This is a genomic window from Pseudomonas sp. HP_12 (assembly GCF_055283955.1).
The window spans coordinates 1-57,671 of sequence record NZ_JBTOQG010000017.1; the positions used below are offsets into that span (position 1 = coordinate 1).

Sequence of the window (57,671 nt, forward strand, 5' to 3'; positions counted from 1 at the left end):
TCAATTTGCGATTCTGTACGGAGATCGATTTATCAGGCCGACCTGGTAAAAGCACGGCCTGCCTAACGGCAGGCCGCTACCAGCCCGCACACAAAAAATCTGACAGTCCCCGGCACGGCCGATATTACGATTCTCCAGCCCCGCGTCACGCTCCTTCATGGCGCCGAGGAACACCGGGTCGTTACGCAAGGCCTGCTCATAAACGTCAAACAAGCCCATTGCCTGGGCCTGCATGTTGGCGCTGATCCACAGCAGTGCTGCCAGCCAGATTTTCATGTACCGAAACATCCTATTCCTCGGTCAGTGCCATTCCTGCGCGATCCATCAAAGGCTTGAACAGGTAATTGAGAAGAGAGCGCTCGCCTGTGCGCACGAACATCTGCGCCGGCATGCCGGGTTTGATCACAAGGCCCTTGAGTGTGGCCAGCGCCTGGTCGGTGACAGTGCTGCGCACGATGTAGTACGGCTGACCACTGCGCTCGTCGAGCAACTGATCGGCGGAAATCAGGCTGACCGTGGCATTCACGCGCGGCGTACGGCTCTGATTGAACGCGGTGAAGAGCACATCCACTGGCAGCTGTTCGGCCACCTTGTCGACCATGTTCACCGGCAGGTGGCCTTCGATCTCGAGGCCCTCGCCCTGGGGCACGATTTCCAGCAGCGATTCACCGCCATGCACCACCGCGCCTTCGGTGTGCACCGAGAGGTTCACGGCAATGCCATCGGCCGGAGCGTTGATTTCACTGTGGGTCAGACTGAATTGTGCCGAGGCCAGTTGCTGGCTCAGCGTGATGCTTTTCAGCTCGGCATCGGCCAGTTGCCCGCGCACTTCCTTTTGATACTCCTCGACACCTTGCTGCAGGCTCAGCCGTGATTGCTCGATTTGCTGAGCGACCCGGCCTGTATCACCGGTGTTCTGTGCCAGATCACGTTGCACCTGAGACAGTTGCCGGTCGTAGTCCATCAAGCGGTTGCGGGCGATGTAGCCTCGTTCGGCCAGCGGCCGGAGGTTTTCCAGTTGCTGGCGCAAGGACTCGGCCTGGGCTTGAAGGTCATTGCGCGCCTGGCGCATGCCGGCGAGTTGGGCAATGCCACCTTCGATGCTTGCATGGATGCCTGCCTGGGATCGCTGAAACGCCTGATGACGGCTGCTGAACAACTGCCGCTGGCCTTCCAGCACGCCGAGCAGCTGTGGAGACGCTTGCTGTAACAGGGCCTCGGGAAAGCGTACCTGCACACTGCCGTCTCGTTCGGCCTGGAGCCTGGCGATGCTGGCCTGGGCCAGTTCGTACTGGGCACGCAACGATTGCACGTCGGCCTGCACCTGGGTGTGGTCAAGCTGGAACAGCGGTTGGCCCTGATGCACTAATTGGCCCTCGCGCACCATGATGCGACTGACCACGCCGCTGTCCACCGACTGCACCGCTTTGCGCTTGCCGGAGACCACCACTGTGCCAGGCACGGCGATGCCTTGGTCGAGCGGGGCAAGTGCAGCCCAGAGGAAAAAGCTGCCGGCACCGAGCAGGGCCAGCCACCAGCCTGCGCTGACGAAAAACTGTGCACTGCGTTCGGGTTTGATGATGTGTTCATTCATGGCGCTGGCCTCCTTGCTGCGCGCCAAGCTGGCGACTGGTACTTACCCCTTGCACCCCTTGCGACCGTTCAGGCGCAGGCTGGCTACCGGAGAGCGCTTTCAAAACATCACGCGCCGGGCCGAACAATTGCAGCCGTCCGTCGTTGAGCACCAGCAGACGGTCAGCCTGATTCAGTACGGCAGAGCCATGGGTAATCAGAATCACCGTGCAACCGCGAGCCTTGAGCTGCGCGATGGCAGCGGCCAATGCGCCTTCGCCGTTGCTGTCGAGGTTGGAGTTGGGTTCGTCGAGCACCACCAGCTTCGGCTCACCGTACAGCGCACGGGCCAGCGCCACGCGCTGCTTCTGACCACCGGACAGCCCGGAGCCGCCATCGCCTAACTGCGTGTCATAGCCTTGGGGCAGACGCAGGATCATTTCGTGCACGCCTGCCAGTCGGGCTGCGGTCACCACCTGGTGCGGATCGGCGCTGGTAAAGCGTGCGATGTTGTCGGCAATGCTGCCACTGAACAGTTCGATATCCTGGGGCAGATAACCGACATGGGCGCCCAGCGCGGTCCGGTCCCAGCGGTGCAACTCAGCACCGTCCAGACGAACCACCCCGGCCAGGGGTTGCCAGACCCCGATCAACACCCGGGCCAAGGTTGACTTGCCAGAGCCGGACGCCCCCAGCACACCGAGGGTTTCTCCGGCATTCACGGTGAAACTCAGTTGCTGCAGCGTCACGGTGGTCCGCCCCGGTGGTGCGGCACTGAGTTGCTCGACACTGATATGCCCGGTGGGAGCGGGCAGGGGCATGGGCGTCGGACGCTCGGGGTGGGCGATCAGCAGGGCGTCGAGGCGCTGCCATGCCAGGCGCGCGGAACTCCACTGTTTCCAGACCGCGATGAGTTGATCGATCGGGGCCAGCGCACGACCCATCAGGATGGAGCCGGCGATCATCATGCCGCCGCTCATCTGGCCTTCGATGACCAGCAGGGCACCCAGCCCCAGCACCAGTGATTGAAGGCACAAACGCAGGCATTTGCTGAACGAACCGATCAGCGCGCCGATGTCGCTCGCCCGGTTTTGCCGCTCCAGAAAACGGCTGTGCACGGCGAACCAGCGCTGGCGCAACGGTACCAGCATGCCCATGGCCTGGATCGCTTCGGCATTATTCAGGTGGCTGCCGGACAACTGGCTCGATGCAACAGAAAAGTGCCCGGCCTGGGCCAGTGGCTTGCGGGTCAGGGTTTCATTCAGCCAGGCGAGGGCGATCAAGATCACCGCACCCACAGTGGCAAACACGCCCAGCCAGGGGTTGAAGAGAAAGATTACCGCCAGGTAGATGGGGAACCACGGCGCATCGAAGAAGGCGAACAGCGCCGGGCCGGTGGCGAACTGCCGGACCAGGGTCAAATCGCCCAGGGCCTGTGCAGCATTGCCTTCGCCCAGGCTGAGGTTGCGTTCGAAAGCCGCCTGGTACACCTGCAGGTTCAGGCGTCTCTCCATATCGCTGCCGATACGGATCACCACAAAGCTGCGTATGGCTTCCATCAGCCCGATGAACATGAAAAAGGCGACGACCATCACGGTCAGCATCGCCAGCGTGGTTTCGTTTTGCGATGACAGCACCCGGTCGTAAACCTGCAACATGTAGACCGAGGGCACCAGCATTAACACGTTGATCAACGCGGTGAAGGCGCCGATGCTGAGCAGGATGCCTTTGTAGGCCTTGAGCGTGGCCCACATGGGCGCGCGCGGCAGGGGGCTTGGCCGGCCTTGGGTCATGGGGGTTCATCCTTGAAAAAGAGTCAGGAGCGTGGGGTGGTGCTTGCGGCGTCGCGTTGCAGAAAAAGGGTGCGGCCATCGGGCAGTCGGGCCATGTAGAACCCTTCTCGCTGGCGACCCATGTGCACCAGGAGTTCATCGTGGTTGTCGACCAGCGCGATGCCATCAGGCGTCGGGTACCAGGTGGCCGGTGTGCCGCCCAGCCAGTGGCCGGCGCAGGCCAGATCCCCGGCAAGCTGTCCGTCCTGTTCTTGCAGAATCAATGTGCAGGGTTTCTGCGCATCGTCCTTGGGGTAAAACTGCCAGGGACCGGCCAGTTCGGCGGGGCTCGCGAGACGTAGGCTGCTGGCCATGAGGGGGGCTCCGCTTAAGGTGAAAAGCGTCGTGAACAGACACGTCGCGGTCTTCCAGTTCATTGATCTGCTCCGGATCAGGCAGGGACGGCGTTTGCACGCCGCCCCCTCAGCCTTAAACCACGATGTCTGTCGTGGCGGCCTGGCCTACGGTATTAATCAGGAAATCGGCCGCACGGTCACCCGTGAAGTCAATCGACAAGGTGCTGCCGGTGCTGATCTGGGACAACACGGCCTGACCTGCCGTGCCGCTGAACGCACTGACGAACGTCAGCGGAATGTGGCTTGTCGCAAACTCCGGCATGGCCGACAGATCGATTTTGTCCTGACCGCTGAAAAAGTCCATGATCTGGTCCGGGGCCGACGGCCGTGAGTCGCTGCTGGCCGCGAATACAAACGTATCCGCCCCCGTACCGCCCCACAGTTTATCGGCACCGCCGCCACCGAAGATGATGTCATTGCCGGCACCGCCACGGAGTTCGTTGGCTGCGCCATTGCCAATGATCAGGTCATTGCCCGAGCCGCCAATGGCGTTCTCGATGACCACACCTTTGGCAATGGACACGTTGCCCACCAGGCCGCCGACATCCGAAAACGAAGCCTCGTTGAGGTTGATTTTCTGGTTGTTGGTGTAGCCGGAGAAGTCCAGGGTGTCCTTGCCACCGCCATCCCACACCGCGAACACCAACTTGGACGACGAAGACGTCGCCGAGTAGTAGTCACGATCTGCCGTGGAGTTGAACCCGTAGGTGGTGTCTGCGGCGCGTGTCGCGAGATTGGCACCGTACAGCTTTTGTACGGCGGTAATATCGTCGAGCAGGGGTGCCGATGCGTAGGCCCCTTTGGCGTTCTGGCCGGTGTTGGTTTCGCTCCAGTAGCTCATCACGCTGTAGCCGCGAGTGTCCTGGGCGTAGGTGGCATCGGCATAGGTCGGGTTGCCGTTGCCGGCGTTGTAATCGCCGGGGTGCGACAGGCCCAGGGTATGGCCGATTTCGTGGGTGAGGGTCTGGCGCCCGTAATTGTTGGTGCCAGGGTTGGCGTTGACCTGGTAGCTGCTGTTGATCATGTACCAGGACTGCCCTGCATACGATCCGCTATCCGGGAGATAGGCAAACGCCGCGCCGCCGTTGTCACCGCTGTAGTTGCCGAACGTCATGTGCCCGTCACCGCCGGAGTTGGCTTGGGTGAAGGTGACTTTCGCTACATCGGCCCACGACTGCATCGAAAGCTTGGCCTGGGATTGTTGCAGTGCCGAAAAGGCGCTGAACGTGCCCAAGGTGCGATCGAAATCGGCGGGTCGGCTGGTCAGGAAGGTGTAGGTCAACTCGATGGTGCCGCTCCTGTTTGAGTCTGCCCATGCGGCATGGTCGCGCAAGATGTAGTCGGCTGCCTGGTCCACCGTGTACGACGGTTTTCCATTGATCGGGCTACCGCCTCGGTCGTACTGGTGGCTGAACGTGTTGATCTGGTTGTATGCAGCGCTTGGGCCCTGTGGCGTGACGCTGAGGGCATTGAGTTTAAGTTTCGACATTCAGACATATCCTTGTCTGCGTGAAAAAAAACGACCGAATGACCTCAGGTGCGAGGTCATCCAATCACTCGCTTGGTGCATGAAGCGAGGAAAAACTGGCACAGGGTTGGGACGATGGTCCAGCGATTTCATCGAAAATGTATCAAGATTTCTCAAATCTGTAACAAATTCGACAAAAATTTGTACTCAGGTGACACGCTGGCGTTACACCTTTTAAGAATTGGGGTTGTCAGCAGCCCTGCGCGACAGGGTTGTCAGCGACGGGGAAATTGAGGGTGATTAACCGGTCTTTCCCAGACCGCTTTGATGGGGCAAACGAGTAATGGATGGCCATGCTTCTGTTGGTCTGAACTTTGCTACAGCCCTGTTACAGGCGGCCTCGATCACAGAAAATTGGCGCGAAGGCACTCCTGAAATTACCTTTAGTTTTGAATCGGCATGCCCTACGACGCGCATGCCCGGAGCCGGCCATGAGTACTCTCTCGGAAATTGCAGCAAACCTTTTGAAACGCGAAGACAGTCCCGAGAAAGCCGCTGCGCAGGCTGGCCCCCGTGGACCGATGGGTTGGGAACAACTGATGATGCTCTCGAAAGAGAAAGATATCGTGAAGTGGCAGGCCGCGTTGTCCCGGCTCATTGCAGACAATCCCGGTCAGCGTCGAGTGACCGTGATGCGCGTGATTCAGGGCGGTCTGGCCTGACATTACCCGGGGTGTGGTTGGTCCGCTTGTCGACGCAATGTCTCGCAAGCGGCTCGCGCTGCTTCTAGTGGGACCGGCTTTAGCCGGGAATGGGTCATCGGTAGGTCCAGACCGTCCGGAGTGTCCGTTAGCCGCTATTGATCGACATATTGGCGTTAGTCGGCAGGTACATTGCGCGCTAAAGTGACGGGCATGTTCCTGGCACCTTCGGATGACGCAGATGACCCGCCCCCGTTTTCTCCCTGACAATTTCACCCTCATGCTGATCACTGTGGTGATCATCGCCAGCTTCCTGCCGGCCACCGGGCAGGTGGCCGTCGGTTTTGGCTGGCTGACCAACATCGCCATCGCGCTGTTGTTCTTTCTTCACGGCGCCAAACTGTCCCGCGAATCAATCATCGCCGGCGCGGGGCACTGGCGCCTGCACTTGCTGGTGTTCGGGCTGACATTCGTCCTGTTCCCCTTGCTCGGCCTTGTACTCAAACCCGTGCTGTCGCCCCTGATCGGCAAAGACCTGTACATGGGCATTCTGTACCTGTGCGCGCTGCCTGCGACGGTGCAGTCGGCGATCGCCTTCACCTCTCTGGCGCGCGGCAATATCCCGGCGGCGATCTGCAGCGCGGCGGCCTCCAGCCTGTTCGGGATATTCCTGACCCCGCTGCTGGTCACGCTGTTGCTGAACGTCCACGGCGAAGGGGGCTCGACCCTCGATGCGATCGTCAAGATCAGCGTGCAGTTGCTGCTGCCGTTCATTGCCGGCCAGATCATGCGGCGCTGGATCGGCGCCTGGGTCGGACGCAACAAGAACTGGCTGAAATTCGTCGATCAGGGCTCGATCCTTCTGGTGGTCTACGGCGCGTTCAGCGAGGCGGTCAACGAAGGCATCTGGCAGAAGACGCCAATCTGGGACTTGGCCGGGCTGGTCTTGGTGTGCTGCCTGCTGCTGACACTGGTGCTTGTGGCTGCGACCTTGCTGTCCAAGCTGTTCGGCTTCAATCAGGAAGACCGCATCACCATCCTGTTCTGCGGCTCGAAGAAAAGCCTGGCGACCGGCGTGCCGATGGCGCAAGTACTGTTTGCGGGGAGCACGATTGGGCTGTTGATCTTGCCGCTGATGTTGTTTCACCAGATTCAACTGATGGTGTGTGCGGTGGTGGCGCAGCGGTATGCGAAGCGGGCGGAGCCAGTGGCGGAGTTGATGGCGCAGGTTGATCCTTGATTCTGGTGATCAACTAACCGGCGTGATGGAAAAGCCCCGATGATTCGGGGCTTTTTGCGTTTGGAGCGGGGCAATGGTCAGTTAGTGTGGAATGGTTGATTGCATCAGTCTAAAAGGACTGTCGCTGTCAGACTGATTTCCTGGTTTCGTATTGCCTCCTGGCAGCGTCAGCCACATCTTCATTCTCATCACTTAACAGGTTTACAAGGACTTTTAAAGGAATCTTTTTGTTCAGAGCTATTCCACTTCTCACCATAGGATCAGGATCTTGCGAAAGGAACGCGAACAACTCCAGCGACAGTTTTCGCTTACTTGCTATGAAATACCTGCTTTCAGGATGGGACTCGCATAACTCTTCCAGGATCACAAGTGGAATTGTTTTGTTGTGTATTACCCATTGCACGTAATCGGGATATCTCTTGATCACTTCACGCCATACAGCAAGAGGCGCTTCCTCCATGGCAGACCTGTCGTATTCAGCCTTGAGACGGCTAGCGCGTAGGGTTACAAATTCTTCAGCCGATGTAATCATGTTTGCCTTGCATATAAAATTTTTGGATGTCGATGGTTAAGCCGTTTAACCTTAGGTTAAAAGTATTAAAGGGGTCCGTCCCTTTTAGTCCTCATATGCGCAATAAGTTGCACACCTCTGCGCAACTTGTTGCGCACGTCGGCAAGCACGCCTCACCAGAGGGACCAATCTGGTTAAAGGGCCATCCCCACATATTTGAGCGCTAACGCTCGAAATGCGAACCATCGAATGTTATTTTGCTACCAATGAATTAATTTCCGTGGGCTATCGACAAAATCAATCTCCGCATAGCCTTCAACCGCGGCATCAAACTCTTTAAAGAAGAAGTCAAGGTTGCGTGAGAATACGATAAATGCGCCATTGCCGTGCTCTCCGGTTCCGTCTGGTACCGTCACATAGTGACAAGTGTCTTGCAGGGCGTCATATAGCTCCTTGCCCCGGATCCGGAGGTGAGTGCTCTGCAAAATACTTGAGAGTATAGTGGGGTTGGGACTTTCGGCATGTCTGTGCCTGATGAGGACCTGATGTTTTCTAAGATTCCTGTCGTACTTTTCATGGTCCTCAAGCAGTTTCTTAAAACCGTCATTCTTAGCTCTGAACATTAGGCAAGGCATGTGTCCTGAACGCTTATGAACAGGTGGCTTGATGGTCATCTTGTGGTGCTCAACCCAAAAGCATTTTGAGACGAGGGCGTCGATCGCTGCGTCACCGTAAGGCGTTCTGTTAAATCCAATCCCACCATCCAAACTGACGGCCATAATTAAGGCAAATTGATCTTGCTCATTTGCAGACAGCTCCGCTATGGGGTCATTAGCATGATGTTTGAATTCACTGAATTCTGACGTGTAGCATAGAATTCTATAGGTTTTCATGTTGCTTTCTGATATTCCTCTCAGACAAACCAGACACGGAATAACTGTTATTAACGCTAATCAAAATCCGGTGTATAACCATAATATCTACATGCGATCTATTGAGTGGCTGCTGGTTAAATAGTTTATCTGTCTGACTATGTTATACTTGGGCGGTTTGAAGTTGATGTTTTATATCTGTGTTGCTTTGTGTTTGGTTATTCGATCTCCGTAGACATCGGCGTAGGTTTGATGATTCGCTATCAAGGATAAAATCTTTCATGCACTATCGCCCATGATCAGCTACATCTGCATACTAAATTCCTCTGGGAGTCAAAGGGGGAGTTCCCTTTAACTCTCCAGATCAGTTCCGTTCCATCACTGCGACGTCTATATGCAAGTTTGGTTATTGAGATCTAATCCATTTACACATTTCTTTTTTTATTTCATCAAGTAAAGCCACTTTTCCTACTAGGACGAGTTCACGGTTCATTTCTTTGTCATGATACGACACCAACGTATCGATATCCTCATCAAGCACTATTCTTAGAATTTGACCATTGCTTTCATTTTTTGTAGAGAATATTGGGTTGCCGTCTTGACACGGCGTCCCATCCGAAAATTTCGTATTGCAGTACGGCACTTTAAATTTGCCAGCGTCCAGTCCGTGATCCTGCGCCTCCGAATAAAATAACTCATATAAATGCCGTTCCAGGCCAATGTAGGATTGCGCGTTATCTAGGTAGCTATTGAACATATGTTTACTCCACGAAAGCCTTACCGGTTATAACCTCAATGTCGACCCGCTCATGTTTGGTGTCCTTCACCATAAACGTACGGTTGATATAGGAATTTGCTCCACCACCTTTGGCCGCATTATCAATGTACTTAGTTGCCTTTTTGAAAGCGTCCTCACGAGCGGCGAGATCTCTCTTATTAAGTTTACCCTTAAGCTCACATAGCTTTTGCTTGGCCTCATTCACGGTCAGGGGCTTGTCCTGGTTCCAGGCGACCGACTCCTCGAGTTTCGCACCTTGAGCCTGGATCCGACCACGATGGGCAGCCAACCCCAACGGATCTGTCCAGCCTGAGGGATTCGGCGCGTATTGATAAACATTAATGCCACCCTCATAACCAATCGGATCCTTGCTAATAAACCGCCCGACCCTCGGATCATAGTACCGATGCCGGTTGTAGTGCAGGCCGGTTTCGTGGTCGTGGTATTGGCCCTGGAAACGGATGGGGTTGGTCAGGCCGACTTGCTGGGCGAACTCTGAGCGCTGTTCTTGCGCCTCGCCCCACGCTTTGTACTGAGCGCTCCACGCGGTGTTGCCGTTCTGGTCGGTCATTTCCTGGGGCGTGCCGAGGTGGTCGCATTGGTACCAGGCGAGGACGTCGATAGGCAGCGCTGTGGGTTTGTAGGTCCAGATCGGGTCTTCTTTGAAGTTGTAGCGCCCGGTGTAAGTTGGCTGGCTTACAAGGCGGATGGTTTCGTGGCGGATGGCTTGAGCCACCGGCACGAAGGTGGCGGGCTCGTGGATGTAATGGACCGTGCGGCCGAGTGCGCCGGCGTATGGCGGCGGGCTGCTTTCCCAGGCGAGGTTGTCGCCGTCCCAGCCGTACAGTGTGAAGCCGCAGCCGAGCTCGCGCTCTTTGCGGGCGTGTTCGTTTTCGTTCCAGCCTGTGCCGGCTTCTGGGCGCGGTCGGTAATGGGCTTTTGAAAGTTTGTAGAGGCGACGTCCCAATGGGTCGTAGCCGAAGTCGACAGTCAGACGCGGATCGCGGAAGTGTACGAGGCGATCGAAGAGGTCCCAGTGCAGTTCGCTGCGCAGGCCGTTGGTCCAGCGCTCGGTCTGGTTACCGCGTTCGTCGTATTCGTAGTGGTTGCCGGCGTAGTCGCGCAGCAGGTTGTCCACGAGTTTATGGCGAACAGGTTCGGGGTCGAGTGGACGGCGCGCGGGTGCGGCGCTGTCGTTGAGCAAGTTGCTCGCAGGGTCGAAGGCGAAGGTTTCCACGCCCAAGCGGCTGGTAGCGCTTAGCAGGCGACTGACCGGGTCGTAGCGGTACGAGAGGGGACCGCGACGGCTGTCATTGATGTCGGTGAGTTGGCCAGCTGCGTCGTATCGGTAAGCACGTTTGATCAGGACGGATTTATCGTCGCTGCGCCCTAACAATTGTTCCTGCAAGCGTCCCGCCGGGTCCCATGCCTGGGTTTGCAGCAGGTTATTGCCCTGATGGCGGGCAACTTCGCGATGCAGATCATCGCGTTCGTAACTGAGGAGTTCATGCTCGTCGAGCTTCAGACCGAGCAGATGACCGCTGCCGTAGGTCAGCCAGCTGACGCGATGGCCGTCCGGGCGAATGCTGGCAATGCGGTTGTTGAGCGCGTCGTACTCATGCTGCCACACGGCAACCAGTGGTTTATCCAGGTTCGAGTAATGCTGGTGCTCGCGCAGCAGGTTGCCCGCTGGATCGTGAAACCATTGCAGCTTGCTGGCGGGGTTGGTCGCCATGACCAAGTTTCCGTTGCCATCGTAGGCAAAGGTTTCGCTTTGCGACTTGTCGCCGAGGATTGCCCGGCGTTCGGTCAGGCGGCCCATCGGGTCGAAGGTCAGTGCGATGGTGCGTTGGCCGTTAACCGTTTCAGCCAGGCGCCCGGTTTCCGGGTCGTACTGGTAACGAGTGCTGCGCCCATCGAAGCCGCGCTCTTCAAGCAGTCTCCCGACCGGGTCGTAGTGAAAGTGGGCGCGGCGTTCGTTTTCGTTTTCCAGCGCGACGAGGCGGCCAAGCTTGTCCCAGCGATAGCGCAAGGTTTGTTCGGCGGCGTCGACGCGTTCGGCGATAAATCCCGCAGTGGTGTAGCGCCAGGTGGTGCAGCGTTCCAGGCCGTCCGAATGAGCCAGCAAACGACCTTCGCCGTCCCGGCTAAAGCGCTCTTCGGTCTTGTCAGGGTGCTTGATCAGGGCCAACTGACCTAATTTGTATTCGTACGTGGTGCTATGCCCTGCCGGGTCGGTAAAGCGGGTCATCTGGCCGCGTTCGTCGTATTCCCAAGCGCTGACCTTGCCCGAGCAGTCGGTGTATTTGACGAGTTGTCCGGCGTCGTTGTAGGCCAACGCCTTCTTGTTGCCGTTGGCGTCCTTGATCGCCGTAGGAAGGCCAAACGTGTTGTAGGCGTATTCGGTAACGTTCTCTAGCGGATCGGTCGCTTCAACCAGATTCCCGCGATGGTCATAGTCCCGTTTCCACAACCCGCCTTCGCCATCGCTGATCTTGATCAGATGGCTTTTTTCGTCGTAGGCGTAATTCATCACGCTGTGATCAGCGCGGGTGTGCTCGGTCAGGTTGCTGAGTTTGTCGTAGCGATAGCGGTCGGTACTGCCGTCGGTATGAACGTGGCGGATGATGTTCTTCGCGGCGTCACGGAAGAACCATTCGGAACGCCCGTCCGCGTGGCAAATGCGATAGGTGTAACCGAGGCTGTCGTAGTAATGCCGGGTTTCGTTACTGAGCGCATCGGTGACATAGGTCAGACGGATGTTTTCATCCCACGCCAACCGAGTATCGAAACTGCCGTCGTCGGCCCATTCGCGAATGGCTTTGGCATCGGGGCCAGATCCCTGCCATTGCAGGTTCAGACCGCGATTAGTGCGGTCGGTGTAGCGCGTGATCAGGTGGCTTTGATACTGGTAGCGCCAGGCCGAACCGTTCTCGTCCTGGGCCAGAACAAGGTCACCGAAATCGTCGTACTGATACGCGCACAGTTGGCGTTTAACGTCGCCATCACGTATTTCCCAGAGCCCCGTCAACCGCCCCTGATCGTCAATCAAAGTGCCAAGGCGCAAGTGGACTTTACGGGCGTCCTTCTCCCGATAAGTGACCAGCTCGGAGAGCACCAACCCCCCACCGTGACGATGCTCGTAATGCAGCATCACCCCGGCGCCATTCGGCAAAACCTTATTGATCAGAACGAAACGATCACCCCGCCGGACATAGGTTTCCCTGTGCTCCAGGCCCCGCATCAGCACCAACCGATCCTTGCTGAGGCGAATGACGGTCAGATTTTCAATGGCGTTGAAGTGAAACAGCTTGACCTTGGGAAGGGGGAACTCATGGCTGCGTCCGTCGAAGTCATGAAACACTAAACCGTCGCCGACGAGATCGAAGCGTGTAGTAAACGGCGTGATCCAGCGTGCGCCAATGACGTCCTGATCGTAAGCATCCAGACTCGAACAATAAGTCCGCGTCCACTCAATGGGAAAAGGCCCCGGCAGGCTGAAATCGGTATGGCTTACCGACTCCGAACCCATCGCAAAACTGATGCTCCTCGCCGTCGACCCACAGGCACATTCACAAGGGCACGGACACGTACAGTTCTTCCGCTTGTTAGGCCGGGCTTTCGCAGGCTTCTCGAATCCAACCGTCTCCAGCTTCCCTTCGCCGCCCTGGCGCCTGGCCTGATTAACAACCCCCGGCTTGATGTTGAAGGCTTGCCCATGCCCATTGCGCGAACGCCAACTGACGACTGCCCCAGCCAACGTCTGCAGCAACGCCCCAATCGAGTTCTGAACCCCTGGATCCGCTAGACCATTAATCTGGACCCGAAGCTCTGACCCCATGGCACGCAACGACTCAGCCTGCCTGCGGATCGGGTCTTTCAGCGCTTCAGGCACAAGATGTTCGACGGTGCCGTTGACGATTTTTTGGCCGGCGGCGATGTAAACATCGGCAACCGCGATGAAGATGTTGGAAATCGCGCCTTTGGGATCGTAGTCCCACTGCTTGCGCCCATCGCTGATCAGTTGCACCGCCTCAAGCAGATTGCCCTCGGCATCGAGATCGCCGTTGACCACGCTCTCCAGACCCTTGGCGATCTCGTTCAGCACGCCTTCGCCGATCTTCCCCGCGTCATCGAGAATTCCAGCGAGCTTCCCCTGCGCCTGGGTCACAAAATCATCAAGGGTCCCGACGATGTCCGCATTGAGGTGCCCGATCACCACCTCGATCAGCGAATCACCCAGCACCATCTTGCCCGCCTGACGCATCTCCTGGCGCACCAGAAACAGCGTCGGCCGCAGGCTCATCCGCGCTGCCGCCATGGTGGGCGGCGTTGGCAGCACACCAATCAGATTGATGCCCAAACTCACCCAATCCAGCGGGTCGCGCTTCTCGCTCGTCGCCAGCCGAACGATGTCATTCAGCGCATCAACCAGCGCCATGATGTTGCCCACCACGGGCAAAAATCCCGCAGCGTTCTTGATCCGCTCAAGCGAAACGACCCCGTCGCTGATGTCCTGCAGCCAGGCATCGACATTGGCCGCACCCGCCCCGACGTCCTCAAGCTGAATCAGATCAAGCGGAACGATCGCCACCTGAGGCTCGTTTTTTGCGTCACTGCCGGACGTAACTGCGGGGTTTGCCAACGATGCTCTCCGTGCTCAAGAAACCATCCGAAAAGGCCTGAATGCCAATCCGGGGGGCACGGAGATATCAAGGGCTGTGCCAGCTATGATTTAGTCGATAAAAATCAATGAGTTAAGGAGGAATGCGGAAGGTTTTAGCGAACGCCGAACCAGAGAACCCATAAAGCCTGCGCAAGAAGTTGCGCACGGCTGTGCAACGTCTTGCGCACTCGCCTGCAGTCCACAAACGACGTGGCTTCTAGAGCTGTAGGGCCTCTAAAGCACGCAATCAAGTGCGCAACTTCTTGCGCACTCCACCAGACCCGCACCCAACCGCTCTTCACCCGAAAGACGGCATCGCCAACAAAATGCGACAGCGAAAAACGACCAAAAAAAAGCCCCGAACATTCGGGGCTTTGAGCATTCAGAGCGGCTTAAGCCTTAGCCAGTTGCTCCTCATACTCCTTGTGATACTCACGGGCCAGCGATTGCTTCTGCTTGTCGTCCAGCAGTTTGCCCGCCGACTGGAAGAACTTCTGCTCTTCTTCCTTCAGGTGGTGATGGACCTTCTCCGACAGCTTCTTGGCCGTGGCCATCCAGGACGGGCTGGACATCTCGGTTTCGTCGAGCTCTTCCATCATCTCGTCCATTTCATGGTGCTCGGAAATGGCATGGCGGCTGAGGTCGACGCCGTTGTCGAACTGCATCAACGGGATATAGAAGAAGCGCTCTTCGGCGGTTTCGTGGGCCTGCAGTTCAGCTTTCAGCTGTTTGTAGACCTCGACACGCTCCTCGCTGTCGCCATGGGTTTGGATCAAGGCATCGGCATAGCCGCGTTGCCGGTCATGACTTTCTCTCAGGGCTTCAAAAATGTTCACGGGTGCTCCTTGGTTCGGCGACGGACTGATGTGCTTATCCCTAGACCGCAGCGGGTATTCAGCCGTTCCGTTGCGCTTCGGGCATATGCATAGATCTATAAGTTTCTTTCATAACCCACGTCCTTTTTTATAATGAAAGTGAAGCTGTTTCGATGTGCTCATTCGTTTTTGCGCTGAGCGCCCCTCCTGTGCCCGTTCAAGGATCCTCATGTCCCTGCGAAAGATCATCGTGGCCGCCGCATTAATGCTGGCGACCCTCACCGCTCAGGCCGAGCAGGTCATCAACATCGGCTATCAGCGCTCGTCCACGCTGTGGATTCTGCTCAAGAACGACGGCCAGTTGGAGGAACGGCTCAAGCCGCTGGGCTTCACCGTCAACTGGCATGAGTTCAGCAGCGGGCTCTTGAGTGCAATGAACGCCGGCAGTGTGGACCTGCATGCCGACGTCGCCGATGCGTTTGCCTTGTTCACGCAAGCGGCGAATGCGCCGCTGACCTACTACGCCCGTGAGAATCCTTCCCCGACAGCGCAGGCCATCATCGTCCCGGACAGCTCACCGATTCGCAGCGTTGCCGACCTCAAGGGCAAAACCGTCGCGGTGTCGAAGGGCTCGGGCAGTCATTTTCTGTTGATTTCGGCCCTGAAGAGCGCCGGGCTGACCCTCAAGGACATCAAGCCGATCTACCTGGAGGCGCCCGATGGTGTCGCCGCGTTTGCCAGCGGTAACGTCGACGCCTGGGCGATCTGGGACCCTTTCCTGGCGACCCAGCAACGCGAGCATCATGTTCGCGTGCTGACCGACGGCTCCGGCGGCATTGCCAACTACAACCGTTTTTACGTGGCCAACACGAGTTTCGCCAAGGCCCATCCCGAGGTGCTGCAAGTGGTGTTCGACACCCTCCATCAGGCCGGGCAGTGGGTGAAAGGTCATCCCAAGGAAGCCGCGGCGAATCTGGCGCCGCTGTGGGGCAACATCCCGCCTGAGACCGTCGAGCTGGCCAACAGCCGACGCAGCTACGACATCGTGCCGGTCAAGGTGGATGAGCTGGCCGAACAGCAGCGCATCGCCGACTTCTATTTTGAAGCCGGGATGATCCCCAAAGCGCTGAAGGTGTCCGACATCGCTGTCTGGACCCCGCACGCCCAATAAGTCAGGAGCGCGATCATGAGTCGTCACATTCACCTGTCGGCGTTCCTGCTGACCGGGCCGGTTATTCACAGTCATGCGGTCTGGCGCCATCCCGAAACGGTCGGTCATTACCTGGATCCCGAGTATTACGCCCGCACGGCGCGGGTGGTGGAGGAGGGCCTGTTCGATTTTCTGTTCTTCGCCGACCGGCTGGCGGTGGGTGACCAGATGGGCGGCTCGCGGGACGTGGCCCTGCGGTATGGCGCGCAGGATGCGACGCGTCTGGACCCGCTGCCGATTCTGTCCTACCTGGTCGGGCAAACGAGCAAGCTCGGCCTGGGCGCTACCCGCTCGACGACCTATTACGAGCCGGCGCACATCGCTCGGGAGTTCGCCACGCTGGATCATCTGTCCAAAGGCCGCGCTGCCTGGAACATCGTCACGTCGATGAACGACAGCGAAGGGCGCCTGTTCGGCAAGGACAAGCACCTTGAGCACGACCTGCGCTACGACCGCGCTGACGAGTTCGTCGAAGTGACGATGAAGTTGTGGCGCAGCTGGGGGCCGGATGCGCTGAAGCTGGACCGGGAAAGCGGCGTGCTGGCCGATCCGTCGAAAATCACCTCGGTGCAGCACCACGGCGAGTGGTTCAAGGTTGAAGGGCCGCTGAACATTCCACGGACCCCGCAAGGCCGGCCGGTGTTGATTCAGGCCGGCTCCTCGGGGCGTGGACGGCGTTTCGGCGCGCGCTGGGCCGAGGCGATTTTCACCATTCACCCGCACCTCAAGGCCATGCACGCGTTTCGCCAGGACGTGCGCGAGCAGGTCGTCGAGCAAGGCCGCCACGCCGACAGCTGCAAGGTGCTGACGGCGGTGATGCCGTTTATTGGTGGCAGCGAAGCCGAGGCGCGGGCCAAGCGCGACAAGCACAACGCATTGGCGCGCCCGGAACTGGGTTTGGTCACCCTGGCATCGCAGCTGAACGTCGATCTCTCTCCGTTTCCACTGTCGGCGACGCTGGCAGAGATCGCACGCTCGCCGTCTATACCGCCTGCTGCGGCGGAGAAGCTGCTGATGCAGGGGCCGGACACGACGCTGGAGGAACTGGGTCGGATTTTCGCCAGCAGCGTACGGGTGCCGCAACTGGTCGGCACGGGGGCACAGATTGCCGATCAACTGACGGAGATGTTCACCCTGGGCGGCTGCGACGGGTTCGTCATTTCCCCGGCATATCTGCCGGGCTCGTTCAGCGAGTTTGTCGAAAGCGTCATTCCACACCTGCAACGCAAAGGGCTGTTTCGCACAGCGTATGAAGGCTCGACCCTGCGTGAGCATCTGGGGTTGGAGGCGCTGGACTCCTGAACCCTGCGCCTGAGAAATTCATACTCCGTACAGCCACCTGACAGCTTTGCGCGATCATTGACGGGCTGACATTCGCGACATGCTGCGTATGATGAGCCCGACGTTTTTCGCAAAAGGCTCACGCTCATGATGAAGTTTTTCGCCGCGCTGCTGTGTGTGTTTACCGGCATGGCCCACGCAGAACCCGCGCTGCTCACGGATCTCGCGCTGCCGTACCTGGCGGCGGCGCCCGCTGAATCCAAAGACAAACCGCTGATCATTTTCCTGCACGGCTATGGCAGCGACGAGCGCGACCTGCTCGACATCAAAAACGATCTTTCCCCGGTTTACACCTACCTCTCCGTGCGTGCGCCGCAGGAAGTCGACGGCGGCGGCTACAAGTGGTTCACCCAGGACACCGATCAGGCTGAATATGAAGGCGTGACCAGCGACGTCGACAAAAGCACCGACCTGCTGCGGACCTTCATCCAGCAGGCCACCCAGAAATACCAGACTCAGCCCGACAAAGTGATCCTGGTCGGCTTCAGCCAGGGCGCGATGATGAGCTACCAGATCGGCCTGCAATACCCGGAACTGGTACACGGCATCGCACCGCTGAGCGGCAAGATTCTCGCGTCCCTCCATTCACGCCTGAAGCCCGATGAGCGCCTGAAATCGCTGAAAGTGTTCATCGGCCACGGCTCGGCCGACACCCGCGTGCCTTACTCGGGCGCAACCGATGCCAAGGCGGTGCTGGAGAACCTGCTGATCGTTCCGGAGTTTCATGCCTACGCCGGGGCGGGGCATACGATTACAACGGCTGAAGTGGCGGACTTGAAGCACTGGCTGGAAGGTCAGCTGCAAAACTAAGTCGACGTTGAAGAGGCCAGCGCTGTTGCAAGCCCTGACGTCTACGAATCACTGCATACGCCCGTGAGAGCAAGGAGGTGCTTATGAAAACAAGGAAACGCAGAGAAAAACTTCAGGCTATTGCTGAATTCCGTGCCGAAGCGCGCAAGTGAGCGGCTGAAATAATCCCCTTGCAAATGCACTTTCTGCGCGGAGCGCTCGAAGTTGATAGAGACCTTGAGCCAGTCGGCCCCATGGCTGGGATCAGATGCTGACGCTTCAATAGAAAACCGCCGACGTCGGCGGTTTTCGAGACTCATCCCCTGAAAGGGTCGGTTGCCCCATTGATGTTGATGGCGGTGAAGGTTTACGCGCAGTTGCTGAGATGCAAAGTCATCCAGATCGAACGCCCCGAGCCAGGCGTGGTGAACTACTATCAGGCACTGGGGTTCGAGTTCGACACGGCTGGATGCCTTGTTATTTCAGCCGATCGTTTCCAGGATGTCCCCCAAGACCACAGCAGGGAGATGCTCATGAACATCAAAAAACGCAAGGCCAAGATTCGGGAAATGACGGAATTCAGTGCCGAAGCGCACAAGCGTGCTGCGGAGTATGCTCAAGATCAGCTGCATTTTCTGCGCGTAGCAATCGAAATTGGAAAAGACCTTGAACCCGCCGGCCCGATGGCTGGGTTCAGGGGCTGACTCCTCAAAAGAAAACCGCCGATATCGGCGGTTTTTTCTTGAGCGGCAATCAGCGCCTCACCCCGATGGCCTCAGCATTCGTGAGGTGCTGTGTTCCATTCTTCATGGCCGTGAGTTCTTCAAAAACCCTAATAACGCCAACACCGGAAATACACTCCCCACGATCACAATCCACACCCAGCCACCATGGTCATACAGCGCACTGGCGACCACCGAACCAATCGCGCCGCCGATGAAGATGCTGGTCATGTACAGCGCGTTGAGCCGGCTGCGGCTTTTGGCGTCGAGGGCGTATACCGCGCGCTGGCCGAGGACCATGTTCATCTGCACGCAGAAATCGAGGATGACCCCGGTGACTGCCATGCCGATCACGGCGTATGCCGGTTCGATCAGGCTGGGCAGAAAGCTCAGTGCGGCGAACAGCATGGCGCACAGGCTGGCGACGCGGGTGTGGCCGGCATCGGCCAGGCGGCCGGCGATAGGCGCGGCGATGGCGCCGATGGCCCCGACCAGGGCGAAGAGGGCGATCTGGCTTTGCGACAAGCCGTGATTGCGCGCCAGTTCCAGCGGCACGGCGGTCCAGAACAGGCTGAAGGTGGCGAACATGCAGGCCTGATAGAAGGCGCGCTGGCGCAAAACCGGCTGTTTGCGCAGCAGTGTCCATAACGATTTAAGCAACTGGCCATAGGTGGCGCTGTGGGCAGGCTGATGTTTCGGAATGGTGGTCGCCAGCACCACGCTGATCAGCAGCATCACCACGGCGGCCGTGCCGAACACCGCGCGCCAGCCGAAATGGTCGGCGATCAGGCTGGCAGCGGGCCTTGCCAGCAGAATCCCCAGCAGCAGGCCGCCCATGATGCTGCCGACCACGCGCCCGCGTGTTTCTTCCGGGGCGAGGTTGGCGGCCAGCGGCACCAGAATCTGCACCGCCACCGAGCTGAAACCCACCAGCAACGAAGCGATCAGGAACAGGTTGGGCGTCTGCGCGAAGGCCGCGCTGAGCAGACTGAGCATGGCGACGCCGGAGGTGACGATCATCAGGCGACGGTTTTCCAGCAAGTCGCCCAGCGGCACGAGGAAGAACAGGCCGAGGGCGTAGCCGATCTGGGTCAGCGACACGATGAAGCTGGCGAGTGTGCCGGACAGGCCGATGTCCGGTGCGATCAAGCCAATGATGGGCTGGGCGTAATACAGGTTGGCAACGATCGCGCCGCAGCAGAACGCGAACAGCATCGCCAGGCCCTTGGTCATGGTGGCGCCGTGGGTCGCGGGTGAAATGGACGTCATGGGAATACCTGGAGAGGTTGCAGGCTCGGCAGAACGATTCTGGTACGGCGTGCAAAAAAGAATGGCGCGAGGTTAACGCTTTTTCGTTGCGTTAAGAAGGGGTGGCAGTGGAATGGCGCAGCGTTGGTCGGCGCACGTTATGGAGTGACGTCTTACCCGCACCAAAGCCGTGCAGCCCACGACGATAGCGACGCTCCGGTCGCTCGGCCGAAACTTTTCCACGTGCGCTTCGGTCACTGCTTACACATACCCCCCTCACACCCCATCGGAAATAAAAAAATATGCCTCGGGCAATCTGGAAAGGCGCGATCAGTTTTGGACTGGTGCATATTCCTGTGGCGCTGGTGTCGGCGACGTCCCGCCAGGGTGTCGACTTCGACTGGCTGGACAAGCGCAGCATGGACCCGGTCGGTTACAAGCGCATCAACAAGGTCTCCGGCAAGGAGATCAATAAGGAAAACATCGTCAAGGGCGTGCAGTACGAGAAAGGGCGTTACGTCGTCATCAGCGAGGACGAAATTCGCTCGGCGCACCCCAAATCAACCCAGACCATCGACATCTTCGGTTTCGTCGACAGCGACCAGATACCGCTGCAGCACATCGACACCCCGTACTTTCTCGCCCCCGACAAGCGCGGCGAAAAGGTCTACGCGTTGTTGCGCCAAGCGCTGGTCGACACCGGCAAGGTGGCGCTGGCCCATGTGGTGATTCGTACCAGCCAGCACCTGGCGGCGGTGATGCCGCTGGAGTCGGCGATCGTGCTCGTGCTGCTGCGTTGGCCCTCGGAAGTGCGCGGGCTCGACAGCCTCGAGCTGCCCAAGGAAGCCACTGACGTCAAGCTCAGCAAGAGCGAGCTGGACATGGCCAAGCGGCTGATCAAGGACATGAGCACCGAGTGGACGCCGGACGCCGAAGAATACCGCGACACCTTTCAGGACCAGATCATGTCGCTGGTGGAAACCAAGGCCCGCGAAGGCAAGATCGAGAACGTCGAGACCGATGCCGGCGACACTGAGCGTAAGTCGGCTGATGTCATCGATCTGACCGAGCTGCTCAAGCGCAGCCTGGGCGGTCGCGGCACTGCAGCGAGGGCGGCGCCTGCCAAAGCCAAACCGGCGAGCAAAAGCAAAGCCGAGTCCAAGGACGATGCGCCGGCGAAGCGCCGTGCTCCGCCCCGAAAGAAGACCACCAAGGCCTCTTGAACGCGTGTCCTGTAGTAGCGTTAAAAGATGCACCGTTCCAATGCGCAGAGGTTCATCGTCATGACAAAACCTGTGAGTGAATACACCCGCAAGCGCAACTTCGATGTCACGTCCGAGCCGGCCGAAAGCGAGGGCAAGACGCGAAGCAAGAAAGGCAAAGCGCTGAGTTTCGTCATTCACAAGCACGACGCGCGCAACCTGCATTACGATTTTCGCCTTGAACTGGATGGCACACTTAAAAGCTGGGCGGTGCCGAAAGGGCCGAGCCTGGACCCGAAGAACAAACGCCTGGCGGTGCACGTCGAAGACCACCCGCTGGGCTACGGCACGTTTGAGGGCAGCATTCCCGAGGGCGAATACGGCGCAGGCGACGTGATCGTCTGGGACCGCGGCATTTGGCAGCCCCACGGCGACCCTCAGGAAACCTACAAGGCCGGCAAGCTCAAATTCACCCTGATCGGCGAAAAGCTCACCGGCGACTGGGCGCTGGTGCGGACCCGCTTGCCGGGCAACAGCGACAAGGAGCAGTGGCTGTTGATCAAGGAAAAGGATGACGCCGTCCGCCCGGGCGAGGAATACGACATCGTCGTCGAAAAGCCGGAAAGCGTGGTCAGTGGCGCAACGGTGGGCGAAGGACGCAAGCCGGCCAAGAATGCCAAACGTAAATCGGCGGCATCTGAACCCGCTGCCGACACCTCTGCCGCGAAGACGCCCGCAAAAAAGCCAGTGCAAAAAAAAGCCAAAACGCCTTCGCCCCAAAAGAGCGGCGTGCCGGCCAAGCTCTCGCCGCAGTTGGCGACGCTCACGGACACCCCGCCCGAGGGCAAGTGGTTTTACGAAATCAAGTACGACGGCTATCGGATTCTGACCCGCATCATCGATGGCGAGGTGAAGTTCTTTACCCGCAACGGCAATGACTGGACCGATCGATTGCCGCTGCAGGCCAAAGCCGTTGGCGATTTGAAACTGGACAACACTTGGCTGGACGGCGAGGTGGTGGTGCTCAACGACGCCGGGCTTCCGGACTTTCAGGCGCTGCAGAATGCGTTCGACATCGACCGCAGCATGGACATCATTTATTACCTGTTTGACGTGCCGTTCCTGAACGGTGAAGACCTGCGGGAGACGCCGGTCGAAGACCGTCGCGCGGCGCTGAAGAAAGTGCTGGGGCGACAGAAAAAGGGCCTGCTGCGGTTCTCCGAAGCCTTCTCTGCCGGCCATCGCGACATCATTGAAAGCGCGAGCCTGATGTCCCTCGAAGGCGTCATCGGCAAGCGGGCCGGCAGCGTGTACCAGTCCAAACGCAATGCCGACTGGATCAAGCTCAAATGCAAGCTGCGCCAGGAGTTCGTCGTCGTCGGCTTCACCAAACCTCAGGGCGCGCGCAATGGTTTTGGCGCGCTGCTGCTGGCGGTGAACGAGGAGGGCGCGGGTCTGGTGTATGCCGGTCGGGTCGGCACGGGGTTCAATCAGCAGATGCTCAGCGACTTGCTTGAGCAGATGAAGCCGCTGGAACAGGACTCCTCACCGCTGGCGAAGAAAGTTACCAGCGCCCAGGGCCGGGGTGTGCACTGGATAAAGCCGACCTTGGTGGCGGAGGTCGAGTTTGGCGAATGGACCCGTGACGGCATCATTCGTCACTCGGCGTTTGTCTCATTACGCAGCGACAAGCCGGCCAGTGAAGTGGTCCACGAATACCCCAGGACGCCGAGAGACATCAAGGCACCGTTCAAACCCAGCGCCGCCAAAGCCAAAGCGCCGAGCAAGAAATCCGCGACCAGCGCCGATCCTTCAGCCGAGAAGCCAAAGCCGGCCAGCAAGCGTGCAGGCAAGGACCGCATCGACGTGGCCGGCGTGATGGTCAGCCATCCCGAACGGGTGATCGACGCCGAAAGCGGTCTGCACAAGATCGAGCTGGCGCAGTATTACGAATCGGTGGCGGACTGGATTTTGCCGCACCTCGACCATCGGCCCGTGGCGCTGTTGCGCTGCCCCGAAGGCGTGGCGGGCGAGCAGTTTTTCCAGAAACATTCCGAGCGCATCGCGATCCCCAATATCAAGCAGCTGGACCCCAAGCTCGACCCCGGCCACGCGCGTTTGATGGAGATCGACAGCGTCAAGGCACTGGTCGGTGCGGCGCAGATGGGCACCATCGAACTGCACACCTGGGGCGCGACCTACGATCAGATCGAGCTGCCGGACCACTTCGTCCTGGATCTCGACCCGGACGACCAGTTGCCCTGGCGCAGCATGATCGAAGCCACGCAACTGACATTGTCGACCCTCGACGAGCTGGGCCTGGATGCGTACGTCAAGACCAGCGGCGGCAAGGGCATGCACATCGTCGTGCCGCTGGCGCGCCGGGCGGATTGGGAGTCGGTCAAAGCCTTCGCCAAGGCGCTGGCGCAATTCATGTCGCGGGAGCTGCCGGACCGGTTCACCGCCACGTCCGGGCCGAAGAACCGGGTGGGCAAGATCTTCATCGATTACCTGCGTAACAGCCGGGGCGCCAGTACGGTCGTGGCCTATTCGGCGAGGGCGCGGCCGGGGTTGCCGGTGTCGGTGCCGATCAGCCGTGACGAGCTGACCGAGGTGAAGTCCTCGGCGCAGTGGACCATCGCCAACCTGCAGCAGCGGTTGCGCAAGCTGAAGGCTGACCCGTGGGCCGGCTACAAGAACACCCAGCGCCTGACCAAACCGATGTGGAAGCGTCTGGGCGCCACGCCGCCGGGGTGAGGCTTTGAGTCACTCGCGCTGTGACGGGTGTCTGGCCAGCCATGCCCAAGCCGCCATCGCCGCGGGCGCGACCCGTGAAGAAGTCGCCGCCGCCCTGGCTACCGCGATCTCGTTGAACGCGGGCGCTGCGTACATCTATTCGATGCACGCGCTGGAAGCGTATGACGCGCTGAAGCCATAAATCGCGGTAGCTCGCGGCGATACGCAAAGGCCGGCAGGGTGCTTGCCGGCCTTACGCGTCGCTTCCGCACTTGGTTAGATCACTTGACCCCGTCAGTCCGCTCGCCCACTTCCGCCGGATAAAACTCCCCTTCAAGCCCTGCGGTCAGCAGGCGTTCACGCACTTGGGTTTCGACTTCGAGCACCTGCTCGGAGTCGTCGATGTCGTCAACCACCAGCCAGACCGGCATGACGTTCTGACCATGGGTACCTTCGCTGAGCATGTCGTGGGAGAACACCTGGTTGGCGCGCCACAGGCACAGTTCGTCATCGGTGTGATGGGGTTCGCGGACGGCGGTCGGTGAGGTCAGCCAGATTTCGGTGTAGGGGCGCAGGTCTGCGTTGGCGAGTTCGTTCAGGGTGATAACGGTTTTCATTTTGTGTCCTCCAGTGTTCAAGATGGAGTTGTGACGCATGGGGCTGCCCAGCGTTCCCGCGATCTGCGCAGATGGTCGCAGTATCTGCCGAGATCAAGAGCGTATGCCCGGAGGCAGACTGTGAAGACCAAAAGCGCTGCGCAGATCAAGAGCTTCCCGGCTAAAGCCGGTCCTACGGTGCGCCGCCGATGCCATGGGATGCACGCGCTGCTGTTTAGTGGGACCGGCTTCAGCCGGGAAGAGGCCATTCCAGGCGCTGATGTCCGATCGTTCCCACGCTCTGCGTGGGAATGCATCCCGAGGCGCTCTGCGTCATTCCGGGCCGTCAGGAGGAATGATTGAGTTACAGCGCCAACCTGCGATCTGCGCTGATGGTCGTGCGGACTTGAACCGAGGCCGCGTGCGTGGGGTCGACCATTCACTGTGCGCTCACGTCAGCCCGACCCGGAGACATGCCCGTGACCGACCCACACCTGCTCACCCGCAGGCGATTGCTTACCCTGGCGGCAGGTGCGTCGGCGGCGTTGGTGTTTGACGCAGCGGTCGGTGATGCGAGTGCAGGCGTCCCCGCCACAGCATCCGAACCGCCACAACCTGGCCCTTCGCCCGTTCAATCAGGAGAGCGGAACATGCTCACGCGAGACATTCCATCCAGCGGCGAAGCGTTGCCGATGATCGGCCTTGGCACCTATCGCGGTTTCGATGTCGAGCCCGGCAGCGATGCGTACAAACTGCTGCCCGCCGTGGTGGACCAGCTGTTCCACGCCGGCGGCACGGTGATCGACAGTTCGCCCATGTACGGCCGCGCCGAGGAAACCACCGGCGAGTTGCTGGCGATCCATCAGCCGTCATCGCCAGCGTTTCTGGCGACCAAGGTCTGGACCCGAGGGCGCGACGAAGGCATTGCCCAGATGGAAGCGTCGTTCCGGCTGTTGCGGACCCAGCGCATCGACCTCATGCAGATCCACAACCTGCTGGACTGGAAAACCCATCTGCCGACGCTGCGTCAGTGGAAAGAAGAAGGGCGCATTCGCTACGTCGGTCTGACGCACTACACCCCGTCGGCCTACGCTGAGGTGGAAGCTGCGCTGAAGGCCGAAGCGTTCGATTTTCTGCAGATCAACTACGCGCTGGACGATCGCGCGGTCGAGGCGCGGCTGCTGCCGCTGTGTCGTGAGCGAGGGGTGGCGGTGATCTGCAATCGGCCGTTCGGTGGAGGCGGTCTGCTCGGCCGCTTGCGCAACACGCCGCTGCCGGGGTGGGCGGGGGAAGTTCAGGCCAGGAGCTGGGCGCAACTGGCGCTGAAGTTTCTGATCTCGCACCCGGCAGTAACGTGCGCGATTCCCGGTACGGGAAATCCGAAATACATGAAGGAAAACGCCGAAGCCGCCAGAGGGCCTTTGCTTACTGATGCCCAGCGCCAGCAGCTGATTGCCCTAATCGGCTGATTTTGCCTAACCCCGGTTGGGCCGTTTCATACGAACGGCGCGAACTGAGGCGATCAGCGTTTGACCGGCGCAGGCAGAGTGACCAGATCCACGTACGCATCCCAGAACTTCTTTTGATCCACGGCGTACACCACTTTCGCCTTTTGTGTGCCGACGGGCGCGCCCTTCTTGTAGCCCATGGAGCGGCCGTAATCCGGTCCGAAGTGGGCGTCGACATCGACCCACAAGTCTTTGGACTCGGTGACCAGTTCCGGATGCACCAGGTAAAGCGCAGGCAGGCTGTCCCAGGTGAAGCTGTGGTGGTTCGGGTCCTTGTCGAACTCAGGTCCCAGCACCGTTTTGTACAGGTTGGGAATCACGCCTTTGCTGGCGACGATGCGCTGGTAGACCGAGGCGTCGAAGATGACCTTTTCGCAGACATCGTTGGGGAAAATCACGTGCTCGATGGGCGAGCGCAGGACGATTTTTGCGGCCTCGGGGTCGAACCACCAGTTGAATTCCGCCGCTGGGGTCGTGTTGCCGGGGATCTCGATGGCGCCGCCCATGTACACGATGCGTTTGATCAGCGGCACGATTTCCGGGGCGCTGCGAATCGCCAGAGCGATGTTGGTCAATGGGCCAACGGCCAGGAGGGTCACTTCGTGAGGGTTGGCCTTCACGCTGTCGACGATGAACTGCGCGGCGGATTCGCTGCGCAATGCAGTGTGCGTCGCAAGCCCGTCCGGCGGCGAAACCAGTTGCGAGGCCGAGGTCGGACGCGGGGTCTTGAACGCCCCCGGCCAGCCTGCGCCGAACAGGGCTTTTTCCTGGTCATACGTGGCGAAGTCGTGCAGCAGCGGGTAGGCCGCGCCGGAGTACACGCCGATGTCCTTTTCCACGCCCATGCGCTCGACAGCCTTCAGCGCATCGACCTGTTCCTGATCGACCCACGCGTTGCCACTGACGAGGGTCATGCCCAGCAGGTCGATGCGCTTTTGCGCGTGCAGTTGCGCCAGCATGATGAAGGCTTGGCCGTCGTCGTTGAGCACGTTGAAATCGGTGTCGAAGATCACCTTTTCCGCGGCCTGCAAGGAGGTCGCGGACAGTCCCAGCGTCAGGGCCAGGGCACAGCTTTTCACAAACGCCTGCATGGTCGGATTCCACAATTGTGATGGGATGAATACGGTTCGCCGGGTTGGAGCGCGGCGTGTCCCGCCAACGCGGTGGGTCAGTGAGCGAACCGTTGACTGACCCACCGCATTCGCCAGCAAGCTGGCTCCCCCCGGGATAGGCGTCCAGCGCGACGAGTTACCGATTCACCAGCTTTGCCGGCAGCGCAACCACCAGCAGGCTGCTCAAAATCAGGCACCCGGCAAAGAACCACAACGCCCCGGCGCTGCTGCCGGTGACATCGATGGCGATGCCCATCATCGAGTTGCTCACCAGCCCGGCGATATTCGCCAGCGAGCAGGCCAACGCGAAACCCGTCGCTGCCGCCCGGCCCTTGAGGAACGTTGCCGGCAGGCTGAAGAACACCGGGACCGCGCCGATGATCGCGGCCGAAGCGACGGCAAACAGCGCGACGGTCGCGACCACGTTATGGGTGAAGAACGGGCTGGCGGCCATGGCCATGGCGCCGATCCAGAACGGCACGATGATGTGCCAGCGCCGTTCGCGACGACGGTCGGAGCTGGCACCGATCATCAGCATGCCGATCAGCGCCGCGACGCTGGGCAATGCCGTCAACACGCCGATGTGGAAGGTGTCGGTGACCCCGGCGTTCTTGATGAACGTCGGCATCCAGAAGCCCATGGCGTAGGCGCTGAGCAAGATCGAGAAATCGATGCCGCCGAGCATCCACACTTTCAGATTGAAAAAACCGTCGCGAAAGCTGTGCTTGCTGTCCTTGCCCTCAACGTCGTCCAGGCGCAGTTCGCTTTCCAGCAAGGTTTGTTCGGCGCTGTTCAGCCATTTGGCTTCTTTCGGATTGTTCGGCAGCGCCCAGAACGTCATCACCCCCAGCAGCACGCTGGGAATGCCCTCGATCAGGAACAGCCACTGCCAGCCACGCAGCCCGGCAGTCTGGTCGAAATGGCCCATGATCCAGCCCGACAGCGGGCCGCCGATGACGCTGGAAAGCGGCAGGCCGATCATGAACAGCGCGATGATGCGGCCGCGGCGGTAGGTCGGGAACCAAGTGGTCAGGTAAAACAGCACGCCGGGCAGGAAGCCCGCTTCAGCGGCGCCGAGGAGAAACCGCAGCACGTAAAACTGCGTCGGCGTGCTGACGAACAACATGCAGGACGACAGCAAGCCCCAGGTGATCATGATCCGCGCGATCCAGATCTTCGCGCCGACCTTCTCCAGGACCAGGTTGCTCGGCACTTCGAACAGGATATAGCCGACGAAAAACAGCCCGGCGCCCAACCCGAACGCGGTCTCGCTGAAGTGCAACTGGTCGAGCATCTGCAGCTTGGCGAAGCCGATGTTGATGCGGTCCAGGTAAGCGGCCAGGTAGCAGAAACACAGGAAGGGGATGAGCTTCCAGGTGATCTTGGTGTACAGCGCTTTGATCGGGTCCGCGGTTAGGTTCGCGGAGGTGTCTACATTCGCAGAGGGCATGGGTGTCTCCTGGCGTTTCTTCGACCGGTGAGCGCGGCGGCTGATTTTGCCTGCGTTTGCGGTGTTGTCATATGGGGGACGAAGCGGCAAGCGCCAAGCTTCAAGCTGCAAGAGGGGACCGCATGCTCTTGACTTGCGGCTTATCGCTTGAAGCTTGCAGCTCGCAACTGTGTCATCGCCTCCTGCTTGCTCACCACATCTCCGTACTTGCTGTCGATGTCGAACAGGTTCGCTTCGTGGGGATCGGGGTGCCGGTCGCCCACGCATTCGCGCACGACGATGGTCCGGAAACCATGCTGCACGGCATCCACCGCGGTCGCCCGGATGCAGCCGCTGGTGGAGCAGCCGGCCAGCACGACGGTGTCGATCCCTTGGGCGTGCAGCATTGATGCCAGTGACGTGCCGAAGAACGAACTGGCGTACTGCTTGCTGATCACGACCTCTTCGGGCAATGGCTGTACGGCCTCGCAGAATGCGGCCAGCGGGTTGCCTTCGACCATGTCCTTCATCACCGGCGCTTTTTTCACCCACATGCCGCCGTCCGAGAAATGCGTGGGGTGGTAGCGGATGTTGGTGTGCACCACCGCGATGCCGTGTTCCCGCGCGCAGGCCAGCAGCTCGACGCTTTCGGCCACCGCACTGACCACGCCGGGCGCATATAAAGGCGCGCCGGGTTGGGTGTAGCCCTGCATGAAATCGATCATCAGCAAGGCCGGTTTCGCACCAAAACCGATGCGATTGCCCCAGACGCCCTGATAGTTGGCGTCCGCGCTTTGTGGGTCGGTCATTGCGTTCTCCTGTTCATCGTTTTAAGCAAGGACCGTCAGGTCAGCGGCGTACCGAGAAAGTCACCGAACGCGGCAAAGAAGCCCGGCAGGTTGTCCCACGGAATCATGTGTCCGGCGTTTTCCACTCGCGCGATCAGGATGTTCGGTTGTAGCTGTCGGATTTCGGCTTCGTCTTCCGGCTGAATCACGCCGCCGCGGCCAGCGACGATGAGCAGGGCAGGGACCGGAAGGTTCGGCAGGTCCTGGTGGAAATCCACGTCGTGGAAGTCATTGAAGGCGCGGACGATGGCGGGTTCGTAGCAGGTGTGCAGCCACTCGGCGCGCAGCTGCAGTTGTTCCTCGGTCCAGGTCGGGCAGAACGCGCGCATGTGTTCGGCGCTCATGCCCTGTTGCGACTGGCGGATGGAGTCGACGTACCACGGCAACTTCGCCGGGTATTCACGACGGCCCGGACCGGACACCGGCGGATCGATCAGGACCAGGCTTTTCAGGCCCTGGGGGCAACGAATCGATGCCCGAACGGCAAAACGCGCGCCCATCGAATGACCGGCCAAGTGATAGCTGTCGATGCCCATGGCGGCGGCAAACGCACCGATGTCATCGGCGCAGGTGTCGACGCTGTAATCCAGATCCGGCCCCGTGGAAGAAAGCCCGCGACCGCGCGCATCCAGCACGTAGGTGTCGAAAGACTGGCCCAGGCGTTCAGCGACGAACCCCCAGGTGATCGCCGGGCTGGTGATGCCCGGGATCAGGATAAGCGCCGGTTTGCCGGAGTGCATGTCGCCGCCGTAGCGCAGGTAATGCTGACGGATGCCGTTGGCCTGGACGTTGCCGCCATGGATGAATGTGCTCACGCCGCCACCCCCGATTTCAGCTCCTGGCCGTACAGGTCGTACCCGTAAACCCAGGCCGGATCTTCCTGGGTGCGCAGCCAGGTGTTGGCGTTGGAAACCGCTTGCACCCGAGAGGCGCGTTCCTTGCGATTGGCTTCGTACAACTGGAACGCGGTGCGGTAATCGGTGAGGCCGGTTTCCTGCAGGCAGCGGGTGAGCATTGCGGCGTCTTCAATGGCCATGCCGGCGCCCTGGGCCATGTGCGGCTTCATCGGATGGCAGGCGTCGCCCAGCAAAACGAGGCGGCCGCGACTCCACAGTGGCAGCGGGTTGCGGTTGAGCAGCGGCCACTTGGTCACGCTGTCGGTGGATTCGATCAAGGCCTGCACGGTGGGGTGGTAACCGGCGAACGCTTCATACATTTCGTCCCGGCTGCTGTCGACCCAATTGCCCTCGAAGTCCCACGCTGCATGGGGCACGCCGGTCACGTAGTAGTACTCATCGCGCTTGCCGGTGGTGTGATAAACCATCATGTGACGGTCCTCGCTCCACCATTTCACGCAGTTCTCGAATTCCAGGTTGTACTTGGTCAGCACCTCGCTGGGGATCAGCGCGCGGTGGGCGACCCAACCGCTGTACAGCGGTTTTTCATGGCCCAACAGCTCTTCGCGAATCTTGGAGTTGATGCCGTCGGCGCCGATCACGATGTCGGCGTCGGCGTGGGTGCCGTCGGCAAAATTCAGGCGCACGCCGTTGTCGCGTTCTTCCAGCGTGGTCAGGCATTTGCTGAAGTGCACGCTGCCCGGCGCCAGCGTCGACATTTGCAGCGCGTGCAGATCACCGCGGTGCACGGTGATGTAGGCCGCGCCGTACTCCTTGAGGGAGAACTCGCCCAGGGCGATGCGCGACAGGTAATCGCCGGTCGCACCGTTGCGGCTGAACCAGAAGTCCGGGTGCGAACCCATGTCGCTGAGCTGTTGCTCGATGCCCATGCGGCGGAAGATTTTCATGATGTTCGGGCCCATGTGGATACCAGCACCGATACGAGAAAACGCGGGGGCTTGTTCGTAGATATCGACGTGGAAGCCGGCTTTCTGCAACAGCGTCGCAGCCGCAGCGCCCCCCAGACCGGATCCGACGATGGCGATTTTTTGCGTGGTTGGCATGGCGCGCATTCCTTTGTGTTTCATGAGCCCTGAATGACCGGAGCTCTGGATGACGGCGAGGCGAAAATGATCTGTCGCGTCGCTGGGTTTTTAAAGTGTATACGCTGATATTTTTAAAAGTGAACCGATATTTCCAGAAACGGCAGGCGGTGTCGCAAACAGGCATGTCACCTGCTGTAACCCTTATTCATTGGGGTCTGTGTGGTTGGGTAACAGAGTGGCGTGCCTATTGCAGCGGCGTCCGGATTGATGTCTTATCGCTTTTAATAAGTGTGTACGCTTTAAAAAATGCACTGGTCTGATGCGCGACGCCTTGCAATGGTGCATCCGGCTCGTCATCCGCCCCAGAGGAGAAAAGAGATGCCGGTTAGCGATTGCGAATTGACCCAGATGTTCGAGCACGTGCTGAAACTGTCGAAAGTGGACGCGACCCAGAGCGTGGCGGTGCTCAAGAGCCACTACTCAGATGCGCGTACGGTGCGTGCCGCGATGGACGCCGCTCAACGTTTGGGCGCCAAGGTCTATGCGGTGGAGCTGCCGTCGTTCAATCACCCCAAAGCCATGGGCAACGACATGACCGCCTACTGCGGCGACACCGCGCTGACCGGCAACATCGCCGCGCAACGTGCCCTTGAGGCGGCGGACCTGATCGTCGACACGATGATGCTGCTGCACTCGCCGGAGCAGGAGCAGATCCTCAAGACCGGCACGCGGATTCTGCTGGCGGTGGAGCCCCCGGAAGTGCTGGCGCGGATGCTGCCGACGGTGGCGGACAAGGAACGGGTGCTGGCGGCCGAACAGGTGCTGAAGGCAGCGCGCTCGATTCAGGTGAAGTCCCGCGCCGGCAGCGATTTTCGTGCGCAACTGGGGCAATACCCCTCCGTCACCGAATACGGTTTCGCCGACGAGCCGGGGCGCTGGGACCACTGGCCCAGCGGGTTTCTGTTTTCCTGGCCCAACGAAGAGACCGCCGAAGGCACGCTGGTCATTGATGTGGGGGACATCGTGCTGCCGTTCAAAACCTACTCCCGCGAGCAGATCACGCTGGAGATCGACAAGGGGTTTATCACCGGGATTCACGGTGGTTTCGAGGCGGAGTACCTGCGTGATTACCTGAAGTACTTCAATGACCCTGAGGTCTACGGCATTTCCCACATTGGCTGGGGCCTGCAACCCCGCGCCCAGTGGACGGCCATGGGTCTGCACGACAAGAACGACGGCATGTGCATGGATGCCCGGGCGTTCTACGGCAACTTCCTGTTTTCCACGGGGCCGAATACTGAAGTCGGCGGCACCCGCAAAACCCCGTGCCATCTGGATATCCCGCTGCGTCGTTGCGACATTTATCTGGACGACCAGGCCGTGGTGCTGGCGGGGGAAGTGGTGGCGCCCGAGGCATCGAAAGCCTGACGCAGGCCTGCATTTGGCTTGCGCTACGCGGGACTCAGGTTGTACGCAAAACTTGTGGGAGTGACCGGGGTGGCGCTCCACCTTGCTCACGAAGGCGGCATTCCTGTAGATGAAGATTTAGGGTCCTTACCTACTTCTTCGCGAGCAAGCTCGCTCCCACAGGTTTTGCATACGCCCCGGGATCTTCCGCGCACAGCAACCTTGTGGGAGTGAGCTTGCTCACGAAGACGGCATTCCAGCTGCCGAAGTTCTGGAGGATGTACCGTCCTTTTCGCGAGCAAGTTGAAGCGCCATCCCGGTCGCTCCCACTATTCATCTGTCGGCGGATACACCAGCGACACAACTCACTCATTCCGAAGATTCCCCTCAACCCCCCGCAGACGTTACTGTAGCCACCACTTTCCAGATCCTGCCGAACGAGCCACCCGTGTCCACTGACAACCCTTCCAATAACAATCGGTCCTACACCTTTTCCGAGCAGGTCGGCCATCTGCTGCGCAAGGCCTACCAGCGGCATCTGGCGATCTTCCAGCAGAACGTCGGCGATTCGCAGCTCACGGCGGTGCAGTTCGTGACCCTGTGCGCGCTGCGCGATCACGGCCCCAGTTCGCAAACCGAGCTGGTCAAGGCCACGGCCGTGGATCAGGCGACCATTCGCGGCATCGTCGATCGCCTGAAAGCCCGGGACCTGATCAGCCTTGACCCGGACCCGCAGGATCGCCGCAAAGTCATCTGCAGCCTGACCGACAGCGGCCTGCAACTGGTGCAGGAAACCGTGCCCCGCGCCGCGCAGATCAGCGAGCTGACCCTGAGCAAACTCAACCCCGCCGAACGCGTGGCTGTACTGTTTCTGCTGCGCAAACTGATCGACGAGGGCGATGAATAACGCCGCCTGACCCCCTCGTCAGGCGTCATCTCCCTCCTGAAAACTCCAACGTCCTAAAGCCTTTTCTCCGCTGGCATGCTTCCTGCTCTCGTTTCATGAAGTAATCACTTCATCAAATGCAAGCTACAGCGGGTAACACATGAAGGCTGACACAAGCGAGCTGCAGCGGGCGGCGGAGAAGACCGTGACCCTGAACGTCAACGGTCAGGCCACACGTGTCACGGCAATGCCTGACACGCCGCTGTTACTGATCCTGCGCAATGACCTGCACCTTAATGGCCCCAAATACGGCTGCGGCCTGGGCGAGTGCGGCGCCTGCACGGTGATCATCGACGGCGTCGCCGCACGCTCCTGCGTGTTTCCACTGGCCGGGGCCCAAGGGCGCGAGATCACCACGCTGGAAGGCATCGGTTCGCGAGACCGCCCGCATCCGGTGCAGCAAGCCTTCATCGACGAGCAGGCCGCGCAATGCGGCTACTGCATGAACGGTATGATCATGACCGCCAAGGCCTTGCTCGACCGCAACCCGCACCCCACCGAAGCGCAGATTCGCAAAGAACTGTCAGCCAACCTGTGCCGCTGCGGCACGCACCTTGAAATCCTCAGTGCGGTCATGCGTGCCGCGCGTCATCAGCCCAGCCCGGATCCCGCCCAATGACCCAGACTTTGCCCACGCGCGATGAATTGCTCGCCCAAAACGGCGTGCTGTTGATCGTCGACGACATCCTGCCGCCGTCCGGTCCGGTCGCCAAAGGCGGCACCCCTACGGTCAGGCCCATGGAATTGGGGCTGTTCATTGCCATCGATCAAGACAGCCGCGTCTATGCCTTCAACGGCCATGTGGATCTGGGCACCGGCATCCGCACCTCGCTGACGCAGATCGTCGCCGAAGAGCTGGACCTGCAGATGGATCAAGTGACGATGATTCTGGGCGACACCGAGCGTGCGCCGAATCAGGGCGCGACCATCGCCAGCGCCACTTTGCAGATTTCCGCCATCCCGTTGCGCAATGCGGCGGCCGAGGCGCGGCGCTACCTGCTGCAACAGGCCGCGCAGCAGTGGTCGGTCGATGTGGATTCGTTAGTCATCGACAGCGGCGTGATCAAAGCGCAGGACGGTCGCGCACTGACCTTTGGCCAACTGCTGGTCGATCAGCGTGTCGAATTGCGCATCTCCGGCAACGCACCACTCAAGCGGCTGGAGGACTACAAACTGGTGGGGCAGGGCGCCGCCCGTGTGGACATTCCGGGCAAGGCCACCGGCGAATTGACCTACGTCCATGACATGCGTTTACCGGACATGCTCCATGGCCGCGTCGTACGGCCGCCCTACGCCGGTTACGACACCGGCGACTTCGTCGGCACCAGTCTGCTGGACGTGGACGAATCTTCGATCGCGCACATTCCCGGCATCGTCCGCGTGGTGGTGATTCGGGATTTCGTCGGCATCGTCGCGATGCGTGAAGAGCAGGCGGCCAAGGCGGCGCGGGAACTCAAGGTCACCTGGAAGCCCTGGCAGCACGAATTGCCGGACATGAGCAACATCGAGCAGGCGATACGCGATAACCCGAGCATTCAGCGGGTGGTGCTCGATCAGGGCAATGTCGAAGAAGCGTTGGCCCAGGCCAGCGAGCGGATGACGCGAACCTATCTATGGCCCTACCAGATTCACGGCTCCATCGGACCTTCGTGCGGGTTGGCGGACTACAGCGAAGAAGGCATTCGGGTCTGGTCCGGCACGCAGAACCCCCACATGCTGCGCGCCGATCTGGCCTGGCTGCTGGAATACCCCGAAGAGCGGATCGACATCATCCGCATGGAAGCGGCCGGCTGTTACGGGCGCAATTGCGCTGATGACGTCTGCGCCGACGCGGTGTTGCTGTCCCGCGCCGTGGGCCGGCCGGTGCGCGTGCAACTGACCCGCGAGCAGGAACATGCCTGGGAGCCGAAAGGCACGGCGCAGTTGATGGAAGTCGACGGCGGGATTAACGCCGATGGCGGCATCGCCGGTTATGACTTCAGCACCCGCTACCCGTCGAATAACTCGCCAACCCTGGCCTTGCTGTTGACCGGGCGCGTAGAGCCGGTGGCGACGATGTTCGAAATGGGCGACCGCACTTCGATCCCGCCCTACGACATCGAACACATGCGCGTCACCATTCACGACATGGCGCCGATTGTGCGGGCGTCGTGGATGCGCGGTGTGTCGGCGCTTCCCAATACCTTCGCTCACGAGTCCTACATCGACGAGTTGGCTTTCGCGGCTGGCGTCGACCCCATCGAATACCGGCTTCGTTATCTGCACGACGAGCGCGCTGCCGAACTGGTTCGCGCCACCGCCGCCCGGGCTGACTGGGCGCCGCGCACTCAACCGATGCAGATCCCGGAAGAAGACGGTGTCTTGCGCGGGCGCGGTTTTGCCTACGCGCGCTACATCCACAGCAAGTTTCCCGGCTTCGGCGCGGCGTGGGCGGCGTGGGTGGCGGACGTGGCGATCGACAAGCACACCGGCGATGTGTCGGTGACTCGCGTGGTGATCGGCCACGACGCCGGCATGATGGTCAATCCCGCCGGTGTCCAGCATCAGATCCACGGCAACGTCATCCAGTCCACCAGCCGGGTGCTCAAGGAGCGGGTGACGTTCGAGGAATCCACCGTGGCGAGCAAGGAGTGGGGCGGCTACCCGATTCTGACGTTCCCCGAAGTGCCGAAAGTCGACGTCATGATGATGCCGCGCCAGGCCGAGCCGCCCATGGGCGCCGGGGAGTCGGCGTCGGTCCCGAGTGCGGCAGCCATTGCCAACGCCGTGTACGACGCGACCGGGATTCGCTTTCGCGAGCTGCCGATCACGGCGGAACGCATTCTCGCCGCGCTGAACAGCGCTGGCGTGGAATCCAATAGCCAGCTGCCGCAGTCGCCGAAAGCCAAACGCTCAAAGTGGCTGTTCGGTTCGTTGTTTGCTGCGTTCGGCGCGTTGCTGGGCATGGCCGCGACCGCGTTGCCCTGGCGTGCGGAAATCGCGCCGATCACGCCGCCCGCTGCGGGCACCTGGTCATCGGGGACCTTGGAGCGCGGGCGGTTGCTGGCGGCCGTGGGCGACTGCGCGGTCTGTCACACCGCCCCGAATGGCGCCAGCAATGCCGGCGGGCTGGCGATGCAAACGCCGTTTGGCACCTTATATAGCAGCAACATCACCCCGGACCCTGAGACCGGCATTGGTAACTGGTCGTATCCGGCGTTCGAGCGGGCGATGCGTGACGGCATCAGTCGCGATGGCAAACACCTTTACCCGGCGTTTCCCTACACGGCCTTCAGAAACATCGAGGACGCCGACATGCAGGCGCTGTACGCGTACCTGATGTCGCAGACGCCGGTGAAACAGGTCCAGCCCGCAAACGAAATGCGCTTTCCGTTCAATGTGCGGCCGTTGATGGCCGGCTGGAACGCGCTGTATCTGCGCAAAGGCGAGGTGCAGACGCAGCCGCAGCAAAGCGCTCAGTGGAATCGCGGTCAGTATCTGGTCAATGGACTGGGGCATTGCGCCGCCTGCCATTCACCCCGGGACTTGCTGGGGGCGGAGAAGGGCGGCACGTCGTTTCTCGCGGGCGGCACGGTGGACGGCTGGGAAGCGCCGGCGCTCAACAGCCTGTCGAAGGCGCCGACGCCGTGGACCGAGGATCAGCTGTTCAATTATTTAAGCAGCGGGTACTCCGATGCTCACGGTGTCGCGGCGGGGCCGATGGGGCCGGTTGTCTCGGAACTGGCGAAACTGCCGAAGAGCGATGTGCGGGCGATGGCGGTGTATCTGGCGGCGTTGAATGAGCCTGCGTCTGGCAGTGCTGACATCCGTCCCGCGACGGTGACCGGTCTGGCAGAGAAACCGAGCGTTTCGCCTCAGTCATTGAGCAATGGTCAGCGGGTGTTCGAAGGCTCGTGTCAGGGTTGCCATGCCGACGGTCTGGGCCCGAAGCTGTTTGGCGTGAGCCCGTCGCTGGCGACTAACACCAACGTCCACAGCGCGCTGCCAGACAACCTGATCAAAGTGATTCAGCAGGGAATAGACAAGCCGGCGACGGCAGATCTGGGTTACATGCCGGGCTTCAAGGACAGCCTGTCCGACACCCAGATCAGCGACCTGGCCGCGTACCTGCGCAACCGATTTGCGCCGAATGAGCCGCAGTGGGAGGGGTTGAAGGACAAGGTGGCGCATTTGAAAGCCAATCCCGGAACGCACTGATTGGGTAAGCCTGAGGGATTTACTTACTCTTCAGGGACTGCGCTGGACCTGGGCTGAATAAAGTCCGTGTGGGAGTGAGCTTGCTCACGAAGACTGCATTTCGACCGCTAAATATCTGGCGGATGTACTGGCCCCTGTGGGAGTGAGCTTGCTCACGAAGACTGCATTTCAACCGCTAAATATCTGGCGGATGTACTGGCCTTTGTGGGAGTGAGCTTGCTCACGAAAGCGGTATCTCAGCCACAGAAAATTCAGCGGATGTACCGGCGCCTTCGCGAGCAAGCTCGCTCCCACAGACTGCATTTCAACCGCTAAATATCTAGCGGATGTACTGGCGTCTGTGGGAGTGAGCTTGCTCACGAAAGCGGTATCTCAGCCACAGAATATTCAGCGGATGTACCGGCGTCTTCGCGAGCAAGCTCGCTCCCACAGACTGCATTTCGACCGCTAGATATCTGGCGGATGTACAGGCCTCTGTGGGAGTGAGCTTGCTCACGAAAGCGGTATCTCAGCCACAGAATATTCAGCGGATGTACCGGCGCCTTCGCGAGCAAGCTCGCTCCCACAGGTGCTGCACCAGTCGGCCTACTCCGGCAACACCCTAACGCCACGCATCACCAAGTCCTGAATGAACGCCAACCAATCCTTCCGCTCTCCCTCCGCGGCCATGTCCTGGCCGAGGAACGAACTGAGGGTGTGCAGGTTGGAGTTATAGAAGTAGCACAGCGACGCGATCATCAAATACACGTGCTTGATGTCCAGGTCCTGCCGAAATAAACCCTGCTGCTGACCGGCATCGATGATCGGTCTGAGCACGCCGACGGCTTCGCCTGACAGCCGTCGCAGCTCACCGGACTGGCGCGCGTGCCTGCCCTTGTGCAGGTTTTCGATGCTGAGGATGGCGACGAATTCCGGGTGGCTGACGTAATAGTCCCAGACAAACGCCACTAACTGGCGCAGCGTCTGCTCAGGCGTCGACGGGTCCAGTGACAGCAGGCTTTCGGCGCGGTTGAACTGCTCGTAGGTGTGCTCAAGCACTTTGACGAACAGTTTCTCCTTGCTGCCGAAATAGTAATAAATCATCCGGTCGTTGGACTCGGCTTCGGCGGAGATCTTCTCGATGCGCCCGCCGGAATAGCCGTCGCGGGTGAACACCGTGATCGCCGCCTGAAGAATGCGCGCGCGGGTTTGATCGGCCTGTTGCGCGCGAACGCCAGTGCTTTTGCCCATGGTCGTCAGAGAATCCGGTAGAGCAGGCGCTCGACGCGGACCCGGCTGACCCGGCGCAGAAAAGTGCGCACGCCAACCGGGTATTCGCTCAGAGTATCGAGCTCGTCAAACTTGCCGACCCGATGGGTATTGCGCATCAGCAGCGCGATTTCCTCGGCGCGCGGCTTCAGCCATTCGCCCTTGGGGTCATCGATCAGCACGGCGTTTTCCAGGTCCAGCTGAAAGGCCCGCGGGTTCAGGTTGTTGCCGGTCAGCAGGGTATAGCGGTCGTCCGACCACAGGCCCTTGAGGTGATAGGTGTTGTCGCCGTCTTTCCACAAATGGATGTTCAGCTGGTGCTTGGCGATCGCCGTCTGATGCTTCTGCATGAAGCGACGCAGGCTGATCTCGTACAGATAAGGCAGCGCGGAGATCACCTTGAACGGCTCCTCCGGCGAAATGAAAAAGTCGTTGGCGGTCTTGTCGCCGATGATGATGTCGACCTTCACCCCCCGCTTCAGCGCGCGATTGATCTCACGTTTTACCACCAGCGGCATGTTGAAATACGGCGTGCACAGCGTCAGTTGCTCATCGGTCGCGGCAATCAGATCACAGAGGGTTTTGCTCAGCGGGTTCTTGTTGCCGATGCCCAACAGCGGGATGACGCGCATCTCGCCATTGTCACGCACGCCATCATTAACGTCGTAACTGGCGCGCTTGAGATGCTGGCGGAACTGACGAATCTCCCCGCGCAGGCTGCGAGAGCTGGGCGGCGAGGGCAGGTCGAGGCGATGCACCGCGTCGGACGGCAGAATGTCCTGCTGGACCAGACGCTGGAACGAGTCGGCCAGGCCTTTGCTGTCAATCAGGTGATAGCGATCGAGCCGGTATTTACCGAGCTTGTGAAGGTAAACGTTATTGATGCTGGCGCCGCTGTAGATCACGCAGTCGTCGATGACGCAGCCCTTGAGGTGCAACACGCCGAACAGCTCGCGGGTTTGCACCGGCACGCCGTACACCGGCACTTCCTGATCGTGTTCCAGGTTCTGCGCCTGATACCACGCCGAGTTCCCGGCCTGCTTGCCGGCGCCGATCAGGCCGCGTTGGGCGCGGAACCAGTCGACCAGCACCACGACGTCCAGCTCCGGTCGCACAGCCTTGGCGGCATACAACGCATCGAGAACTTCCTGACCGGCTTCGTCCTGCTGCAAGTACAGGGCGACGATGTAGATCCGTCGGGTGGCGGCGGCAATCTTCGCCAGCAGTGTCTGCCGATAGTCGGCTGCACTCGGCAGAATCGTGATCGCCGTGCCGGAGGATTCAAAACCACGCAGCGCTGCAAGGGTAGAACGTCGGAAGGGAGCCCGCATAAGCCTCTCGAAGGGTCGGATCAACAGCGCACGAGCTTACACCAGAGTGCGCCCTCTGGTGGTTTTGGCAGTGTTATCCGTGAGTTGTTCAGCGGATTATCAGCGACCGCTCACACCGTGAGGTCTCGCCTTGACCTCATACCTTCAGAACCAGCTTGCCGCTGTTCTCGCCCTTGAACAGCATCTGCAGGGTTTCGGGGAAGGTTTCCAGGCCTTCGACGATGTGCTCTTTGCTTTTCAGCTTGCCCTGGGCCAGCCAGCCGGCCATTTCCATGCCGGCTTTGGCGAAGCGTTCCGCGTGGTCCATCACCACGAAACCTTCCATGCGCGCGCGATTGACCAGCAGCGACAGGTAGTTGGCCGGGCCTTTGACGGCTTCCTTGTTGTTGTACTGGCTGATCGCGCCGCAGATCACCACCCGCGCCTTCAACGCCAGGCGGGTCAGGACTGCATCGAGGATGTCGCCGCCGACGTTGTCGAAATACACGTCCACGCCTTTGGGGCATTCGCGTTTCAGCGCCGCATGAATGTCTTCGTTCTTGTAGTCGATGGCGCCGTCGAAACCGAACTCATCGATCAGGGTCTGGCATTTTTCCTTGCCGCCAGCAATGCCGATGACCCGGCAGCCTTTGATTTTTGCGATCTGCCCGGCGATGCTGCCCACTGCACCCGCCGCGCCGGAAATCACCACAGTCTCACCGGCCTTGGGCTGGCCAACTTCGAGCAGGGCAAAGTAGGCCGACATGCCAGTCATGCCCAGCGCCGCCAGGTACACCGGCAGTGGCACCAGTTTGGGGTCGACCTTGTTGAAGCCCTTGGGCTCGCCGACGAAATAATCCTGCACCCCGAGCACGCCCTGAACGTAATCGCCCGCGGCGAATTTCGGGTGTCGGGACTCGATGACTTTGCCCGCACCCAACGCGCGCATCACCGCGCCCAGCTCGACCGGCGCGATATACGACTTGCCTTCGTTCATCCAGCCGCGCATGGCCGGGTCCAGTGACAGGTATTCGCTCTTCACCAGGATCTGGCCTTCGGCGAGTTCCGCAACAGGCACGGTCTGGAAGGTGAAATCTTCACGGCTGGCGGCACCCACGGGGCGGCGGGCGAGGAGGAATTGGCGGTTATTCAAGGCGGTCATGGCAGGGCTCTCGATTATCGGCGAAGCGGCAGTGATAGACCGGAACGGCCCGGACAGCAAGGATTGCCACTGCACCGAATGCCCGCCGATCCACGCTGATGATGGCGCTCTTCACGGATCATCATCGCCACCAATGGTCCGGCAACCAGCCTCTTGATAGTGCTGACGCTGACTGTGTCGCGCCCGCTAAGCTGCGGCCCATCAGGCGTTTGCCGAGCTCTTCAATTAATAAGTACAAAAAGGACGATCCCATGAGCATGACGTTTTCCGGTCAGGTCGCGTTGGTCACCGGCGCCGCGGCGGGTATTGGCCGAGCGACCGCGCTGGCGTTTGCCGAACACGGTCTGAAAGTGCTGGTGGTGGATCTGGACAGCGCGGGCGGCGAGGGCACGGCCGAGTTGATTCGTCAGGCGGGCGGAGAAGCGCTGTTTCTGCCGTGCGACGTGACCAAGGACGTTCAGGTGCAGCAGATGATGGCTCAAGCCGTGGACGCTTATGGCCGCGTCGATTACGCCTTCAACAACGCCGGCATCGAAATCGAGAAGGGCCGCCTCGCCGAAGGCAGCGAAGCCGAGTTCGACGCGATCATGGGCGTCAACGTCAAGGGCGTCTGGCTGTGCATGAAATACCAGTTGCCGCTGATGCTGGCCCAGGGCGGCGGGGCAATCGTCAACACCGCATCCGTCGCCGGGCTGGGCGCGGCGCCGAAGATGAGCATCTACAGCGCGTCCAAGCACGCGGTGATCGGTCTGACCAAATCGGCCGCCATCGAATACGCCAAGAAACACATCCGCGTCAACGCCGTGTGCCCGGCGGTGATCGACACCGACATGTTCCGCCGCGCCCACGAAGCCGACCCGCGCAAGGCCGAATTCGCCGCGACCATGCACCCGGTCGGGCGGATCGGCAAAGTCGAAGAAATCGCCGCCGCCGTGCTCTACCTGTGCAGCGACGGCGCCGCGTTCACTACCGGGCATTCACTGGCGATAGACGGGGGCGTGACGGCGTTCTGATCGGTCAGACCGTTCGGCGAAAACCAGACCGGCGCTCCCGGCGGGGTATTCAGCTAAGCTCCACGGGCTGTCCACCCCCAGGGAATGTCGATGGATCATTTGTGGTTCGCCTATCCGCTGATCAGCGCTGCCGTGCTGCTGGTCATCGACCTCACGCTCTGGCAGTGGCTGCACCCGCGCTGGCTGCGGCGCAAGCTGGCGTGCCGGCTGGTGCTGTTCGTGCTGTTCAGCATGGCGCTGCTCGATGGCGGACTCAGCCCGCTGTATCCGGTGCCCGCCGACTGGTCCGTTCCCCGGCATGTGCTGGGCACCATCCTGACCATCGCCTGGTGGCTGTTCGGCGCGCGGACACTCACCGTGCTCGCCGTCGTGGTCATGGAGCCTCGGATCGGCGGCAAGGGCCATCTGCTGCAAGACGTCATGGGCGCAATCATCTTCCTCGTCGCATCAGTGGCGGCAGCCGGCTACGTGCTCGACCTGCCGGTCAAAGGCCTGCTGGCCACCTCCGGCGCAGTCGCGATCATCTTCGGTCTCGCCGTGCAGAGCACCCTCGGCGACGTGTTCTCCGGCATCGTCCTCAACGCGACCAAGCCGTTCCGCGTGGACGACTGGATTCGCGTCGACGACATCGAAGGCAAAGTCATCGAAATCGACTGGCGCTCCACCCACCTGCTGACCTCCGAAGGCAGCATGGCCGTGATCCCCAACGCCATGGCCGCCAAGACCCGCATCGTCAACTTCAGCCGGCCAGATCATTTCCACTCGGTCACCCTGTCCATCGAATTGTCGACCCGCCTGCGACCCAGTCTGGTGCTGGACTCCCTGGAGAAAGCGCTGCTCGGCTGCCGCGAATTACTGGCCCAGCCCGCGCCCTCTGCGGTCGTGGTCAAGTCCGGCCTGCGCATCGTCGAGTACGAAGTCACCGGCTACGTGAAATCCCGGGATCGGCGTTCAGCGGTGCGTAACCAACTGTTCGACCTGATCCACCGGCAGCTCGCGTCGACCGAAACCCGTCAGGACCAGCAGCGCGCCGCGACGCGCCAGTCTGCGGTGCTCAATACCGTGAATGCGTTGCGCATGCTCAGCGACGCCGACCGCGCGCAACTGGAACAGCACATGCGCCTGAGCGCGTATCCGGCGAAAGACATCGTGCTCGCCGAAGGGGTGGTGCCTGATGCGCTGTTCATTATCGAGTCCGGGGTGGTGTCGGCGTCGCTGCAACGGCCGGACGGCTGGCTGGAAGTGGGACGCATGGGGCCGGGTGAGCTCCTGGGTGAGACCGGCTTCCTCGACGCCACGCCGACGCTGGCGCGGTTCTGCGCGTACACCGACTGCATGATTTACCGGATCGACAAGGTCGATCTGGAGCCGTGGCTGGCGGAGCATCCGGAATTGATTGGGGCGCTGGCGGGGTTGGCTAAGTTTCGGGCGAAGGCGAGGGCGGCGATGTTGGAGGCCAAGCCGGTGGTGGCCGATTCGGGTGGGTTTGTTAGTTGGTTGCGCAAGAATGTGAGGCGGTTTGAGGTGACGCGCGGGCAGGGGCCGGATGGCAACAAGCGCTGAAAAAGAAAGCGGGTTATCGAGAAGTAAAACTCTCGCAGGCAACTGACACCCGCCCGAGGCGTATCTCAGATGCTGCTGAACGCTTGATCTGAGCTATGCCTTTGGCGCTTGGGTCTATCCGCCGGCTGACCTGAATTCGACTCATCGAAAGCCACTTGATCCCAAGGGAATGATGATGCCTATCCCTTGGGAGCGCTGACTTAGAAGTCTATGGTGCCCGAGAGTTTGACCAGACGCGGGTCGCCTTGGCTGAGATAGCCACCGTTGGCTGAAGCCCAGTAGTTCTTGTCGGTGATGTTCTCCACATTGACGCGCAACGTCAGGTCCTTTTGATCGACTTTAAGTTTGTAGCGCGCCCCGGCATCGAACCGATTCCAGGTGGGGAGGCTCAGGTTATTGGCCTGATCCGCATACTGGCCTCCAGTACGTAGCATACGGGCGCTGAGGGCAGCTCCCTCCAGGCCAGGAACGTCCCAGTCGACGCTCGCATTTAGCTGGAACGTGGGCACCCCGATGGCATGGTTTCCATCAGTGAGCCCGCCCGCGGTGTTCTTCAGCTCCGAGGTCATGCGCGTGCCGCCTGCCATCAGGCGAAGGCCTTCGATGGGCTCACCAAACACGCTCAGCTCAACACCCTTGTTCAACTGCTCGCCGTCGCGAATGTAGAGGCGCTGGGTCGCATCGACGTAGCCATCGCTGGGCTTCTCGATCCGGAACACGCCAAGATTTGCGCCGAACGATTGCATGTCCAGCTTGATACCCGCTTCCAGTTGCTTGGTGCGGCCAGGCGGGAAGGCCTCCCCAAGGTTGGTGACGTTGGTACCGGACGCGACCGGCCCTTTGGCCAGGCCTTCAATGCGGTTTGCGTACAGGGAAACGGTGTCAGTCGGTTTATAGACGATGCCGTACACCGGAGTGGTGATGGATTCGTCGTAAAGCGAAGTACGGCTGCCGTCATTGGCCGGATTAGCCACGCCGTTGGAGGTGGTGCCGTCGTACGAGTAGTTCTCTACGCGCAGTTGCTGACGGCGCACGCCATATGTCAGCAGCAAACTATCGTCGAACAAGCCAACTGTGTCGGAAACGGCCAGGCTTCGGTTGCGGGTTTTGCCGGTGACACCCGGATCGCCCATATCGCCGCCGGTGAGGGAAACCGCCGTTGGCTTGGGCAGGTCAGGTGTGGTGTAGATATTGGTATTCCCGCTGACCGAGCGGTAGAAGGTGTAGGCGTTCTCTTGCTGGGTCCAGATGGTGGAGGCGCCGATCGCGATCTGATGACTGACCGGCCCGGTTTGAACATGACCGTTAAGCCCCGCTGCAAAGCTGGTGTTGTCCTCATTGTGCGGGATCTCGGAGCCGCCGACAGTTGCAACTCCGTTATTACCTACGAGGGTTGGCGTGCCGTATACGCCAGTTTCACGCGTATGCTTGGCGCCCCCTGCAAGGTAGGCAGTCCAGTTTTCATTCAGGTCCCAGTCGCCACGCATCATGCCGAACGTGTCTTCGGTTTCGGTATTAGTCCAGTCCTGGCCGTAGTTGTGGCTGGCGTCAGGGGCGGTCGGGATTTTGGTCGCATTACCCAATTGCACGGTGTTGCGTAAACCGTTGATGCGCTGTTTTTGGTAGCCAAAGTCGGTAGAGACGCGAAAGGTGTCACCCCGATAATCGAGTCCCGCGACGAACAACTTGGTGCGCTGGTTTTCGTCATCAATCGCAGTGTCGCCTTCACGTTGGCTCAGGTTGACTCGCGCTCCGAATCGATTGCCCTCGCCGAAGCGTTGGCCAAGGTCCAGATGCTCACCAATTCGGCCATCGGAACTGATGTCTTGGGTGTAACGGCGAGTCGGCACGTCTTCAGCACGCTTGGGCTGCAGATTCACGCTGCCACCCAAGCCCGTACCGGTGGGGCTTACGCCGTTGATAAAAGCGTTGGGGCCTTTGAATACTTCCACCCGCTCAATCGCGTCCGTGGAGAGAATTTGCCGAGGAAGGACGCCGTACAGACCGCCGTAGGAGATATCGTCGCCTGCTAGCGGCAAACCGCGGATCACGAATATCTGCGACTGATTACCGAAGCCGTAAGACTGGCGCACCGACGGGTCGTTGAGGAGTACGTCTCCCACATCTTCAGCCTGCTGATCCTCGATAAGCTGGGAGGTATAGCTGGTCATGGTGAAGGGGACGTTCATGTTGTCCTGATTACCCAGAACACCCATCTGCCCGCCACGAGCGACCTGACCACCTGCATAGACCTCAGGCAGCGTGTTGGAATTGGCCTTGACTGCATTGGCATTGATGTCGGTAGCGCCGAGCTCAAGCACCGAATCGGCAGCATTGGCGATGAAGCTCGCAGAGCAGCAAAGCGCAAGCAGGGTGGGGCGAAACGGATGCGGAAGAAACATGAGGGGCTACCCAGCAAGGTGATCAGAACGGGTTGAAGCCTCCTTGGCAATGCGAAGTATTCGCAGGTGAGAATGATATCAGAGTGCTTTTAAGTTTGTTGCCATTGACGATACATTTTTCACATTGCGTGAAACGCCCTGACGATGTTGGATGCAAAGCGCTGCCATCATCAGAACCGCCTGTTCTTCCTGTTTTCACAGTCCCGTGGAAAACTACGCGCGCTTTGCACTCATTTTTTGTCTGCTTTGATGGAGCCATGGATGGAAATCATGAACAACCAGCAAGAAAACGCCCTCGAACAATCGCTCAGGCTGGCGGCGGATGAGCCGGCCCATCGACCTGACTTCTTCAAGACGCTGTTGGATTCCACCGTCTACGTGCTTGGCACTGCCGGGGCTGGCGAAGGCCATGTCACGCTCGAAGCGGGTAGCAACATCAGCATCGCGAACTGGCAAAAGGCTGACGGCTCACCTGTCATCCCGTTTTTTTCTTCGTTGAAAATATTGCAAGGGTCCATAGACAGCGAAGAATCCTACGTAGAAATCCCGGCCAGATCGCTTTTTGAAATCACACGGGGCGCCCCTCTTTTTCTCAATCCTAAGTCTCCTTATGGGAAAGAGTTTTTGCCGGAGGAAGTGCGCCATCTGCTCTCCGACGGGATAGGCCAGAAGCCAGCGCAGCGCACGGTCGAAAAAGACACGACCGTGCTGCTCGGACAGCCGTCGCAATACCCGTCCAGGATGATCCACTCACTCACGCAGTTACTCGCCAAACATCGCAACGTAAAACGTTCATTTCTGGCGTTGATGCATGACCCATCGGTTGATCAAAAGCCCCATCTGATCATTGGTATTGAAGCGGACGGAGATTTTGAACGGGTCATGCGCGAGGCCGGTAACGTTGCCGGAGATACCGCCCCGGAAGGCGAACCCGTTGACCTCTATCGCGTGACCGAAGGGGGGGAAGGCCTTAGCGATTACTTCCTCAAGGAAACAACGCCTTTCTATGAACGGAAGTCGGCAGGCTGGCTGCGATCATTGCTTGGTATTGGCAAAGCGTGACCCGGGCTAAGCGCAGAGCAGGCTTGCGAAGTCTTGGTTGGGCTGTGCAGTTTTTTAATGGAGAAACGAGAATGGCTGAAATCAGCAAAGTGTCCGCCGAGTTGGTAGAGCAGATCAAAGTGCTGAGTCGCCAGGGACTCGCCTTACTCGGCCTTACTGGGGATCATGCTCCGGCCGATGTGGTTGCGGCAATTACGGAGCGGGTGCGCAATTGCAAAGCGACTGGCACAACGCTGTCCGAGGAGGAAATGTACGCGCTTGGAGCGTTGCTAGGTAACCAGTACGTAGAAGGCCAGGGCTGGCACTGGGGCGATGTCGTTTGGGATTATGATGAGACGACTGCTGCAGTAGGAGTGCTCAACCACGACAACTCTTTGTTCATCAATCCTATTGGCTGGGTGGCTCAGGTGATGGAGTCCGAGGGTGGTGTTGGCTTCATGCTCAACTACAACATGGTCAGCGTGCATCAGGTTCCGGTACGCGAACCTGATAGCGCCACAGGCTTGTACTGACGCCTCCCCTGAAGAAGCGTGCTGCCCTCAAATTGAACGCTGGTCTTCCTGAGTCGAACAGCCGCTACCTGCATTGCCAATAGCAATGCACTTCAAGAGCCTCTACTAAGCCAGATAGCTCTCCAACCAATCAAGGAAGATCCATGGGCCAGGTCGACATTCAACTGATCACCCATCTGCCCCTGCAGATTCGGGTGCTGGAAAAAGAGGCTGTTGAAGAAGGTTTCAAGTTTCTGACCCGGCTGATTACCGAGTGGGACTCCGGGATCAATCGCTTCAATGCCCCCGGAGAATGTCTTATCGCCGCGTATCGAAACGAGCGGCTAATAGGCATCGGAGGCCTTTCAGTTGATCCCTACGCCGAAAAGGACATGGCGAGGTTGCGACGGGTCTACGTCAGCGCTTCATCAAGGCGGCATCACGTGGGACAGACGTTGGTCAAGGCGGTTGTTGCACAGGCAGCTCTGCGCCTTCAGAGCGTGTGCCTTTTCACCGATACCGCTGTTGGCGACGCGTTTTATCTGAAGTGTGGCTTCATGCGAACAGATCATGAGCATGCTACGCACGTGATGTGTTTGAGCAACATCTGACTCAAGCAATTGTAGGTTAAGACTGATGATTGCAGCGCGGGTGCCTGGACCGTTAGGGTGCATGTAAACCCATATTAGGCGATGAATTAGCGGGATAGTGCTGACTGGCTGCATTTTTACTTTGGCACTGTGAGACCAAGGATACCCCCTCATGCAGTATGTGTTTTCCGACGTCCTTAATGACCTCATCGACTACTTCCTGCTCGGTGACCTTCAACTGTTGAGGCGCTTCAAGCAAGAGCATCAACTTGCAGACGATCTGGCTGGTGAGTTTGTGTCCAGTGAAAGCGGCGACAAGGCCGTTCTTGATGGCGTCCTCATCCCGCTCGCCGGTGTGGAAAACCATCCTTACACCGTTGTTTTCACGTTGGCCGGCGTTGAACCTCAAATGCCCCGGCACGAAGGTCGGGTGCAGCATCGTCGCGGTGGTTATTCGCTGCGTGTCGAGCACGGTCGCATACATTTGTTCACGTGGCGCATTCTGCAGGCGTTCACGGATGAGAATCTCGATGAGCTGCTCGAGCGTTATGAGCAATCAAACAGGCCGACTATTGAAGTCGAGAATGGTTGGTATGAGGTGGAAGTGCTGGCGGGTGAAATCCTGCGTGATGAATACTTCGAGCCGGCATTCGAGTTTGTACTGACCAAAACCGCTCTGCCTGTAGATGCCAGCAAGGTGGATATCAACTATTGCTTTCATGTGGAAGTGCGTTAGGACCCCGCAGGGTAATCGCCTTAAAGAGCCCGAGCACCGGCATGTGGCTTTGCAAGCAAATCGCGGCTTCGGGCTCAAGCCAGGACGACTTCAAAGTCGTTTCGACGAAACGTGAGATCTGCGGCAGGCCGCCAAATCGAATAGGGCTCCCTGTCGTCTTCGACCACATAATTTACACGCGCGTTCTTGCTGCCAAGCGCTCAACTTGAGGTGTCACCTTGGGACTTTTCTCCAAAATATTCGGAAAGCCATCCGGACCTGTTCTCTACACACTCTTTTCGGTTCGACCCTCGAGCGACTTGGGAGCGTGGGCCGCCAGCTTCCCGAACCATACAGAGGTTGTTGGTTACTCAAGCCTCGGCCATTTCTTTCTTCGCAATCCACACGACTCGGAGTACCTCGTGCTGCACCCTTTCAAGTGCGCGGCGAAGTCGTACGGAAGCCACCCGTCAGTCGAAGACTTTGAAGCGGAGGTACTGAAAGAGCCGGGGTTCGAGCTGTATGTGTTGGATTCGGACCACGTTGCCGATCTATTCCGACATCTGGGCCCCCTTGCCGATGATCAGGTCTACATCCCGCAGCCGTACCCGTTTCTCGGCGGCAGCGAAGCTTTGGAGACGTACGACAAGGGGGATGCCTGGGTCTTTATGAACATAGTGGCCCAAATGCACGACCTCGACGGCGGCGCCTAAAAAGCCGCCCAATGACGCCGAAAGACATTGGGATCATATGCGGCCGGGCATCCTATCCTGTGTGACCAGTCCGCAAGACCCCTTGTCAGCAAGATAGGTCTGCACCCATCAAGGACGATGCATGGGCCAAGTCGACATTCAAGTGATCACCTATCTCCCCCGCAAACTCAGGCCAGCGAAAGAGGCGATTGGACAAGCCTTCAGGTTCCTTTCCCGTCTAATTGACGAGTGGAACCCAGGGTCAAAGAGGCAACACGTGGGACAGAAGATGGTAAATGCGCTTGTTGCACATGCCGCTCTGCGGTTCCAGAACCTATGCCTATTCACCGATACCGCCGCCGGCGACGCGTTTTATCTGAAGTGCGGCTTCATGCGAACAGACTATGACCATGCGACCCACGTAATGTGCTTAAGCAACAGCTAACTCAGGCGAGAAAAAAGGGGACGGATTGATTTTTCAACCAAAATAGATCATTCCCCTTATCTCGTCCTGCAATTCTGTACAGCTGGGACCCGCAGACGGTATTCATTCTTTCTCAGGCACGAACATTTCTGCTTTAGAAAAAACTTGGGTATCTTGGCATAGCGCTGCAAGCGCTTTCAGCGAATCCCCGGAAACTTGAAAGTAAATATTCTCCACCTCATTCATGTCATCAAGAAATATAGACATACCAATATCGTCGCCTACGTATCTTTTGATTCCTGAGTACATCTCAACAAAGTTGAGCCTGAATGCCGCAATCAGGTGTTCTGAAACCTCCTTGGATAGTCGCTCAGGGCTGTCAAACTCCCAACCATCCTCGCCTAAAGTTCTACATGCGCCGACAGGAATCAAAAAGGCTGCCGTATATTTTTTTATCATCATATCGACTTAAAATTCGCTTCCTAGTCACTTAAGGGCTCTTCTGGTTCCAAACTGCGCAGCCTCCAGCCTCTGAATCGCTTTTGCCTTTTCTATCTAAATGATCTAAGGCTAGCGATCCACGCGGCACGGGTGCGCGCTGTCTGGCACACAGAGCGAATGATGATTCCTGCAATTAACGCCGGTCGAAGCCTTTATCTGCTTCTGAATCAGTCTTGAAACCAAAAATCAAGCCAACCTCCAGAAGTTTTATTGCCGCCTTTCCAGATAATTTAAAAGGAAGCACTTCAAGCATGGAAACGACGTTTTCATACGCCAGACCATACTCTCCCGCGTCATTCACCCACTCATATAATTGACCAATTTGCTCCTGATAAGATAAGGATTCAGAGGGGAAGAACGAACCTACCTCCGGCTGAGATCCGAGCTCTGCAAGAACGAAGCTGAGGTTGTTTTCAATGAATCGGTAATCTGTCTTCATAGCATATGTTCTTTAAGTGTCGGCCGGGTGTCCGGTCACTACCCGGTCTATCGCCGTAGCATAAACCACTCTTATACCTACACCCTCGTGCCTCGAGGAGCTGTCATGTAGCCGCTCATATTTACGACGCATAGCGCTCCTGAAGGTAATCGTCAATGTACTCTGTTATAGGCTTAACCGTACCCAATTCGAACAACTCACCGGTATTCCGGTCAATCAGAAATGGGCTATTTCCCGCTAACTGATCAGACGAATCACCAGTTCGTAAATACTCAGCTGACTGATAGCAAAAGAACCATACCTCCGCGAACTCACCTTCATACGTAATCTGCAAGGGTATCTCTGAATCCTCAAGATACTCTTTCGCCTTAGTCAGAGCATATTCATAGTCGAACATCAATTAATCCTCAACAACTGCAATGCCCGCCTGCCATTCCGCTTGATGAAACGCAGACCTGACGCTCTCGACGCGGCGGATATTCAGGCTGAGGGACGGGGCGGGCTCGCCCCAATGATGTCTAAACTGAGCACCACCTTGGTAGCCCATTTCCTGCCTTATTCGATCTTCGATCTGATGCCACGAGGGCACGATGTGCCAAAAGAACATTCAACGTCTCCCTGACAATTCCCAGCTTGGGACGCCGCTCGCTTTTTATCATGGCTAAGCGAGTGCGAGAAATTTGGAAAGCGAGTATTTCATGACCCAAGCGGGCACCCTAGGTCCCAACCTCCCGCGAGGACGTAGGAAGCTTCTGAACTTAAGCAATAGAATGTGCCACATCTGGATTTCCTGGATCGCTAAACCTTCGTGTCTGTCGCTGTACACGGGGGCTCGGGTCTGGCTGCAGGAACATCAGACCTGCCAGCAGCCCTCTGACGACGGCGGCCGGCGGTTTCACTCTTTAGTTGTATGACTCGCTCAAACCGGCGTTTGCGGCGGAGTGTGGTAGACCGATCCGTTATCTGAAGAACCCGACGTCGCAGTGTGATAGCTGGCGTCGTCATCCGAGGAATCATCCACCGGCACCGGGGTTTGAACCTGGAGCGGGGCAGGTGCCGCCGAAGAGGCCGACCCAGGGCGCACTGCCTCGCTGGAGGGTCCGCCGCTTGTCGTGGGTTGCGTCTGCTCGCCCTTGAGGCTTGTCCGAACACTGCCTGCCGGAGACTTGGTAGAGGCGGGCGCCGAGTTCTCGGCATTCGTGATCCGGTTGCCGGTGAGGCTGGTTCGCGGAAGAGAGCCTGAATCTGACCCTGCGCGTTGGGACCGTTGACTGGACGGTCTGCTGACACGGCCTGGCTCTTCAGCGAGATTCTCGCCGGTGGCCTCGGCCGGATCTTCATGCACGGATTGAGCGGTCTCGGTAGCGCCTGCCGTGGTTTCCGCCGTTGTCTTGCGTCGCGACTTGAAGTCGTCAACCAGCTTGTCCCCGACTGCCACACCCGCAGCGTTACTGCCGAACACGACCGAGCCGCCTGCTGTATTGATGGCGTGTTTTGCAAATGAACTTAGGGCCGGGTGCTGCTTGCTCAAGGCGTTGACCGCAGCGCCTTTACCGGCTTCCAGTGCGGTGAAGCCAGCGGTCAGCGTGCTGACATTGGCGGCGCCGGAAGGGGTGAAAGTGGCTTTGGCGGTTCTCGATACCGCTCCGAGCGGATCGGTTACCAGGGTGCGGCCGGCGTCCGCCAGACGTCCCACTCCATTGGCGAGCGGCGTACGAATGGTTGTCGCTTCCCGCAATGCCTTCAACGTGTCGATCCATTCGGTTTCCTGACTCAGATCCTCTTTGGCCTCGGCATCTCTTCGGCCCAGCAGCAGCGCAGGGCCACTGGTGCCTTGTTCGGTGCGCCGACTGTTGGCGAGGTACCCGGTGCCGGTCCCGGCAGCGAGTCCACCCGCAATGGCAATGGCTGTGTCCACAATGGGCTCGGCCTTCGGATTGATCGCCGCCACCACCGGGCTGACAACCGTCCTTAGTGCGTTTCGCATCGTGAACGTCTGCGCCTCCTTGGCGTTCTGGATGGCCAGGTTCGCGGTGGTATCGATAGTCGCCAGTGCGGCATTCAACGACTCATGCAGTTTGTCCGCGGGCGCATGCAGGTAGTACGCGTCTTCCCGAAGCTTTTTAATGGAAGCGCCGCCGACCTGATCCCCCGCTGACGCCGCCGCGAGTGAAATCGTGCCCAGGGCTGCAGCTTTTGCCACAGGGTTTTGTATGTTTGCCCCAATTCCCGTGATCACGGGGATGGCTGCCTGGAGCGACGACGCCACCGCAAACGGCACGCCGCCCGTTGTACCCGACACCATTGAAGCGTTGCGGTCCATATTCTTGGCCTTTTCCATCAAGTCTCCAAGTTCCTTGAAGGAGATGTTCTCCTCCATCAGCTTGTTGACTCGGCTCTCTATGATTCGATCGATTTCCCCCCGGTGCCCCGACTCCGGATCCAGACGATCTTTGTAGGGCTGGAACTGACTGCTCACGTAGGTCGTGAGCAAATGCTTCATCTCACGGGCTTGGGTCAGCGCCGCTGCGCTGACCTCACCGGATTGAGGATGACCCTGCCCGACGGAAGCGTGGCCGGTGGCAGCCGTCGAATTTGACCGTTGCTGAAGTTCGATGGAGGCGGAGGTAACGGGGGGTTGCTGGCCAGACACGCGCATGGTGAAGTCCTCTCTGGTTCTAGGGATGCAGCTCGATACGCTGCTATCAAGGGTGGTTTTCCAGAGGGTGTGTGGTTGAGTGCGGTGTTCCGGTTCCTGCTTAAGTGGGGGTATTTGACGGTTGTGTTTCAGGATGGTGACGGCTTTCGCTCGACGGAGGTGCAGATGAGCGGGATCCGATCCAGCGTCACTATTTACCGATGCGCATTGGTGGAAGGCATCCATACCAGTGGCGGAAGATTTCCATCCGAAACAGGACTGCACCGCGTTCAACGACAGCCTAAGCCTTGGTCATAGATAAGACGTAGCTAAATGATATCTGTCGCATTTCAGCGAATTTTCAGCCACCAAATTCAAAACCATTTCGTCAGCTCAGATGCAACGTCGATTCGGCAGCTACTGGCCAAAAGCGGTCAGTGACAATATTTGCAAAGGCTACCGCTCAGCTTCCCGAAGACCGATCTCGACTATTCGTTAGGTACAGCACCATCGCTGCACGAGCCGCATCTTTGATTGCTGCTCCGCGCAGTGCTGCAATGGGGTCACGTTATCCGTATGGGATGTTGATCCATGCGAGTGAATCTCCAATCACTCCCGACGCGATACCTTCAGCCTCAACCAAGGTGATATTCGCGCCTTTATCAGCCAGGTGATACCCCAGCGAAGCGCCCACGATGCCGGCACTAATGACAACGACTCGTTTGTCCAGAGCATTTCCCATATCAACCTTCATTCTGTCGACCTGAAGGCGGTTTCAGTGTCTGCCTCTGGTCGATTTCTGCTTGTCGTAACGGGTAGCAGTTGTCGTCCAGAAAGCAGATGTAGATTTGTCTGAAGTGGCGAAATAGCTGCCAAAATCATCGTGTTAAAACGCCGCCTGAAATGGCAGCAAGATAAGCGCGTGAGTGTTGTTGGCTCTGGTGGGTACCGAAAATTCGTTCAGCTACTACGGTAAGCGTCATCAACGACTATAGTCATTGGTGAGCCAGAGCGAATCCGACCATTCCCCTGCCAACCTGACCTCAATCCAATTCCGCGATTACACGGCGGATCTCCTTGTATGCGTTGATGCGGAACGTGAACATCTCGCGGCCGAAATCACTCAGGCTCATGCTGAGATCGAGGCATCGTTGTCTTTTTTTAAACCCCTTGATGGTGGATGGAGTTATCCCACCGGGCACGTCGTATCCCACTGAGCACGCCCCTACCACCCATCTATCAAGGTTCAAGCAATGGACACCTCAGAATTTGACGATGCAAAAGAAACGAAGGGCGACCTGGTTCAGGGGCCGCTGCCGGCCGGCACTGTCGCGCCCGACTTCACTCTGTACGCAACCCCTGATCAACAGTTGTCGCTGCGCGAGTTAAAGGGAAACCCCGTAATACTGGCGTTTTATCCCGCTGATTGGACTTCGGTGTGTGGTGACCAACTGACTTTGTACAACCAGTTGCTACCAACATTCAGAGAATACGGTGCGCCGCTACTGGGTATCTCAGTTGACAGCGCCTGGTGTCATCAGGCCTTTGCCAAAGATCGGAATTTTCACTTCAGCCTGCTGGCCGATTTCGAGCCCAAAGGGGCTGTGGCACGACAGTATGGAGCGTACGAGTCACACCTCGGGGTTTGTAAGCGTGCGCTGTTCGTGATTGACAAGGACGGGGTGGTTGCCTGGAGCTACGTCTCCCCGATGGCAATCAACCCTGGTGCGGACGGTATTCTGGATGCGCTGGATGCTTTGGCGAATTCGTCACAAAGCATACCAACCAAAAATTAGCAGGTGATCCTATGGCCACTCTCAAAGTTCCGGTAAGTGCCATCGACCATCGCCAGGGAAGTGCGCATGCCAAAGTCACGTTGCTGGAATTTGGCGACTATGAATGTCCCTATTGCGGTGAAGCGTATTGGATGGTCAAGAATCTGCAGCAGCATTTTCGCGATGATTTGCTGTTCGTGTTCCGTAACTTTCCTCTGACCACCGCTCACCCTCATGCGCTGGGTGCAGCGGTCACCGCGGAGTATGCCGGGAGTCGAGGGTTCTTCTGGGAGGCTCACGACGAATTGTATGAAAATCAGGATCGATTGGGTCTGCCGCTGTATCGCGCCATTGTTCTGAAACACGGCCTTTCCAGCGGGGAGCTCGACGTTGCCATGCGAGAGGACATCTACATCCCCAAAATACAGTCCGACTTCAATGGCGGTGTACGCAGCGGCGTGAACGGTACTCCGGCGTTTTACTTTGACGGGCTTCGCTATGACGGGGTCCCAGAGTTCAACGAGATGAGTCAGATGATTGAGCTTCTGTTAGTGCGCGGACGAAATCGCTAGATAGCCACATCGGCCTGGCATCACCCACACCAGAGCCGAGGGCAAACCAGCGTTAGCTTCCTTCTACATTAAAGAGGTGTACACGGAGCCGCCAGCTAATGAAATCTTTGAAGTATTATGAAAAAAATCGACACGCCACATGGTTGGAGTTGTTTTTCGACCTGACTTTCGTTGTTACGATAGGCCAGGTTACGCATACTCTCGGACATGTTCATGAAGGCCACTTTGAACATAAGCAACTATGGACATTCTTAATGCTGTTTGTACCGTTGTGGTGGATCTGGTCGAGTCACACGATTTACTCCAACAGGTTTGATACAGACAGCAATCTTCACCGTTTGGCAACATTATTCATAATGCTCCTGCTCATTGTGCTATCGGCAGGGATCGGGGAAGACCTGGAAGTGAACTACCCGCTTATTATTTCCTGCTATTTTGGCATACGTGCGATCATCAGTGTTATGTACATTTCGTCCATTAGTAAACTCGATTCTCGCGGCGAACTTTCCTCAAGGCTTGGCTTCGCCCTATTAGTTAGCGCAGTTATTAGCCTTTCATCCGTTATTTTTGACCCGCCCTTGCGTTACCTTGTTGCTTATATTGGGATTGTTCTTGATATTCTGTTTCCTGTGTTATTCTGGACTAAACTAAAACCGTTGCCAGCCCACACAGAACACTTGGTTGAGCGCATAGGCCTACTCACTCTAATCTTATTGGGAGAGTCAATTATTAGCCTTTCCGGAGGCTTGTCTAACATTAAATGGGGTTATTATAATGTGATGGCGGCCATCACCGGATTTATCATGATTTGCAGTATCTGGTGGATCTATTTTGATAGTTTTTACCTATTGAACAAACATCAAAGCAGTATGAATGGGCACGCTTTAATCTACTCGCATCTTTTTCTTTTTATGGGGCTGGCACTTCTGGCAAATTTGATTAGGCATGCGATCCTGAACGATATTGCGATACGCGATTTCCAGATTATGTCGATCACCGGCATGGCCTTGTTTTTCCTAGGTAAGCAATA

48 protein-coding genes and 3 pseudogenes (1 of these 51 running past the window's edge) are annotated in these 57,671 nt (G+C 58.9%); 24 read left to right on the plus strand and 27 right to left on the minus strand.

From position 1 onward, the window contains the following. Positions 1–108: 108 nt before the first annotated feature. The 5 genes and pseudogenes from ACYASU_RS13550 to ACYASU_RS13570 form a co-directional block, all read right to left on the minus strand. Positions 109–276: pseudogene (locus ACYASU_RS13550) on the minus strand (peptidase); the annotation flags it as partial. Between the two features lie 13 nt (positions 277–289). Further along, positions 290–1,594, minus strand: coding sequence for an HlyD family type I secretion periplasmic adaptor subunit (locus ACYASU_RS13555; protein WP_192174780.1), 1,305 nt, complete (start codon positions 1,592–1,594; stop codon positions 290–292). Next, positions 1,587–3,365, minus strand: coding sequence for a type I secretion system permease/ATPase (locus ACYASU_RS13560; RefSeq protein ID WP_463583078.1), 1,779 nt, complete (start codon positions 3,363–3,365; stop codon positions 1,587–1,589). Before ACYASU_RS13560 ends, ACYASU_RS13555 begins: the two co-directional genes overlap by 8 nt. 23 nt (positions 3,366–3,388) lie before the next feature. After that, on the minus strand, positions 3,389–3,718 hold the full coding sequence (locus ACYASU_RS13565; RefSeq protein ID WP_192174778.1) for an AprI/Inh family metalloprotease inhibitor: 330 nt from the start codon (positions 3,716–3,718) through the stop codon (positions 3,389–3,391). A gap of 115 nt (positions 3,719–3,833) precedes the next feature. Further along, on the minus strand, positions 3,834–5,249 hold the full coding sequence (locus tag ACYASU_RS13570) for a serralysin family metalloprotease (protein WP_463583079.1): 1,416 nt from the start codon (positions 5,247–5,249) through the stop codon (positions 3,834–3,836). Between the two features lie 470 nt (positions 5,250–5,719). On the opposite strand from ACYASU_RS13570, the gene ACYASU_RS13575 reads away from it, so the two are divergent. Together ACYASU_RS13575 and ACYASU_RS13580 are read left to right on the plus strand one after the other, a co-directional pair. Then, complete coding sequence (locus tag ACYASU_RS13575) at positions 5,720–5,950, plus strand: hypothetical protein (protein ID WP_192174776.1); 231 nt, start codon at positions 5,720–5,722, stop codon at positions 5,948–5,950. Positions 5,951–6,170: 220 nt separating this feature from the next. Further along, on the plus strand, positions 6,171–7,169 hold the full coding sequence (locus ACYASU_RS13580) for a bile acid:sodium symporter family protein (protein WP_463583080.1): 999 nt from the start codon (positions 6,171–6,173) through the stop codon (positions 7,167–7,169). A 127-nt stretch (positions 7,170–7,296) separates the two neighbouring features. Here ACYASU_RS13580 and ACYASU_RS13585 read toward each other — a convergent pair whose 3' ends face one another. From ACYASU_RS13585 to ACYASU_RS13605, 5 genes are all read right to left on the minus strand, one after another. Next, a complete protein-coding gene (locus tag ACYASU_RS13585) occupies positions 7,297–7,701 on the minus strand; it encodes a hypothetical protein (protein ID WP_463583081.1) in 405 nt (134 codons plus the stop codon). A gap of 239 nt (positions 7,702–7,940) precedes the next feature. Continuing rightward, on the minus strand, positions 7,941–8,573 hold the full coding sequence (locus tag ACYASU_RS13590) for a hypothetical protein (RefSeq protein ID WP_463583082.1): 633 nt from the start codon (positions 8,571–8,573) through the stop codon (positions 7,941–7,943). Positions 8,574–8,958: 385 nt separating this feature from the next. Further along, a complete protein-coding gene (locus tag ACYASU_RS13595) occupies positions 8,959–9,309 on the minus strand; it encodes a hypothetical protein (protein ID WP_463583083.1) in 351 nt (116 codons plus the stop codon). A gap of 4 nt (positions 9,310–9,313) precedes the next feature. Then, entirely contained in the window at positions 9,314–13,975 is a 4,662-nt protein-coding gene (locus tag ACYASU_RS13600) for an RHS repeat-associated core domain-containing protein (RefSeq protein ID WP_463583084.1), read from the minus strand. Positions 13,976–14,388: 413 nt separating this feature from the next. Next, positions 14,389–14,832, minus strand: coding sequence for a hemerythrin domain-containing protein (locus ACYASU_RS13605; protein ID WP_192174772.1), 444 nt, complete (start codon positions 14,830–14,832; stop codon positions 14,389–14,391). Between the two features lie 208 nt (positions 14,833–15,040). On the opposite strand from ACYASU_RS13605, the gene ACYASU_RS13610 reads away from it, so the two are divergent. The 4 genes from ACYASU_RS13610 to ACYASU_RS13625 all read left to right on the plus strand — a co-directional run bounded on the left by ACYASU_RS13610 (position 15,041) and on the right by ACYASU_RS13625 (position 18,855). Then, complete coding sequence (locus ACYASU_RS13610; RefSeq protein WP_463583085.1) at positions 15,041–15,982, plus strand: aliphatic sulfonate ABC transporter substrate-binding protein; 942 nt, start codon at positions 15,041–15,043, stop codon at positions 15,980–15,982. Positions 15,983–15,997: 15 nt separating this feature from the next. After that, positions 15,998–17,323, plus strand: coding sequence for an LLM class flavin-dependent oxidoreductase (locus tag ACYASU_RS13615; protein WP_463583086.1), 1,326 nt, complete (start codon positions 15,998–16,000; stop codon positions 17,321–17,323). 126 nt (positions 17,324–17,449) lie between these two features. After that, positions 17,450–18,172: an alpha/beta hydrolase gene (locus ACYASU_RS13620; RefSeq protein WP_463583087.1), complete on the plus strand. Its 723-nt coding sequence runs from the start codon at positions 17,450–17,452 to the stop codon at positions 18,170–18,172. Between the two features lie 326 nt (positions 18,173–18,498). After that, positions 18,499–18,855 (plus strand): hypothetical protein, encoded by a 357-nt coding sequence (locus ACYASU_RS13625; protein WP_463583088.1) that lies wholly within the window; start codon positions 18,499–18,501, stop codon positions 18,853–18,855. 102 nt (positions 18,856–18,957) lie between these two features. On the opposite strand, the gene ACYASU_RS13630 is transcribed toward ACYASU_RS13625, so the two are convergent. After that, positions 18,958–20,142 carry an MFS transporter gene (locus ACYASU_RS13630; RefSeq protein ID WP_463583089.1) on the minus strand — a complete coding sequence of 395 codons (1,185 nt, stop codon included), beginning with the start codon at positions 20,140–20,142 and terminating at the stop codon, positions 18,958–18,960. A 281-nt stretch (positions 20,143–20,423) separates the two neighbouring features. Here ACYASU_RS13630 and ku point away from each other — a divergent pair, with 281 nt between their 5' ends. The 3 genes and pseudogenes from ku to ACYASU_RS13645 all read left to right on the plus strand — a co-directional run. Further along, positions 20,424–21,344, plus strand: a complete 921-nt coding sequence (ku, locus tag ACYASU_RS13635; RefSeq protein WP_463583090.1) for a non-homologous end joining protein Ku — start codon at positions 20,424–20,426, stop codon at positions 21,342–21,344. A gap of 60 nt (positions 21,345–21,404) precedes the next feature. After that, positions 21,405–24,080: a DNA ligase D gene (ligD, locus tag ACYASU_RS13640; RefSeq protein ID WP_463583091.1), complete on the plus strand. Its 2,676-nt coding sequence runs from the start codon at positions 21,405–21,407 to the stop codon at positions 24,078–24,080. Between the two features lie 13 nt (positions 24,081–24,093). Continuing rightward, positions 24,094–24,261: pseudogene (locus tag ACYASU_RS13645) on the plus strand (carboxymuconolactone decarboxylase family protein); the annotation flags it as partial. A gap of 79 nt (positions 24,262–24,340) precedes the next feature. On the opposite strand, the gene ACYASU_RS13650 reads toward ACYASU_RS13645, so the two are convergent. Then, the gene (locus ACYASU_RS13650; RefSeq protein ID WP_192174754.1) at positions 24,341–24,676 is read right to left on the minus strand and encodes a hypothetical protein; all 336 of its coding nucleotides are present in this window, start codon (positions 24,674–24,676) and stop codon (positions 24,341–24,343) included. 452 nt (positions 24,677–25,128) lie between these two features. Between ACYASU_RS13650 and ACYASU_RS13655 the strand changes: the two genes are divergently transcribed. Continuing rightward, positions 25,129–26,124: an aldo/keto reductase gene (locus ACYASU_RS13655; RefSeq protein ID WP_463583092.1), complete on the plus strand. Its 996-nt coding sequence runs from the start codon at positions 25,129–25,131 to the stop codon at positions 26,122–26,124. Positions 26,125–26,177: 53 nt separating this feature from the next. Here the strand turns inward: ACYASU_RS13655 and ACYASU_RS13660 are convergent, their stop codons facing one another. From ACYASU_RS13660 to ACYASU_RS13680, 5 genes are all read right to left on the minus strand, one after another. Beyond that, positions 26,178–27,254 carry a nucleoside hydrolase gene (locus tag ACYASU_RS13660; RefSeq protein ID WP_463583093.1) on the minus strand — a complete coding sequence of 359 codons (1,077 nt, stop codon included), beginning with the start codon at positions 27,252–27,254 and terminating at the stop codon, positions 26,178–26,180. A gap of 157 nt (positions 27,255–27,411) precedes the next feature. Beyond that, positions 27,412–28,725 (minus strand): MFS transporter, encoded by a 1,314-nt coding sequence (locus tag ACYASU_RS13665; protein WP_463583094.1) that lies wholly within the window; start codon positions 28,723–28,725, stop codon positions 27,412–27,414. Between the two features lie 140 nt (positions 28,726–28,865). Continuing rightward, positions 28,866–29,513: an N-carbamoylsarcosine amidohydrolase gene (locus tag ACYASU_RS13670; protein ID WP_463583095.1), complete on the minus strand. Its 648-nt coding sequence runs from the start codon at positions 29,511–29,513 to the stop codon at positions 28,866–28,868. Positions 29,514–29,548: 35 nt separating this feature from the next. Next, positions 29,549–30,367 (minus strand): alpha/beta fold hydrolase, encoded by an 819-nt coding sequence (locus ACYASU_RS13675; protein ID WP_463583096.1) that lies wholly within the window; start codon positions 30,365–30,367, stop codon positions 29,549–29,551. Continuing rightward, the gene (locus tag ACYASU_RS13680; RefSeq protein WP_463583097.1) at positions 30,364–31,512 is read right to left on the minus strand and encodes an FAD-dependent monooxygenase; all 1,149 of its coding nucleotides are present in this window, start codon (positions 31,510–31,512) and stop codon (positions 30,364–30,366) included. The genes ACYASU_RS13675 and ACYASU_RS13680 overlap by 4 nt, the downstream gene beginning before the upstream one ends. 360 nt (positions 31,513–31,872) lie before the next feature. Here ACYASU_RS13680 and ACYASU_RS13685 point away from each other — a divergent pair, with 360 nt between their 5' ends. The 4 genes from ACYASU_RS13685 (at position 31,873) to ACYASU_RS13700 (ending at position 38,044) form a co-directional block, all read left to right on the plus strand. Then, positions 31,873–32,922 (plus strand): 2,5-dihydroxypyridine 5,6-dioxygenase, encoded by a 1,050-nt coding sequence (locus tag ACYASU_RS13685; protein WP_463583098.1) that lies wholly within the window; start codon positions 31,873–31,875, stop codon positions 32,920–32,922. 427 nt (positions 32,923–33,349) lie between these two features. Further along, positions 33,350–33,808: a MarR family winged helix-turn-helix transcriptional regulator gene (locus tag ACYASU_RS13690; RefSeq protein ID WP_463583099.1), complete on the plus strand. Its 459-nt coding sequence runs from the start codon at positions 33,350–33,352 to the stop codon at positions 33,806–33,808. 139 nt (positions 33,809–33,947) lie between these two features. Continuing rightward, on the plus strand, positions 33,948–34,466 hold the full coding sequence (locus ACYASU_RS13695) for a (2Fe-2S)-binding protein (protein ID WP_463583100.1): 519 nt from the start codon (positions 33,948–33,950) through the stop codon (positions 34,464–34,466). Beyond that, positions 34,463–38,044 (plus strand): molybdopterin cofactor-binding domain-containing protein, encoded by a 3,582-nt coding sequence (locus ACYASU_RS13700; RefSeq protein WP_463583101.1) that lies wholly within the window; start codon positions 34,463–34,465, stop codon positions 38,042–38,044. Before ACYASU_RS13695 ends, ACYASU_RS13700 begins: the two co-directional genes overlap by 4 nt. Positions 38,045–38,629: 585 nt before the next feature. Here the strand turns inward: ACYASU_RS13700 and ACYASU_RS13705 are convergent. The 3 genes from ACYASU_RS13705 to ACYASU_RS13715 all read right to left on the minus strand — a co-directional run bounded on the left by ACYASU_RS13705 (position 38,630) and on the right by ACYASU_RS13715 (position 41,764). Further along, the gene (locus ACYASU_RS13705; protein WP_463583102.1) at positions 38,630–39,274 is read right to left on the minus strand and encodes a TetR/AcrR family transcriptional regulator; all 645 of its coding nucleotides are present in this window, start codon (positions 39,272–39,274) and stop codon (positions 38,630–38,632) included. A gap of 5 nt (positions 39,275–39,279) precedes the next feature. Then, a complete protein-coding gene (gene pssA / locus ACYASU_RS13710; RefSeq protein ID WP_463583103.1) occupies positions 39,280–40,623 on the minus strand; it encodes a CDP-diacylglycerol--serine O-phosphatidyltransferase in 1,344 nt (447 codons plus the stop codon). A 136-nt stretch (positions 40,624–40,759) separates the two neighbouring features. Then, complete coding sequence (locus ACYASU_RS13715) at positions 40,760–41,764, minus strand: NADP-dependent oxidoreductase (protein ID WP_463583104.1); 1,005 nt, start codon at positions 41,762–41,764, stop codon at positions 40,760–40,762. Between the two features lie 251 nt (positions 41,765–42,015). Between ACYASU_RS13715 and ACYASU_RS13720 the strand changes: the two genes are divergently transcribed. Further along, positions 42,016–42,777, plus strand: coding sequence for an SDR family oxidoreductase (locus ACYASU_RS13720; RefSeq protein WP_463583105.1), 762 nt, complete (start codon positions 42,016–42,018; stop codon positions 42,775–42,777). Between the two features lie 90 nt (positions 42,778–42,867). Further along, positions 42,868–44,340: a mechanosensitive ion channel domain-containing protein gene (locus ACYASU_RS13725; protein WP_463583106.1), complete on the plus strand. Its 1,473-nt coding sequence runs from the start codon at positions 42,868–42,870 to the stop codon at positions 44,338–44,340. A 200-nt stretch (positions 44,341–44,540) separates the two neighbouring features. On the opposite strand, the gene ACYASU_RS13730 is transcribed toward ACYASU_RS13725, so the two are convergent. After that, positions 44,541–46,742 carry a TonB-dependent receptor gene (locus tag ACYASU_RS13730; protein WP_463583107.1) on the minus strand — a complete coding sequence of 734 codons (2,202 nt, stop codon included), beginning with the start codon at positions 46,740–46,742 and terminating at the stop codon, positions 44,541–44,543. A 261-nt stretch (positions 46,743–47,003) separates the two neighbouring features. On the opposite strand from ACYASU_RS13730, the gene sseB reads away from it, so the two are divergent. From sseB to ACYASU_RS13755, 5 genes are all read left to right on the plus strand, one after another. Further along, a complete protein-coding gene (gene sseB / locus ACYASU_RS13735) occupies positions 47,004–47,804 on the plus strand; it encodes an enhanced serine sensitivity protein SseB (protein ID WP_463583108.1) in 801 nt (266 codons plus the stop codon). Between the two features lie 71 nt (positions 47,805–47,875). Continuing rightward, positions 47,876–48,316: a hypothetical protein gene (locus ACYASU_RS13740; protein ID WP_463583109.1), complete on the plus strand. Its 441-nt coding sequence runs from the start codon at positions 47,876–47,878 to the stop codon at positions 48,314–48,316. Between the two features lie 143 nt (positions 48,317–48,459). Further along, positions 48,460–48,906: a GNAT family N-acetyltransferase gene (locus ACYASU_RS13745; protein WP_463583110.1), complete on the plus strand. Its 447-nt coding sequence runs from the start codon at positions 48,460–48,462 to the stop codon at positions 48,904–48,906. 151 nt (positions 48,907–49,057) lie between these two features. After that, positions 49,058–49,621 carry a hypothetical protein gene (locus tag ACYASU_RS13750; RefSeq protein ID WP_463583111.1) on the plus strand — a complete coding sequence of 188 codons (564 nt, stop codon included), beginning with the start codon at positions 49,058–49,060 and terminating at the stop codon, positions 49,619–49,621. Positions 49,622–50,022: 401 nt separating this feature from the next. After that, positions 50,023–50,313 (plus strand): T6SS immunity protein Tdi1 domain-containing protein, encoded by a 291-nt coding sequence (locus ACYASU_RS13755; protein ID WP_463583112.1) that lies wholly within the window; start codon positions 50,023–50,025, stop codon positions 50,311–50,313. Between the two features lie 526 nt (positions 50,314–50,839). Here ACYASU_RS13755 and ACYASU_RS13760 read toward each other — a convergent pair. The 6 genes and pseudogenes from ACYASU_RS13760 to ACYASU_RS13785 form a co-directional block, all read right to left on the minus strand. Continuing rightward, positions 50,840–51,178 (minus strand): hypothetical protein, encoded by a 339-nt coding sequence (locus ACYASU_RS13760; protein WP_463583113.1) that lies wholly within the window; start codon positions 51,176–51,178, stop codon positions 50,840–50,842. 172 nt (positions 51,179–51,350) lie between these two features. After that, positions 51,351–51,656, minus strand: a complete 306-nt coding sequence (locus ACYASU_RS13765; protein ID WP_463583114.1) for a hypothetical protein — start codon at positions 51,654–51,656, stop codon at positions 51,351–51,353. Between the two features lie 121 nt (positions 51,657–51,777). Next, entirely contained in the window at positions 51,778–52,053 is a 276-nt protein-coding gene (locus tag ACYASU_RS13770) for a YrhB domain-containing protein (protein WP_463583115.1), read from the minus strand. A gap of 3 nt (positions 52,054–52,056) precedes the next feature. Further along, positions 52,057–52,263: a hypothetical protein gene (locus tag ACYASU_RS13775; RefSeq protein WP_463583116.1), complete on the minus strand. Its 207-nt coding sequence runs from the start codon at positions 52,261–52,263 to the stop codon at positions 52,057–52,059. A 312-nt stretch (positions 52,264–52,575) separates the two neighbouring features. After that, positions 52,576–54,315: a hypothetical protein gene (locus tag ACYASU_RS13780; protein ID WP_463583117.1), complete on the minus strand. Its 1,740-nt coding sequence runs from the start codon at positions 54,313–54,315 to the stop codon at positions 52,576–52,578. Positions 54,316–54,865: 550 nt separating this feature from the next. Continuing rightward, a pseudogene (locus ACYASU_RS13785) lies at positions 54,866–55,036 on the minus strand (FAD-dependent oxidoreductase); the annotation flags it as partial. Positions 55,037–55,547: 511 nt separating this feature from the next. On the opposite strand from ACYASU_RS13785, the gene ACYASU_RS13790 reads away from it, so the two are divergent. From ACYASU_RS13790 to ACYASU_RS13800, 3 genes are all read left to right on the plus strand, one after another. Further along, on the plus strand, positions 55,548–56,090 hold the full coding sequence (locus tag ACYASU_RS13790) for a redoxin domain-containing protein (RefSeq protein WP_282372090.1): 543 nt from the start codon (positions 55,548–55,550) through the stop codon (positions 56,088–56,090). A gap of 11 nt (positions 56,091–56,101) precedes the next feature. Next, positions 56,102–56,641, plus strand: a complete 540-nt coding sequence (locus ACYASU_RS13795) for a DsbA family protein (protein WP_463583118.1) — start codon at positions 56,102–56,104, stop codon at positions 56,639–56,641. Between the two features lie 98 nt (positions 56,642–56,739). Then, positions 56,740–57,671: the 5' portion of a low temperature requirement protein A gene (locus tag ACYASU_RS13800; protein ID WP_463583119.1), read on the plus strand. 169 nt of this gene lie beyond the right edge of the window; the window shows 932 of its 1,101 coding nt (coding positions 1–932); it begins with the start codon at positions 56,740–56,742; the stop codon falls past the right edge of the window.

What these genes read in the sequence shown, in the direction of transcription:
- ACYASU_RS13580 (WP_463583080.1), top strand. Translation starts at nt 6,171, where the DNA reads ATGACCCGCCCCCGTTTTCTCCCTGACAATTTCACCCTCATGCTGATC.
- ACYASU_RS13715 (WP_463583104.1), bottom strand. Translation starts at nt 41,764, where the DNA reads ATGACCGCCTTGAATAACCGCCAATTCCTCCTCGCCCGCCGCCCCGTG.
- ACYASU_RS13705 (WP_463583102.1), bottom strand. Translation starts at nt 39,274, where the DNA reads ATGGGCAAAAGCACTGGCGTTCGCGCGCAACAGGCCGATCAAACCCGC.
- ku (WP_463583090.1), top strand. Translation starts at nt 20,424, where the DNA reads ATGCCTCGGGCAATCTGGAAAGGCGCGATCAGTTTTGGACTGGTGCAT.
- ACYASU_RS13780 (WP_463583117.1), bottom strand. Translation starts at nt 54,315, where the DNA reads ATGCGCGTGTCTGGCCAGCAACCCCCCGTTACCTCCGCCTCCATCGAA.
- ACYASU_RS13795 (WP_463583118.1), top strand. Translation starts at nt 56,102, where the DNA reads ATGGCCACTCTCAAAGTTCCGGTAAGTGCCATCGACCATCGCCAGGGA.
- ACYASU_RS13595 (WP_463583083.1), bottom strand. Translation starts at nt 9,309, where the DNA reads ATGTTCAATAGCTACCTAGATAACGCGCAATCCTACATTGGCCTGGAA.
- ACYASU_RS13745 (WP_463583110.1), top strand. Translation starts at nt 48,460, where the DNA reads ATGGGCCAGGTCGACATTCAACTGATCACCCATCTGCCCCTGCAGATT.
- ACYASU_RS13590 (WP_463583082.1), bottom strand. Translation starts at nt 8,573, where the DNA reads ATGAAAACCTATAGAATTCTATGCTACACGTCAGAATTCAGTGAATTC.
- ACYASU_RS13700 (WP_463583101.1), top strand. Translation starts at nt 34,463, where the DNA reads ATGACCCAGACTTTGCCCACGCGCGATGAATTGCTCGCCCAAAACGGC.
- ACYASU_RS13790 (WP_282372090.1), top strand. Translation starts at nt 55,548, where the DNA reads ATGGACACCTCAGAATTTGACGATGCAAAAGAAACGAAGGGCGACCTG.
- ACYASU_RS13740 (WP_463583109.1), top strand. Translation starts at nt 47,876, where the DNA reads ATGGCTGAAATCAGCAAAGTGTCCGCCGAGTTGGTAGAGCAGATCAAA.
- ACYASU_RS13695 (WP_463583100.1), top strand. Translation starts at nt 33,948, where the DNA reads ATGAAGGCTGACACAAGCGAGCTGCAGCGGGCGGCGGAGAAGACCGTG.
- ACYASU_RS13565 (WP_192174778.1), bottom strand. Translation starts at nt 3,718, where the DNA reads ATGGCCAGCAGCCTACGTCTCGCGAGCCCCGCCGAACTGGCCGGTCCC.
- ACYASU_RS13650 (WP_192174754.1), bottom strand. Translation starts at nt 24,676, where the DNA reads ATGAAAACCGTTATCACCCTGAACGAACTCGCCAACGCAGACCTGCGC.
- ACYASU_RS13750 (WP_463583111.1), top strand. Translation starts at nt 49,058, where the DNA reads ATGCAGTATGTGTTTTCCGACGTCCTTAATGACCTCATCGACTACTTC.
- ACYASU_RS13615 (WP_463583086.1), top strand. Translation starts at nt 15,998, where the DNA reads ATGAGTCGTCACATTCACCTGTCGGCGTTCCTGCTGACCGGGCCGGTT.
- ACYASU_RS13585 (WP_463583081.1), bottom strand. Translation starts at nt 7,701, where the DNA reads ATGATTACATCGGCTGAAGAATTTGTAACCCTACGCGCTAGCCGTCTC.
- ligD (WP_463583091.1), top strand. Translation starts at nt 21,405, where the DNA reads ATGACAAAACCTGTGAGTGAATACACCCGCAAGCGCAACTTCGATGTC.
- ACYASU_RS13655 (WP_463583092.1), top strand. Translation starts at nt 25,129, where the DNA reads ATGCCCGTGACCGACCCACACCTGCTCACCCGCAGGCGATTGCTTACC.
- ACYASU_RS13720 (WP_463583105.1), top strand. Translation starts at nt 42,016, where the DNA reads ATGAGCATGACGTTTTCCGGTCAGGTCGCGTTGGTCACCGGCGCCGCG.
- ACYASU_RS13570 (WP_463583079.1), bottom strand. Translation starts at nt 5,249, where the DNA reads ATGTCGAAACTTAAACTCAATGCCCTCAGCGTCACGCCACAGGGCCCA.
- ACYASU_RS13760 (WP_463583113.1), bottom strand. Translation starts at nt 51,178, where the DNA reads ATGATGATAAAAAAATATACGGCAGCCTTTTTGATTCCTGTCGGCGCA.
- ACYASU_RS13665 (WP_463583094.1), bottom strand. Translation starts at nt 28,725, where the DNA reads ATGCCCTCTGCGAATGTAGACACCTCCGCGAACCTAACCGCGGACCCG.
- pssA (WP_463583103.1), bottom strand. Translation starts at nt 40,623, where the DNA reads ATGCGGGCTCCCTTCCGACGTTCTACCCTTGCAGCGCTGCGTGGTTTT.
- ACYASU_RS13660 (WP_463583093.1), bottom strand. Translation starts at nt 27,254, where the DNA reads ATGCAGGCGTTTGTGAAAAGCTGTGCCCTGGCCCTGACGCTGGGACTG.
- ACYASU_RS13680 (WP_463583097.1), bottom strand. Translation starts at nt 31,512, where the DNA reads ATGCCAACCACGCAAAAAATCGCCATCGTCGGATCCGGTCTGGGGGGC.
- ACYASU_RS13685 (WP_463583098.1), top strand. Translation starts at nt 31,873, where the DNA reads ATGCCGGTTAGCGATTGCGAATTGACCCAGATGTTCGAGCACGTGCTG.
- ACYASU_RS13560 (WP_463583078.1), bottom strand. Translation starts at nt 3,365, where the DNA reads ATGACCCAAGGCCGGCCAAGCCCCCTGCCGCGCGCGCCCATGTGGGCC.
- ACYASU_RS13555 (WP_192174780.1), bottom strand. Translation starts at nt 1,594, where the DNA reads ATGAATGAACACATCATCAAACCCGAACGCAGTGCACAGTTTTTCGTC.
- ACYASU_RS13730 (WP_463583107.1), bottom strand. Translation starts at nt 46,742, where the DNA reads ATGTTTCTTCCGCATCCGTTTCGCCCCACCCTGCTTGCGCTTTGCTGC.
- ACYASU_RS13620 (WP_463583087.1), top strand. Translation starts at nt 17,450, where the DNA reads ATGATGAAGTTTTTCGCCGCGCTGCTGTGTGTGTTTACCGGCATGGCC.
- ACYASU_RS13630 (WP_463583089.1), bottom strand. Translation starts at nt 20,142, where the DNA reads ATGACGTCCATTTCACCCGCGACCCACGGCGCCACCATGACCAAGGGC.
- ACYASU_RS13765 (WP_463583114.1), bottom strand. Translation starts at nt 51,656, where the DNA reads ATGAAGACAGATTACCGATTCATTGAAAACAACCTCAGCTTCGTTCTT.
- ACYASU_RS13775 (WP_463583116.1), bottom strand. Translation starts at nt 52,263, where the DNA reads ATGTTCTTTTGGCACATCGTGCCCTCGTGGCATCAGATCGAAGATCGA.
- ACYASU_RS13610 (WP_463583085.1), top strand. Translation starts at nt 15,041, where the DNA reads ATGTCCCTGCGAAAGATCATCGTGGCCGCCGCATTAATGCTGGCGACC.
- ACYASU_RS13670 (WP_463583095.1), bottom strand. Translation starts at nt 29,513, where the DNA reads ATGACCGACCCACAAAGCGCGGACGCCAACTATCAGGGCGTCTGGGGC.
- ACYASU_RS13725 (WP_463583106.1), top strand. Translation starts at nt 42,868, where the DNA reads ATGGATCATTTGTGGTTCGCCTATCCGCTGATCAGCGCTGCCGTGCTG.
- ACYASU_RS13770 (WP_463583115.1), bottom strand. Translation starts at nt 52,053, where the DNA reads ATGTTCGACTATGAATATGCTCTGACTAAGGCGAAAGAGTATCTTGAG.
- ACYASU_RS13625 (WP_463583088.1), top strand. Translation starts at nt 18,499, where the DNA reads ATGTTGATGGCGGTGAAGGTTTACGCGCAGTTGCTGAGATGCAAAGTC.
- ACYASU_RS13575 (WP_192174776.1), top strand. Translation starts at nt 5,720, where the DNA reads ATGAGTACTCTCTCGGAAATTGCAGCAAACCTTTTGAAACGCGAAGAC.
- sseB (WP_463583108.1), top strand. Translation starts at nt 47,004, where the DNA reads ATGGAAATCATGAACAACCAGCAAGAAAACGCCCTCGAACAATCGCTC.